This window comes from Acidocella aquatica (assembly GCF_030160635.1).
Lineage (GTDB): Bacteria > Pseudomonadota > Alphaproteobacteria > Acetobacterales > Acetobacteraceae > Acidocella > Acidocella aquatica.
In genome coordinates this window covers 1-55,413 of sequence record NZ_BSOS01000073.1, presented here as the reverse complement: position 1 = coordinate 55,413, position 55,413 = coordinate 1, and the positions used below count along the sequence as shown (strand labels likewise).

Below are 55,413 nucleotides of genomic sequence, written 5' to 3'. Positions count from 1 at the left end.
TTGACGCGCGGGCGCACGCCAACCTTGGGTGATCGGGCTTTAATGCCGGAAATGCCGCATGTTCGTGAACACCATGGCGATACCGGCTGCATCGGCAGCCTCGATCACCTCGGCATCACGGATGGAGCCGCCGGGCTGGATGACGGCCTTGGCACCGGCGGAGATCGCGGCTTCCAGCCCGTCGGCGAAGGGGAAGAAAGCATCGGAGGCGACCACGCAGCCGGTGAAATCCAGCCCCGCCGCCGCGCCGCGCCAGGCGGCGATGCGCGCCGAGTCCACGCGGTTCATCTGCCCGGCGCCGACGCCGATGGTGGCCAGGTTCTTGGCATAAACGATGGCGTTCGATTTCACATGCTTGCAGACGCGGAAGGCGAAGATCAGATCCTCGATCTCGGCCGGGGTGGGCGCGCGTTTGGTGACGATCTTCAGGTCATGCGGCGTGATGCGCCCGGCATCGCGGGTTTGCAGCAGGAAGCCGCCGGCCAGCGATTTGAAGGTGATACCAGCCTCGGAGGGGTCCGGCAGGCCGCCGGTGAGCAGCAGGCGCAGGTTTTTCTTCGCGGCCAGAATGTCGATGGCGCCCTGGGTGGCTTCGGGGGCGATGATGACCTCGGTGAAAATGCTGGAGATTTTGGTGGCGGTGGCTTCGTCCAGCGGGCGGTTGAGGGCGACGATGCCGCCAAAGGCGGAGACCGGGTCGCAGGCGAGCGCCGCATCCCAGGCATCGGCGACGCAGGCGGCGGTGGCGATGCCGCAGGGGTTGGCGTGTTTGACGATCACCACCGTTGGTTCGGCGAATTCGGCGACGCATTCATAGGCGGCGTCGGTATCGTTGAAATTATTGTAGGAGAGTTCCTTGCCCTGCACCTGGGTAGCGGTGGCGACGCCGAAGCGGGCCGGGGCGGCGGTATAGAAGGCGGCGGACTGGTGCGGGTTCTCGCCATAACGAAGGGTTTGTTTGAGCTGCCCGGCGATGGCGAAGGTGGCGGGGTATTCCACCCCGTTCTGCGCCGCGAACCAGGTGGAGATCGCGGCGTCATAAGCAGCGGTGCGGCCGTAGGCGGATGCTGCCAGCGCGCGGCGGGTGGCCAGCCGGGTGCCGCCATGTGTGTTCAGCTCGGCGATGACGGTTGCGAAATGTTCGGGCGCGGTGAGCACGGCGACCGAGGCGTGGTTTTTGGCTGCTGAGCGGATCATCGCCGGACCGCCGATGTCAATGTTCTCGATGCAATCCTCAAACGCCGCGCCGCGCGCCACGGTGGCCTCGAAGGGGTAGAGGTTGACCGCCACGAGGTCGATGGGGGCGATGTTGTGGGCCTCCATCTGGGCCAGATGCTCGGGCAGGTCGCGCCGGCCGAGGATGCCGCCATGGACCTGGGGCACCAGGGTTTTCACCCGGCCGTCGAGGATTTCGGGGAAGCCGGTATGGTCGGAGACCTCGCGCACCGGCACGCCGGCATCGCGCAGGGCCTTGGCCGAGCCGCCGGTGGAGAGAATTTCCACGCCGTGGGCCTCCAGCGCGCGGGCGAATTCCACCAGCCCGGTTTTGTCGGAAACGGAGATGAGGGCGCGGCGGATGCGGACGATGTCAGACATTTAACTTCCTTAGTTGGAGGCGGGAACGGCGGAGAGCGCGTTGGCCGGGGAGCCGTGGATGATTTTTGTGCTGATGAGGACGTAGACCAGGGTGTTGTCCTGGGTGTCCACCATGCGGGTGATGATGAAATGCTTGAACAGGAAGGAGGCGGAGATGGCGCTCATTTCCTCTTTTTGAGGCAAATCGGCGGGGATGCTGACGGGGCCGTGGGCGATGCAGTTCAGCGCGAATTCACTGGGGTCGGTGGCGACACCAATGCCCCCCGCCACGCCGCCGGTCTGCGCGAAGGAGGCATAGCAGGAGACATTGGCGACCTTCGGGTCGTCGAAGCGCTCCACCACCACCTTGTCGTTGGGGCCGAGCAGGCGGAAATTGGTGCTCACGCTGCCGATGGTCTGTTCGGCATGCGCGGCGGTGGCGGCGAGGCACAGCAGCAGGGCGGCGAAGAGGTGTTTCATGGCGGGGCTCCTGATATGAGCGCCTCATACACCAAAAGCGTTTGCGCACAGATGCGCGGCTCGGAAAATTTCTCTGCCGCCCGTGAGCGCGCGGCGGCGCCCATGCGGGCGCGCAAGGCTGGCGAGGCGATGAGCTTTGCCAGCGCGGCGGCCAAAGCGGGGGCATCGCCGGGGGGGAAGAGAATGCCGGTTTGCCCATCCACCACCGCTTCGCGCAGGCCGGGGATGCCGCTGGCGACCAAAGGCCTGCCCGCAGCCATGGCTTCCAGCGCGGATTTGGGCAGGCCCTCGCGGTAGGTGGAGGGCTGGCAGGCGATGTGCGCGCCGCCCAGCAGGGCCGCGATGTCAGATCGCGGGCCGAGCCAGGTGAGGATGCCCTCGTTCGCCCAGGCCTGGAGCTGGGGGGCGGTGAGAGAGTCCGGGTTGCCGGGGTCCGGTGCGCCAACCAGGATGAATTCGGCCTGGCCGCGCAAGAGGCGGGCGGCCTCGCAGAATGTGGCGATGCCCTTGGCGTGGATCATGCGGGCGATGAGGATGACGCGGATGGCCCCGGGCGGCTCTGGGGCGGGGGCGAATTCATCAAGGTTCACCCCGGCGCCGGGGATGAGCACGGCGGCGCCGGGGCGGAGCATGCGCGCGGCGGTGAGCGCCTGGAGGTCGTCCGGGTTCTCGAAGATGACTTTCGCGCCCTTGGGCGAGAGGGTGAGGCGCAGGGCGAGGGTGACGAAGGGGCGGAGGATTTGCGCCAGGGGTTTGGGGGAGGAGAAGACAAAGCCCAGCCCCGTGGGGGCGTTGACGATGGCGCGCACCCCCGCGAGCCTGGCCGCCAGCCCGCCGATGACGATGGGTTTCAGCGCGATGTGATGCACCACATCGGGCTTTAACTGGCGGTAGAGCCGGGCGAGTTGCAGGGCGAGGCGGAGTTCGGCCAAGGGGTTCAACCGGCGGCGGGAGAAATCAACCGGGATGACCTCGATGCCGGCGGCGCGGATGCGCGCGGTGGCCTCGCTTGGGCTGGCCAGCACGATGACCCGCCAGCCCGCCGCCTGCGCCGCCTGCGCGCGGGCCAGAAAATGCGAGGCGAAAAACCAGTCCTCCGTGAGCAGGAAGAGAAGCGTGCGCGCGGCCGCCCGAGGGTTCAAATATCGTTGATCCCGGCGCGCCTGGCCTGCCACGCCCAAGAATCGCGGCACATGTCGTTCACGTCCAGCGCCGCCTGCCAGCCGAACACGCGCGCGGCCATGTCCGGGTTGGCGTAGTAGCTCGCGACATCGCCGGGGCGGCGCGGTGCGATGTTGAGGGGGATTTCGCGGCCCGTGGCGCGCTCGAAGGCACGCACGAGCTCGAGCACCGAAATGCCGGTGCCGGTGCCCAGGTTGACGGTGAGCGAGACATCGTTCGCGCAGATATGCTCAAGCGCCAGGGCGTGGGCGCGGGCGAGGTCAACCACGTGGATGTAGTCGCGCACGCCGGTGCCGTCGGGTGTGTCATAATCATTGCCGAAGACGTTGAGATGCGGGCGCTCGCCGGTGGCCACCTGCGTCACATAGGGCATCAAATTGTTGGGCACGCCGCGCGGGGTTTCGCCGATCATGGCCGAGGGGTGCGCGCCGACGGGGTTGAAGTAGCGCAAATTGGCGGCGGCCTGCAGCTTGCCGGTGCGGGCGAGGTCGCTGATGAGATCTTCCATCACAAGTTTCGTGCGGCCGTAAATGTTTTGCACGCGGGTGGGCGCGTCCTCCGGTATGGGCGAGGAGTCCGGCTGGCCGTAGACCGTGGCGGAGGATGAGAACACGATCCGGCGCACGTTCTGCGCCTGCATCGCCTGCAAAAGCCGGATCGTGCCGATGATGTTCATGTCGTAATACAGCAGCGGGTCGGCCTCGGATTCGCCCACCGCCTTCAGCGCCGCGAAATGGATGACCGCCTCCACCGGATGCGCCGCCAGGGCCGCGCTTACCGCCCCGGTGTCGCGGATGTCAGCCTCGATGACGGGGATGTTCGCCCGCCCGGTCAGGCGCTCCAGCCGGGCGGGGACATCGCGCTCCGAATTGGCGAAATTATCGAGGATGACGACCTCGTGCCCGCGCTCGATGAGCGCCACGGCGGTATGCGAGCCGATGTATCCGGCGCCGCCGGTCAGGAGAACGCGTGTCATCGGCTTAAACCTTCGTAATGGACCATTTTATATGCTGCGGCCCGTCCTGGTGCCCGGCGAGCACCACCTGTTCGGCACGGCGAGGCTCGGCCTGGCCGAAATAGACGCTTTCCTCGACGCTGATCGGCGCGCCCTCCGCCCGCAGCCGGAAGCCAAGCCCGCCCGGCGTGCGCAGCAGCACGGCCTCGTTATCCTGCTGGACCATCGCGGTGACATTGGGGTGCAGGTGGAAGCGGATGGTGAAGGGTTGCGGCTGTTCGGCCTCGATGAGGTCTTCGCCCAGCAGCTCTTCGCCGCTGTCGGCCAGGCCGATGCGGCGGTGGTGGATGGCGCCGAAAAGCTTGGCCCAGCCGTTATGGCTGGCCTCGATCCATTGTCCGCCGGCGATGTCCTGGCGTTCGGCGTGTACCTCGGTGGGTTTGCGGCCGAGGCCCTGTTCGCGCACTTCGGCGGAGGAGACATCGGCGATGCTCAGCGTGGAGTGCGCCGCCGTGCTGCGCAGCGCGGTTCCCCATTCCGCGGCGCTGGCCGGGGCCGCGCCGCAATTGGTGATCAGGCGTTCCTTGCCCCAGGAAAATTCGAACCCCAGCGTGCCGGCATGGGCGAAACGGTCAAACCCGGCGGGGGCGGGCAGCCCGGCGTCCATCAGGAGCAGGGCCTTGGCGGCGCTCATGCGATACAGGCCGCTGGATTTGAGCGGCGCGATGATGCCGCGCGCGCGCCCGGCCTGGGCCAGCACAAGGTCTATCAGGCTTGGCACTTCTTCCTTGCTGCCATTGAACAGCGCCAGCCCGCCATCGCCATGGCGCAGCGCGCGCAGGGCGGCGGCGGCTTTCTCGATCGCGCCCAGCAGTTCCGCCGGGGGCTCGCCGCCGCGCGCCTGCAGCAGCGCGCGAAATTCGGTCAGGTCCTGCAAAGCGGCGAGATGCGCCGCCGGGCTGCGCTCGATATGGCAGCCGTCGGCGAAAAACTGGCCCTCAAGTGCTGGGGTGAGGAACCGGAGCACGCGCGGCAGGTTGCCGACATGTTCGGGCATGGCGACGGCGGCGGCGGCGAGGCCCTTCAGCGCGGTGAGCGCCCGGCCGTCGCGGACTTCGACCGGCAGAATGGCCGAGAGGCTGCGCGCGTCCATCACCAGCCGGCTCATCAGGCGCTGGCGGAAGTCGTCATCGGCGGAGGCCGCGAAAAAATCGTAATGGCCGAGCCAGGCGGCAAGGCGCGCGCCGGTGACATCCGGGGTCAGCCCGATGGGCTCCAGCGCCTCGGTATCCATGAATTCGGAGACCAGGGTGCGCGCGCGGGTGCGCGCGGCATCGGTGCCCAGGGCCCGCAGGTCGCGCAGCCAGGTGAAGCCGTGCAGATGCGCGCGCAGAATGGCGGTGGCGCTGGTGGGCCGGAACACGCCTGGGGGCATGGGCAGCACCGCGCCGCCGAATTCCAGCTCCGCCTTGACCAGCCGCGCGCCGCGGCCGGGCTCGCCGGGCCAGGGGTCGCGCAGGCTCAGGGCCGGGGCGTCGGGCGCGTTGCGGCTGCGCAGGTTTTGCAGGCGCGCCAGGAGGGAGCGCGCGTTGCGGCCGAGTTGCCCAGGCTGATTCATCCGCCGCTGACCGTGAGTTCAGGTAGTTGCCGTGGCCGCGCGGCGCGCAAGGCGCTGATCGCCTGGGCGTAATCCGGCGCGCCGAACACCGCGGTTCCGGCGATCAGGCAATCGGCCCCGGCCTCCAGCACCTTGGGCGCGGTGGCGGGGGTGATGCCGCCGTCGATCTGTAGGATGATGTCGCGGCCGGTATCGTCGATCATCTGGCGCAATGTGGCGATTTTGCTCAGCTGGGAGGCGATGAACGCCTGCCCGCCGAAGCCGGGGTTCACGGTCATCACCATGATGATGTCGATCAGATCCATGACATGGGCAATCGCATCAACCGGGGTGGCCGGGTTGAGCACCACGCCGGCCTTTTTGCCCAGGGAGCGGATGAGTTGCAGCGTGCGGTGCAGATGCGGGCCGGATTCCGGGTGGACGCTGATATTGTCAGCACCCGCCTCGGCGAAGGCGGCGATATAGGGGTCAACCGGGGCGATCATCAGATGCACGTCCATCGGCATGGCGGTGTGTTTGCGCAGGGCTTTGACCACCAGCGGGCCAAAGGTGATGTTGGGCACGAAATGCCCGTCCATGATGTCGAGATGCAGCCAGTCCGCCCCGGCGGCTTCAACGGCTCTGGTTTCCTCGCCCAGACGGGCGAAATCAGCGGCGAGCAGGCTGGGGGCGATGATGAGTCGATTCGGAGTGGTGTTCATGGGGTGGACTTGTACCTAAGCCGGGGCATTCTTAACAAGCACCCACATGCCGCGCGCCATGACGGTATTTTTAATTGACCGCCTGGCGCCTTTCTGGCGGGATGTTTGTAACGCTGTTATAGGCGTGTTGGCGCAGTATGCCGGGGAGATTAAAAAGCATGAACAAAACGGCCGAGCGTTTGTGCGCCTATAGCGGGGTGGTGTTTTCCGCATTGCTCGGCGTGGGGCTGCTGGGTGTCACCACCTTGTGGCAGCCGCCCGCGCCGGGGCTGGGGGCAGGCCAGATCGCGCGGCTTTTTCAGCAGAATACATTGCAGATACGCCTGGGCGTCGCGGTGTTGGCGGCGGGCTCGGCGTTTTACTGGCCTTTTGCCGCCGCGATCACCACGCAGATGCGGCGCATCGAGGGTAAGGCGCATTCGCTGGCCGAAACGCAGATGGCAACGGCGACCGGCACGGTGATAGCTGTTCTGCTCGCATGTTTTCTCTGGTTCGCGGCGGCGTACCGGCCGGGGGTCATGCCGCCGGCCATTGTGCAGAGCCTGAATGATCTGGGCTGGCTTTGTTTCGTCGGGCTGTATCCGCCGGCGGTGCTGCAATGCGTTGTCATTGGCGTATGTATTTTATCGCAGCAGCCGGAGACGATGATTTATCCGCGCTGGCTTGGCTTTGTGAATTTCTGGGCCGCCATTATTTTTCTACCTGGCGCCGCCGTGCCGTTTTTTCAGAGCGGCCCGTTTGCCTGGAATGGGCTGGTGAGCTTCTGGCTGGTCGCGGGCGTTTTTTTCGGCTGGATCATTCTGATGTCATTTGCCACCGCCGCCGCGATTAAGCGTATGAATTTTGAAGGTTGATTGAAAGGCCGGAGGTCATGACATCGTTTTACGACAGGCATGTTTTGCCGCACCTGATCAGATGCGGCTGCGGCTGTGAAATGTTGACGGAGAAACGCGCGGCGTTGATCCCCGGCGCCAGCGGGCGCGTGCTGGAGCTTGGCATCGGCGGCGGGTTGAACCTGAAATTCTACAATCCGGCGCAGGTGAGCGCGGTGACCGGCATCGACCCATCGCCGGAGTTGCGGGCCTATGCGCGCAAGGCGCCAAGGCCCGAGGGGCTGGCGGTGGAGATACTGGATGCGAGCGCTGATGCCATGCCCTTCGCCGATGCGAGTTTTGACACTGTGGTGACGACTTTCACCCTTTGTACGGTGCCTGATGCCCCGCGCGCGCTGGCCGAGGCAAGGCGCGTGCTGCGCCCTGGCGGGCAGTTGCTGTTTTGCGAGCACGGCAGATCCCCCGATGCCGGTGTTGCCCTCTGGCAGCGGCGGGTGGAGCCGCTGTGGAAACGCGTTTTCGGCGGCTGTCATCTGACCCGGCCGGTGGCGGGGAATATCGCGGCGCAGTTCAGCATCGAACGGCTGGAAAGCGGCTACATGCCCAAAACACCGCGCCTGGCCGGCTGGGTGGAGTGGGGCCGCGCGGTGGCGGTGTAGCCGCAACATCTCAGGGGCCGAGAAGCCCTTTCAGCGTTCCTCCCACATTGCCGGGCAGCGCGCCTCCGGCCGCCGCCTTCACCTGCTGGGTCAGTGCCGCGGCACCTGTCTTCGCCGCCTGGCTGGTAACGGCGTTGATGATCTGGCTGGCAATCTGCGCCGGGGTGGCGCCGCCGCTGGCCCGGCCGATATTGGTGAGATGAATCGGGGGCAGCGGCACCGTGACCTTTTTGCCGTGCAATACCGTGGTGGCGATGAGGTTGACCTCGCCCCCGGTGACGTAGAGATCGTTGATGATCTCCTTGCGCGCGGGCGTGCCCCCTTGCGGCGGCGCGGCGGCCACGCGCCCGGCGTAGTTTTTCACATTGTTCTGGATGATGAGCAGATTGCTGCTGGTGCTGACCCCGGTGAGGCTGACGCCGCCGATGACCTCGTAATTCATCTGCGGCTGGGCGATGTTGATGGTCCTGACCACGATCGGCCCGTTGCCGGGCAGGGAGCTGGTATCCAGCTGCACCATGATCGCGCCCACGCCCAGCGCCTGGGGCGAGGTAAACCCCGGGGGGTTGCCGATGCTGAGGCCGGAGATGGTTCCCGCCCCCGAGCCGAGCGAGAGTTTCACGCCGCCGACGGTCACGGAGGTCTGGGTTGCGGCCGAACCATATTTCTCGATGGCGGCTTTAATGAGGGAATCGAGGTTTGAGACCAGATACCACACCGCTCCGGCGATGATTGCGAGCAGAATGATCAGGCCGATGCCAATTTTTTTCCACATTGCCGTGTTTCTCCTGGACCAACGATAACTGGCACACCCCGGAGGAGGGTCTTATTCGCCCCTTCGGGCTGATAGATAGCAAATCTGGTCAAGTTTTGGAATTTTTTTCGGCCTGGTTCTGCCCCTGGCAACCCCGCGGCTTATCCCCCAAGCCGCGCGATGGCGCCGGCCCATAGCGCGCGCGCCACAGTGGCGGCGCAATCCGTGGCGGCCATTGCGGCGGATTGCCCGGCCCAGGCCTGCATCCGTGTGATGTCACCGCCTTTGGCGGCCTTCTCGCGCATCGCCTGCGTCAGCCCGCGCTGCACGGGGTAGGGCGCGGGGGCTGGCGCGCCGGGGGCCGATGCGGCGCGCGCATAGGCATTGGCGAGGCTGCGGCCGGGGCGGCCGGAAAACGCCCTGGTCACGATGGTATCCTCCGGTTTCGCCTGCCCCAGCGCATCGGCCCAGGCGGGCGGGAGTTTCGCTTCGGGGCAGCGCAGAAACCCGGTGCCGATCTGCACGGCGCAAGCGCCCAAAATCAACGCGGCGGCCACGCCGCGCGCGTCGGCGATGCCGCCGGAGGCGATGACCGGGCGCTTCACCGCGTCGCAAACGGCGGGCAGCAGCGAAAACAGGCCAACCATGGCCGATTCCGCCGTTTGCGCATCAAACGCGCCCCGGTGGCCGCCCGCCTCCATGCCCTGCACGACGATGGCATCGGCCCCCGCCGCCTCGGCAAGCAGCGCCTCGGCAACGGTGGTTACGTTGGCAAACCATTTTATCCCAAGCGCCTTCATGCGTTCGACAAATTCAGGCGGATAGAGGCCCATGATCGAGGAAATGACAGCGGGGCGCGCCTCCAGCATCGCCTCGCACTGCGCGGCGAAATCAGGCGGGCGGGTCTCGCCGGCATCGGGCGCCACTTGCGGGCCCCATTGGTTGAGGAAGTCGCGCACCGCGTCTTCGGCGGCGGCATCGCGCGGCGGTGGCGGGCCGGGGATCCAAAGGTTGAGCTGGAAGCCGCCGTTGCTGCCAGCCCGCACCGCGGCGGCCCAGGTTTTAATGGCTTCAGGCTGCATCAGCAGCGCGCCGCAGGCGCCAAGGCCCCCGGCATTGGCGACGGCGATGGACAATGACGCGGGGCAGGCACCCGCCATCGGGGCCAGCAGGACCGGGATGGCGAGGTTGTTCTGTTCACAAAACAGTCTGGCGCGCGCCAGAGGAGCGCCAGGGCCGGTTGCTTCAGGGTTTTGAGTCATGTTTTGGCCCTTTCGACCGGAAAACCGCCCCCGCACGAGCGGGGGATAAATGGGCTGCGTTTTTGCCTAGAGCGTGATTGCCTCACGTCAATCACGCTCTAGCGTATGTTTTACGATCAACTTCATTGGTTTAACGCAACATACCGAGGCCGGGTATCCGCAGGCGTATCCCGATCAACCCCAGCAGCGCCAGCAGCGTGAAGAGCGCGCCCGCGAGGAAGGTTGCCTGTGGGCCGAGCAGCTGCCAAAGCGCGCCGGCCATTACGCTCGCGGCCAGCAGCGCCAGCCCGGAGGCAAGGTTGAACACGCCATAGGCGGTGCCGCGCAGGTCCGGCGCCGCGGTGTCGGCGACCAGAGTGTCAAGCAGGCCCTCGGTGAAACCCAGGTGCAACCCCCATAAAACGATGCCAAGCCCCACGCCGCCGAGGCCGCCCGTGAATGCCAGAACAAGATCCGCCGCGATGAGCATGGCAAAGCCGAAGATCAGCAGGGTGAGGCGGTTGACGCGGTCGGAGAGAATACCCACCGGCAGCGCCGCCAGCGCCGAGACGATGTTCATCACAACCAGCACCAGGGGGATCAGCACCAGGGGCAGGCCCTCGGCCTTCGCCCGCAGGATGAGAAACGCGGTGCTGAACTGCGCCAGGGTGAACACCGTGGCGGCGCTGACCACCAGCCAGTAGTTTTGCTGGAGGCGGGCAAGCTCGGAGGGGTTGAGGGGGAATCTGGGTTTGCGCAATGGGGCCGCGTGCGGCGGTTCGCGCACCACGAACATGATGAGGCCGAAGGAGAGAAACGCCGGGATCACCGCCACCCAGAACACCGCCCGGAAATGGTTGGACATCAGCCACATGAAGAAAATCGCCAGCAACGGCCCGGCGAAGGAGCCTGTCAGGTCAAGCGACTTGCGCAACCCGAATGCCGCGCCGCGGATATGCGCGGGCGCCAGATCGGCCAGGAGCGCATCGCGCGGCGCGCCGCGAATGCCTTTGCCAACGCGGTCAATGAAACGGGCGGCCACCACCCAGCCCAATGACGAGGCAAGGGGAAATAACGGCTTGGTCAGGGCCGCGAGACCATAGCCGGTTGCCACGATCAGCTTGCGCTTGCCCAGCCAGTCAGAGAGCGCGCCGGAGAATATTTTGACGATGGAGGCGGTGGCCTCGGCGATGCCCTCGATGGTGCCAAGCATCTCCATTGAGGCGCCCATGACGGTGACGAGATACACGGGCAGCAGCGCGTGGATCATCTCCGATGAGATGTCCATGAGCAGCGAGACAAAGCCGAGGGCCCAAATGCCGGAGGGAATGGTTTTTTTTGCGGCAGGCTCCTCCATGTGAGGTATTACCCGCCCGCGCCTGAGAACTCCGGCCCCAGCTCTCCCAGCATGCAGGGCGGGGAGCTGCATTCCACGATGTCATCGTCCTGCGTGCTGCTGCTGGTGGCATGGACCAGCCGGGCGATGAAAAACCCATCCAGCCCGCCGTGTTGCGGCCACATGCCCGGATGCGTGCGCACATCACCCTGCGGGGTCACCGCCTCGGGCAGTTCGGGCAGGCTTAAGGGGGCGCGGCGCAGGCCGAGGCGGGCGCAGGCGGCGTCGATTCGCGCCGCACCTTCCTCGGGCTGCAATGAGCATACGGCATAGATGAGCCGCCCGCCGGGGGCGAGCATTTGGGCTGCCGCGTCCAGCAATGCATCCTGCGCCTGGGTGAGGGATTGGATGTCGCGCGGCTTGCGCAGGTGCAACAGGTCCGGGTGGCGGCGGATGGTGCCGGTGGCGCTGCAGGGCGCGTCCAGCAATATGGCCGTGAATTTTTGCGCCGGGCGCCAGGTGGTGGCGTCGGCCAGCACGCAGTCCACGTTGAGGCCGAGGCGTGAGAGGTTGCCCTTGAGCGTGCCCATGCGGGCCTGGTCTCGCTCCACGGCCGTCACCAGCGCGCCGGCTGCGGCCAGTTGCGCGGTTTTGCCGCCGGGGGCTGCGCAGAGGTCAAGCACCCGCTCGCCCGGCTGGGGGGCGAGCAGTTTGGCGGGGAGTGCCGCCGCGGCGTCCTGTATCCATATATCGCCGGTGGAAAAACCGGGCAGCTCGGGCACGCTGGTGCCGGCGGGGAAGCGCACCGAGCCGGTGGGCAGGAGTTCGCCGCCCGCAAGCGTAAAGCCGGGCTTGGCCGAAACATCCAAAGGCGCCTCGGCCGCGTGCGCGGCGGCAATGGCCCGCGCGTTTTTACCCCAGCTGGCCCAGGCCCAGGCGGGGGTGTCGAGGCGGGGCATGTCCAGCCCATCCAGTGCCGCTGGTCCGGCGGCGGCGACCTTGCGCAGCACCGCGTTCACCAGCCCGGCGAAGGGCGCCAGTTTTTTGGCCCGCGCCAGATCAACCGCGGTGCCTACCGCCGCGTGCGCGGGGGCGCCGAGCAGCAGGAAAGCGGCAGCGCCGAGCCAGAGGATATGACGCACCGGCTGCGGCGGCTGGCGGAGCAGAAAGGGTTCCAGCACCGCGTCCAGCGTGCCGGCGTGGCGCAGCACGCAGGCGGCCAGACGGTGGGCGGCGGCGCGGTCGCGCGAGTCCAGCGGGGGCAGGGCATCCAGCGCCGCGTCGAGCGAGGTGTTTTTGGTCAGCACCGCCTGCAAAAGGGCAAAGGCCGATTCTCTGGTGGGATCGTTCATGAAGTTCGTGCCTCCCGATGATGAAGCGCGGCAGCGCGTAGTCTGAATCGGGCGGCTAGGAAAATTCGTGCCTCCCGATGATGAAGCGCGGCAGCGCGTAGTCTGAATCGGGCGGCTAAGGTTGGGTTCATGGTGGAGCTGTGGGGAATCGAACCCCAGACCTCGTCATTGCGAACGACGCGCTCTACCAACTGAGCTACAGCCCCGTGACCATAAATGTGAACCGGGTCCATCCGGGGGCGGCATCGCGCATTCGCGGGCGCAAGTCAACTGCCGTTAACCTTACGACGGCGAATGCCGTTAACATTGCCACGGCGTCTGCGCGCCGTTACTCATGCGCGTATGTAATCACTGGGGACCAAAAATGTTGTTCGCGATCTTCTGGCTAGCCGGCGAGCTGATCCATCTGATGGTTCTGGCCATCATCGCGGCTGCGGTAATGAGTATCCTGCTGTCTTTTGGGGTGGTTAATCACCGCAGCCAATTCGTCAACACGGTTGCCGATTTCCTCGACCGCGTCACCAACCCGGTGCTCAACCCCATCCGGCGCCATATACCGGCTTTCGGTAACGTCGATATTTCCCCGGTGATCGCCATTTTGCTGCTGCAGGCGCTGCAATTCGTGCTCTCGGATATCTACGGCCGTCTGGTCATGGCCGGGCTGGGGTTCTAGGCGGTCGATTCGGAAGGAGTAAGCCGTGCGCCCGATTGTCACCATTGTGAGCGCCGCGCGGCGGCGTGCCTGGCTTACCATCATTGCTTCGGTAATGCTGGCCGGGGCCGGTCTGGCTTATGCCGCGCAGCATCTGCGCATCGACACCGACACCGACAATCTGTTTGCCCGCTCGCTGCCCTGGCGGCAGGCGGATATCCGCGAGAGCCAGAATTTTCCGCAGTTTGACCGGCTGATCGTCGCCGTGGTGCGCGCCGCCACGCCGGAGGAGGCGAAGGAGACCGCCGCCGCGCTGAATGCCGCCCTGGCGGCGGACAAAACGAATTTCAACGACTCCAGCTATCCGGCGGGGGATGATTTCTACAGCCGCGAGGGGTTGTTACTGCTGCCGCCGGACCAATTGGCCAAGCTGCTGACCAGCATCGTCGCGGCACAGCCTTTTCTCGGCCAGCTGGCGGCCGACCCCTCGGCGCGCGGGTTGCTGAACGGGCTGGCGCTGATCGCCCAGGGTGTGCAGGCGGGGGCGAACCTGACCCCCTATGATGGCGCGCTCAAGAGTGTGCAGCGTAATTTGCAGGCGGCGGCCGCGGGGAAGCCGGTGCCGCTCTCGTGGCAGTCGCTCATTGGCGGCAATATCGGCAATGGTGACGGCGAGTTCGTGCTGGCGCATCCGGTGCTGGATCAGGGCACGTTGCAACCGGGTGGGGTGGCCACGGCGGCGCTTATGCGCATCGCCGCGACCCTGCCGGATGTGCGCGCGGGCCGCGCCACCGTGGATTATACCGGGCAAATTCCGCTTTCGGATGAAGAATTCGCCTCGCTGACGCAGGGGCTGCTCACCGGCGGCATCATCAGCGTGTTGCTGATCGCGCTCTGGCTGTTTCTGGCGGTGCGTTCGTGGCGGCTGATCGTGCCGATATTGCTGACACTGGTGCTGGGGCTGGCGCTGACCATCAGCTTCGCGGCGGTTTTCATCGGCGTGCTGAATCTGATCTCGGTGGCGTTCGCGATATTGTTCATCGGCCTGGCGGTGGATTTCGCCATTCAGTTCTGCGTGCGGCTGCGTGATGTGAACCTTGTCTCAAGCGAACTCTCCGATGCGATTCCGCGCACCGCGCGCGAGGCCGGCGGGCAGATCGCGCTTGCCGCCGTGGCTACCTCCTGCGGGTTTTTTGCCTTTGCTCCCACCTCGTTCATCGGGGTCGCGGAGCTGGGCATCATCGCCGGGGCTGGGATGCTGATCGCCCTGCTCTGCACCATCACGTTTTTGCCGGCGCTGCTGCGGGTGTTTTCGCCGCGCACGAACAAGATGCAGCTCGGCCTGCCTTATGGCGAGCAGATGGACGGGTTTTTGCAAAAACGCCGCCGTGGCGTGCTGATGGTGTTCGCGGTGCTGGGGCTGGCGGGGGCCGGGGCTGCCGCGACCATCGGGTTTGATGCCAACCCGCTGAACACCAAGGACCCGAACACCGAGAGCATGCGCACGCTGAGCACGCTGCTCGCCAACCCGGCGACCAACCCGTTCTATGCCGATGCGCTGACGCCCAACCTCGCCGCCGCGCGGGCGCTGGGGGCCAAACTCGCCGCGCTGCCGCAGGTCGCTGGCGTCATTTCGGGCGCAACCTTCGTGCCCGAGGACCAGGACCAGAAACTGGCCATGCTGGCACAGGCGCGCAATATTCTGGCGCCGACGCTGCTGGCCGCCGCCACGCCGCCGGCCACGCCGGTTGGCGCGGCGGACATTCGCGCCGCCTTGGTGAAAACGCAGCAGGCGATTGCGGGTGTGGCGCCGCAACTGCCGAAGGATTCGCCGCTGCTGGCCCTGGCCGCCACGATGGTGAAGCTGGAGGGCTGTAGCGATGCGCAGCTGATGGCGATGAACGCGGCGCTCACGCGCTTTTTGCCGGGGGAACTCGCGCAGCTGACTGCCAGCCTGAACGCGGCGCCGATTACGGTTCAGAGCCTGCCGAAATCGGTGGCGGCCGATTGGTTTCTGCCCAACGGGCAGGTGCGGGTTGAGGCGCTGCCCGATGGTGCGGCGCAAACGACCGCCGGGCTGCGGCAGTTTACCAAGGCCGTGCTGGCGATCGCGCCCGATGCCGGTGGCCCGGCGATTTCAACCATCGCCACCGCGCAGACGATCCTGAATTCGTTCCGCGAGGCGGCATTGCTGGCCTTCCTCGCCATCATGGTCATATTGCTGCTGGTGTTCCGTAATCTTCGCGGCCCGCTGCTGGTGCTGGCGACGCTGGGGATGTCCATTCTGCTGACGGCGCTGTTTGCCAAGATTATCGGCCTGTCGATCAACTATGCCAACATCATCGCGCTGCCGCTGCTGCTTGGCGTCGGCGTGTCGTTCAATGTGTATTTCGTGATGAATTTCCGCATGGGCATGCGCAAATTCCTCTCCTCGGCGACGGCCCATGCCGTGTTGTTCTCTGCCCTGACGACCGGGACCGCCTTTGGCACATTGGCCGCCTCGCATGACCGCGGCACGGCGAGCATGGGGGTTTTACTGCTCATCAGCCTGTTGGCGGTGTTGATCGCGACTTCGTTTTTTCTGCCGGCGCTGCTGTATACTGTGGTAAATGCCCTGGAAAATGCTCGAAAAAAGAAGTCTTAGCCTCTCAGGCCACCGCACCAGCATTGCGCTGGAGCCAGAATTCTGGGCGGCGCTGACGGCGCTTGCGGCGGGGGAAAACCTGACACTGGCGGCATTGGTGACGCGCATTGACGCGGCGCGCACGCCCGAGCGGCCGCTGGCCTCGGCGCTGCGGGTGTATGCGTTGCTGCGGGGAACGCTCTAACCCCGCAGCACCCCGCCGGTTTTTTTGCCGACCTCGGCGACGATTTTCGCTGAAATCGCGTCCAGCTCGGCCTCGGAGAAACTCTTCTCCACCGGCTGGATGGTCACCGCGATAGCCAGCGAGACCTGGCCCTCCGGCACGCCCTTGCCCTGGTAGCGGTCAAACAGCGCCACATGGGTGATGAGGTTGCGCTCAGCCCCCTTGGCGGCGCGCAGCAGCGTCTCGGCCGGGGTTTCGGTGCTGACCAAAAAGGCGAAGTCGCGGCGGATGGGTTGGAAGGCGGGCAGCACCGGGGCGGCTTTTTTGCGGCGCTTGGGCTCGGCGATGGCGTCGAGGAAAATCTCGAACGCGATTGCGCCCAGTGGCAGGTCGAGCCTGGCGCATAAGGCCGGGTGCAGCGTGCCGAAGGCGGCGAGGATGGTTTTAGGCCCCTGGCGCAGCGTGCCGCACTGGCCGGGGTGGTAGAAGCTGGCGCCGCCGGGGGTGGTGGTCACCCCCTCCATCGGCACGCCGAGCGCGCTCAGCACCGCGATGGCGTCGGCCTTGGCGTCCAGCGCATCGAATTTGCGCGCGGGCGCGAGGGCGGAGAGCGGGGTCTCGCCCACGCGCAGGCCGGCGGCCACCAGCGCCTGGGAGGTGTCGGCGGCATAGGCCGGGCCGATCTCGAACAGGCCGAGGTCGCCAAAGCCGCGCGCCACGTTGCGTGCGGCGGCCAGGGAGAGGGTGGCGAGCGCGGTCGGGCGCATCTGGTCGAGGTCGGCGGCGATGGGGTTGGCGAGGCGCAGGCTCTCGGGCGCGCCGCCGAACAGCGCGGCGGTCTCATGGTCGAGGAAGCTGAAGGTCACTGCCTCCAGCAGGCCGCGCGATGCCAGCACGCGGCGCGCCAAAGCGGTGCGGGCCTGTTTTGGGGTATAGATCGGCGCCTGGATGAGCCCTTCAACCGGCAGCGAGACCGGGGTGATGGCGTCCATGCCCTTCAGGCGCAGCACTTCCTCGATGAGATCCACCTCCGGCTCGATCTCGGCGGCGCCGATGGCGGCCTGCGCCGCGCCGGGGACATCCGCCTGGTCTAGCGCGGGGGGCTGCGCCACATCGTTGCGCCAGCTTGGCACGGCGAGGGTGACGCTCGCCGCATCGCGCGCGCGCACGCCAAAGCCGAGGCGTTCCAGCGAGGCGACGGCTTCATCGGGGCCGATGTCCGAGCCGCCGAAGCTGCTGATGCGCTCGAAGCGCAGTTTTGCCGTGCGCGACCAGTCCGGCCGGGCGCCGCCTTCGGAAATTTCACTGGCCTCGCCGCCGCAGAGTTCGATTATCATGGCGGTCGCGGCGTCCAGCGCCTGGGGCAGAAGCTGAGAGTCGATCCCGCGCTCAAAGCGCTGCCGCGCGTCGGAGAAGATGCCGGTGCGCTGGCCGGTTTGGGCGATTTTCACGCGGTCAAACAAGGCGCATTCGATGAACACGCTGGTGGTGGCCTCATCGCAGCCGGTGGCCTCGCCGCCGACGATGCCCGCCAGCGATTGCACGCCCGCCGCATCGGCGATGATGCAATCCTCCGCACCGGCCTTCACCTCCTTGCCGTGCAGGCCGGTGAAGCTTTCGCCATTGCCGCGGCGCAGCTCCAGGAAGCCGCCCGCGACCTTATCAGCGTCAAACACATGCAGCGGGCGGCCGAGGTCGTGCGTGAAGAAATTGGTGATGTCGGCCAGCGTGTTGATCGGGCGCAGGCCGACCGATTCCAGGCGCTGCTTCAACCAGTCAGGGCTTTCGCCGTTTTTCACATGGCGCACGGTGCGGCCCAGCACCCAGGGGCAGGCCTCGGGGAAGGCGTTGCGCCACACAACGGCGCTGGCGCCGGACCCGGCGATGGGCGCGGGCGCAAAGGGCTTGAGCACGCCAAGCCCGGCGGCGGCGAGGTCGCGCGCCACGCCGCGCACGCTCAGCGCGTCGCCACGGTTGGGGGTGACGGCGATTTCGATCACCGGCTCATCCAGCCCGGCCCATTTAGCGTAGCCGGCGCCGACCGGCGCATCGGCCGGCAGCTCGATGATGCCTTCGCCGTCGCCCTCCAGCCCCAGCTCGCTGAAGCTGGTGAGCATGCCTTCAGATTTTACCCCGCGGATTTCACCGATTTTCAGCGTGATGCCCGAGCCAGGCACGAAAGCGCCCGGCGGGGCGAACACCACGCGCAGCCCGGTGCGCGCGTTCGGCGCGCCACAGACCACGGAGCGCTCCACGCCATCGCCCACATCCACGCGGCAGGCGCGCAGGCGGTCGGCGTTGGGGTGGGGCAGGGCCTCAATCACCTGCGCGATGACGAAAGGCGCCAGCGTGGCGGCGCGGTTTTCAACACCCTCCACCTCCAGGCCGATGGCCGAGAGGGTGGTGAGGATGTCCTCCAGCGCGGCGTCGGTTTCGAGCCAGGTCTTCAACCATGACAGCGTGAATTTCATGGCTCAGATTCCTTCATGCAGCATGGCGGGGCTCAGCGCGGCAAAACCGTAATGGCGCAGCCAGCGCACATCGCTTTCATAGAACAGGCGCAGATCGGCGATGCCGTGTTTGAGCATGGTCAGTCGCTCAATGCCGACACCGAAGGCGAAGCCCTGAAATTCACGAGGGTCGATGCCGCAATTGGCCAGCACGTTGGGGTGGACCATGCCTGAGCCGCCGATCTCCAGCCAGTCGGTGCCGCCGCCGATCTCGCCGGTTTTGCGGTTCCAGCCGATGTCCACCTCCATGGAAGGCTCGGTGAAGGGGAAATAGCTGGCGCGCAGGCGCACCGGCAGGGAGGGGATATCAAAAAAGGCGCGCAGGAAGTCGATCAGGCAGCCTTTCAGGTGGCCAAGCGTGATGCCGCGCCCGATGACCAGACCCTCGGTCTGGTGGAACATCGGCGAATGGGTGGCGTCATGATCGGCGCGGAAGGTGCGGCCGGGCACGATGATGCGAATCGGTTGTGCGTCAGCCTGGGTGGAATGGCTCTTCGCCCAATCGAGCATGGTGCGAATTTGCACGGGGGAGGTATGCGTGCGCAGCACCTCGCCGCCTTGCAGGTAGAACGTATCCATCATCGCGCGGGCGGGGTGGTGGGCGGCGATGTTGAGCGCGCTGAAATTATTCCAGTCGTTTTCGATGTCCGGGCCATCCTTGATGGCAAAACCCATGGCGCTGAAGATCGCGGCGATCTCCTCGGTGGTGCGGCTGATCGGGTGAATGGCGCCGGTGAGTTCCGGGCGGACTGGGGCCGTTACGTCAATACGTTCCGCCGCGAGGCGAGCCTCCAGCGCCGCTGCGTCCAGCACCGCGCGGCGTGCCGCCAGCGCCTGGGTGAGCGCGGTTTTTACAATGTTCAGCTCTGCGCCTCGGGCTTTGCGGGCCTCGGGGTCCATCGCGCCGAGCGCTTTCAGCGCGGCGGTGAGGGTGCCGCTCTTGCCGAGGAGTGCGACGCGCAACTCCTCCAGGGCATCGCTGTCAGCCACGGCGATGCGTGATTCAGCCTGGGTCTGTAATAAGCTAAGGTCGTTTTCCGGCATTTGGTCCACCTGATCCATCCGGCCGCAGGGCAGACATTTTTGCCGCCCAAAAGTCAAGCGCCGGAGCGCGCTGGCGCCCGCTTGGTGTCACAAATTCTCCACATGGCTAAAATAAACTATCTCTACCTGTGTAATCGGGCCACAGGCGCACAAAATGCATAACTATAGTGCTTGACCCTTCACCGCATGGCAGAGTATGGCCCCTTGGGATGCGTAATCATAGGGATTCCGCAACCAAGTATTTTTAGCTCACTAATCACGGACAGGGATCGGTTTTTTAATATGAAATTCAAAGCATTGGGCGCTTTCGCCGGCCTTGCCCTGCTGGCAGCCTGCTCTTCCAACCCCACCGCCTCCAACACCGGCACTGGCGCTGGCATGGCCTCCACGGGCGCCGTTCCGGGCAGCGAACAGGACCTGGTCGCCAACGTTGGTGACCGCGTGTTCTACGCGTTCGACAAGTCGAACCTGAGCAGCGATTCCGACGCCACACTGGGCCGCCAGGCCGCTTGGCTCGCCAAGTACCCGAGCGTCAACGTTCTGGTCGCCGGTAACGCCGACGAGCGCGGCACCGAGACCTACAACTTGGCGCTGGCTCAGCGCCGCGCGAACACCGCGCGTGACTACCTGGTTGCCCAGGGCGTTGCCGCTTCGCGCCTGACCACGATTTCCTATGGCAAGGATTGCCCGGTTGCCGCTGGCAATGACGAAGCTTCCTACCAGCAGAACCGTAACGCCATCACGTCGGTTCAGGGTTTCAACCCGCAGAACTGCAAGTAATTTTAGGTTCCTCCCAACTCCGGTTGGGGCGGTCTGAAAATTAGCATCCGGCGGTGTCTCTTTGTTGAGGCGCCGCCGGTTTTGTTTTTGGGCGGTTTTGTTTTTTGAGGCGGTAGGGCTATATCGGACCAGATAAACGCCACAGTTCAGGATTATCCGCGGATATGCGCCAAAATCTCCTCGCCCTCGCTGTATTTGCTTCCATGTTGCCGATCGGCGCCGCGCAGGGCCAGCCGCTGGTGCAAAGCCAGGAAGGCATTGCCCTGGAAAACCAGATTTTGCAGCTTCAGAGCCAGGTGCAGCAGCTCCAATCGGGCGGCGGCGGCAATGGCGGTTCTGCTCTGGGCAACTCCTCCGCCCCGGTGCCGCCACCGGCTTCCGGCACCGGCGCGCCAGGCGGTGGAATTGTCGCCAGCCTGCTTAACCAGGTGAATGACCTGCAAACACAGGTGCAGCAGCTCAGCGGCAGGGTGGATACGCTGCAAAATCAGGTCGATACGCAGCATGCCGCGACCGAGAAAGAAATTGGCGACCTGAAGTTCCAGATGACCAACGGCGCCACCCCGGGTGCCACCCCGGGCACCCCGCAGGCCGCGCCAGGGCCGCAGACCAGCGCCCCCCCTGCGCCAGCCGCCCCGGCGCCACTACCACCGGCATCAGCGGTTTCCGGCTCGCCCGCGACTATGCTGCATGACGGCCTGGCCGCCTACGCCAGGCATGATTATGCAACGGCCGAGGCCGCGGCGAATGCCATTCTCTCGACCGCGAAGGGCAGCCCGCAGGCCTACCGGGCGCAATATCTGCTGGGGCAGTCCTTGTCCGCCGAGGGCAAGCCGCAGGCCGCCGCCATCGCCTATGATGATGCCTATAACCTCAACCGCACCGGGACATGGGCGCCGCAGTCACTATTCGGGCTTGCCAGTTCACTGGCGGATATCAAGCAGAACGAAGCCGCCTGCGACACGCTCTCCTCGCTCAACAGCCAGTTCCCGACACCGCCGGCGGGCATGAAGGATAAGATCGACGCGTTGAGCCACCGGGCGCATTGCTCGTAACAGCGGCGAACCTCGCCAGCACCGCGCTGGCGCAAAATTTTGCCGCCGCGATGGCCCGGCTGGGTCCGTTTGGCGCGGCGCCGCGTTTGGCCGCCGCGGTATCGGGCGGGGCGGATAGTACCGCGCTGGTGTTGCTGGCCTGCGATTGGGCGGCGCAAAACCGGGGAAGCATCCTGGCGCTGATTGTTGATCATGGCCTGCGCCCAGAGTCAGCCGCCGAGTCGGCGCTTACCGCCAGCCGGTTGGCGGCGCGGGGGATTGCAAGTAAAATCATTGTGTTGTCTGGAATTTCTGGCCCTGGAGTTCAGGAAAAAGCCCGTGACGCGCGGTATGCGGCGCTGGCTGGCGCCGCGCAGGCGGAGGGGCGGTTGCACCTGCTGCTGGGGCACCATGCAGCCGACCAGGCGGAAACCGTGGCCATGCGCGCGCGGCGCGGCCCGGGTGGGGCGGAGGGCATCGCCGCCTGGGCGGCGCGCGACAATGTTTTGCTCCTGCGCCCGTTGCTGAATGTATCCCCCGCCGCGTTGCGCGCCTACCTCATGGCGCGGGGCATGGAATGGATCGAAGACCCCTCCAACCGCAATCCTAAGTTTGAGCGTGTGCGTATCCGGCTGGAGGGGGCTGGCGTTCAACCCGCCAATGCCGGCGCCCGGCAGGAGCGCGAGCAGGAGGCCGCGCGGTTTCTCGCCCGCCATGCTGCGCTCCGGCCCGAGGGGTTCGCGCTATTGGATGCGCCCGGCGCCCCGCTGGCGGCGCTGGCGGCGCTGCTGCGCGTGGTCGGCGGCAATGTTTATCCGCCCGGCCAACAGGCCACCGCCGCCCTGGCCGCGAAGCTGCGCCCGGCAACATTGGGCGGGGTGCGTATTCTGGCGGCCGGAAGGCTTGGCCCCGGCTGGCTGCTGGCCCGCGAACCCGCCTGTGTGGCGCCGCCGGTTGCGGCGCGGCGCGGCGCGATATGGGACCGGCGGTTTACCCTGGAGGCCACGCCCCCGCCGGGGCAGAGTTTGGGCGCGCTGGGGGATGACTCTAAAAATTATAAAAATTACAATGCCTTGCCGTCAATTGTTGTGCGCACGATGCCGGCCTTGCGGGCGGTTGACGGCACGCTCAGCTTCCCCGCGCCGGTTTTGTTTACCCCGCCTGGGCCTGCCGCGCCGCATCCGTTCTTCAGCGCCGGGCAATAAATTTGTGCAATGCTACAAAATCGGTGCAGAATACCCATCTGAGATGGCGCTCTACCGCCGTGGCGGAGCGGCGTTGGCTTTTTAATAAGAGAATTGGATAAGGCTAGATGAACAATCTTGGTCGAAATATAGCGCTCTGGGTGGTCGTCGCTCTGTTTCTGGTCGTACTTTTTAACGTATTTCAGCCGTCCAGCACGTCGAGCAACCCGGTGAGCCAGCTCGCCTATTCCAGCTTCCTGGATCAGGTGAACAACAGCCAGGTGCAGGATGTTACCATCGCGGGGCATGATATCACCGGCACGACCAAGGATGGCAAGGCGTTTGAGACTTACGCGCCGGCCGACCCCTCGCTGCTCGACAAGCTGATCGCCGCCAATGTGCATGTGGACGCCAAGCCTGAAGGCGACACCATGAACCCGATTCTCAAGGTGCTGATCTCCTGGGCGCCGATGCTGCTGCTGATCGGGGTGTGGATCTTCTTCATGCGCCAGATGCAGTCCGGCGGGGGCCGCGCGATGGGCTTTGGAAAGTCGCGCGCCCGGTTGCTGACCGAGAAGCAGGGGCGGGTGACCTTTGAGGACGTGGCCGGGATTGATGAGGCGAAGAGCGAGTTGCAGGAAATTGTGGAGTTTCTGCGTGACCCGCAGAAATTTCAGCGGCTTGGGGGCAAAATCCCCAAGGGGTGCCTGCTTGTCGGCCCGCCGGGTACGGGCAAGACCTTGCTGGCGCGCGCTATCGCGGGTGAGGCCAATGTGCCGTTTTTCACCATCTCCGGGTCTGATTTCGTGGAGATGTTCGTGGGTGTGGGCGCCTCGCGGGTGCGTGACATGTTCGAGCAGGGCAAAAAGAACGCGCCGTGCATCATCTTCATTGACGAAATCGACGCTGTCGGCCGCCATCGTGGCGCGGGGCTTGGCGGCGGCAATGATGAGCGCGAGCAGACGCTGAACCAGATGCTGGTCGAGATGGACGGGTTTGAGTCCAACGAGGGTGTCATCCTTATCGCCGCCACCAACCGGCCGGACGTGTTGGACCCGGCACTGCTGCGCCCCGGCCGGTTTGACCGGCAGGTCGTGGTGCCCAACCCGGATGTGCTGGGCCGCGAGAAAATTCTCAAGGTGCATATGCGCAAGGTGCCTCTGGCCTCCGATGTGGACCCGAAGACGATTGCGCGCGGCACGCCCGGCTTCTCGGGCGCCGATCTCGCCAATCTGGTGAACGAGGCCGCTCTGCTGGCCGCGCGGATCGGCAAGCGGGTGGTTGCCATGGCGGAATTCGAGCACGCCAAAGACAAGGTGATGATGGGCGCGGAACGGCGTTCGCTCGTGATGTCCGACGATGAGAAGCGCATGACCGCCTATCATGAAGGCGGCCATGCGATTTGCTCGATCACCCTGCCGGAGTGCGACCCGGTGCATAAGGCCACCATCATTCCGCGTGGCCGCGCGCTTGGCATGGTGATGTCGCTGCCCGAAGGGGATCGCTACTCCACCAGCAAACTGAAACTGTTGCAGCAGCTCATCATGGCCATGGGCGGGCGCGCCGCCGAGGAGCTGGTGTTTGGGCCGGACAAGGTCTCCAACGGCGCCTCCGGCGACATTAAAATGGCGACGGACATGACCCGGCGGATGGTCACCGAATGGGGCATGTCCGAGAAGCTGGGCATGATCTCATACGGCGATAACGGGCAGGAGGTGTTTCTCGGCCACTCCGTGACGCAGAACAAGAACGTCTCGGAAGCCACCGCCCGCGAGATCGACACCGAGATCAAGGCGATCATCGACCATGCCTATGCCGAGGCGCGGCGTATTCTTACCGAGCGCCGGGCGGATCTGGAGTCGCTGGCGCAAGGGCTGCTGGAATACGAGACGCTTTCGGGCGACGAGATCGAGGCGGTGATCCGTGGTGAGAAAATTGTGCGCAAGGTGGTGGACGAGCCGATGCCCGACCAGCGCCGCTCCTCCGTGCCCACCGCGGCGCCGCCGCGGCCGGATGTGCCGGGGATACTCCCGGCGGCGGGCTGAAGTTTAACGCGGCACGGGTGGAAACGCCCGTGCCGTTGCCGCTTTTGCCGGACGGCGCGGGCTTGTTTATCCGCAAGCCCTTGTTTATCCGCAACGCATGGCAAAACATTATTTTACAGTTACCTGGGACCAGTTGCACCGCGACGCGAAGGCACTGGCATGGCGGTTGCACTCACTCGGGCCATGGAAGGGCATTGTCGCGATTACACGCGGCGGGCTGATCCCGGCGGCGATTATCGCGCGCGAGCTGGAATGCCGGTTGATCGAGACGGTCTCGGTTGTCACCTATGACGAGGAAAACCCCGGTGAGCCGGTGGTGACCAAGCCGCCCGCCGCCGCCGGAGACGGGGAAGGGTGGCTGATTGTGGATGATCTGGTGGATTCCGGCACAACGGCCAAACTGGTGCGCGGGCTGCTGCCCAAGGCGCATCTGGCCACGGTTTATGCCAAGGAGGCCGGCAAGCCGATGGCCGATACCTTCATCACCGAGGTCAGCCAGGATACATGGATACTCTTTCCGTGGGACACCGAGCCGCAGTTCGTCGCGCCCCTGGCGCGCCGGCCTGTATGACGCCCCTGGCGCGCCGGCCTGCATGACGGCTCTGGCGCGCAAGTCCTCCTAGCCTTGGGGGCAAAACTCCGGTAAGAGCAGCGCACACGCCATGGGGCGTGTTCGTGCGTGGGGCATTGGGCCCCGCTCATGTTGTTGAGACTAGCGGCAGAACGGGGTTTTAGGGAACCAACCGGATGATCCGCGCCGCCGCCGGTTTATTGCCCGCGGCGTTTCCGGCCACATGGTCCGTGGCTGTGATGCGTGTTTGCACCCTTCACAGCCAGACCCATGCCGCCCGAGGCGCCGCTTAACCACCGGTAGACCGCGCACTCATTCGGCGTTTCCTCCCCCCGGCTTGCCGTGTTTGTGGAGTTGTTGAAAATGTTTGATCGTTATTTCCGTAAAGAGATGGAATGGGGCGGCAAGACGCTGATCCTCGAGACCGGCAAGGTCGCGCGCCAGGCCGACGGCGCCGTGGTTGCCTCCTATGGTGACACTGTGGTGCTGGCCACCGTCGTTGGCGCGAAATCCCCCAAGCCGGGCCTGGATTTCTTCCCGCTGACCGTGAATTATCAGGAAAAATTCTTCGCCGCCGGGCGCATTCCGGGCGGTTTCTTCAAGCGTGAAGGCCGGCCGACCGAGAAGGAGACACTGGTTTCCCGCTTGATTGACCGTCCGATCCGCCCGCTGTTCCCGCAGGGTTACAAGAACGAAGTGCAGGTCATCGTGACCGTGCTGAGCCATGACCTTGAGAACGACCCGGACATTCTGGCGCTGGTGGCTGCTTCCGCCGCGCTGACCATCTCGGGCATTCCCTTCTTCGGCCCGGTCGGCGCCGCGCGTGTTGGCCTCATCAATGGCGAATATGTGCTCAACCCCACCACCTCCGAGAAGGAAGAGAGCAAGCTTGACCTGGTTCTGGCCGGTACGGTTGAGGGTGTGTTGATGGTGGAATCGGAAGCCTCCGAGCTTTCCGAGGACGTGATGCTTGGCGCTGTCACCTTCGGCCATGCCGCGTTCCAGCCGGTGATCCAGGCGATCATCGAACTGGCCGAGCATTCCGCGAAAGACCCGTGGCCGCTGCCGGAAGTCTCTGAGGAGACCAAGACCCTGGCCGCGCGCGTTGATGCGCTGGCCCGCCAGCCGCTGCGCGATGCCTATACCGAAACCGTGAAGCAGGTTCGCCAGGAAAAAATTTCCGCCGCCAAAAAAGCCGCCGCCGTGCTGCTGACCGAGGAAGGCCTGGATGCCGACAAGGCGAAGGGGCTGTTCAAGGAGCTGGAAGCCGACATCGTGCGCAACAACATCCTGGACACCGGCCTGCGCATCGATGGCCGCGACACCAAGACCGTGCGCCCGATTCTGGCGGAAGTGGGCGTGCTGCCGCGCACCCATGGCTCGGCGCTGTTCACCCGTGGCGAGACCCAGGCGCTGGTGGTGGCGACACTCGGCACCGCGCAGGATGAGCAGTTGATCGACGCCGTGGAAGGCGAGTTCAAAGAGCATTTCATGCTGCACTACAACTTCCCTCCGTACTCGGTTGGCGAGACCGGGCGCATGGGCTCGCCCGGCCGCCGCGAAATCGGCCATGGCAAGCTGGCCTGGCGCGCGGTGCATCCGCTGCTGCCGACCAAGGAGGCCTTCCCCTACACGTTGCGCATCGTCTCCGAGATCACCGAATCCAACGGCTCCTCCTCGATGGCAACCGTCTGCGGCACCTCGCTGGCGCTGATGGATGCCGGCGTGCCGCTGACGCGCCCGGTTGCGGGCATCGCCATGGGCCTGATCAAGGAAGATCGCGCGTTTGCCGTGTTGTCCGACATTCTGGGCGATGAGGATCACCTCGGCGACATGGACTTCAAGGTGGCCGGAACCGAAGCGGGTGTGACCTCGCTGCAGATGGACATCAAGATCACCTCCATCACGCCCGAGATCATGAAAATCGCGCTGGAGCAGGCCAAGGGCGGGCGTCTGCACATCCTGGGCGAAATGGCCAAGGCACTGACCTCTGGCCGCGAGGGCGTTTCCTCCAACGCGCCGAAGATCGTGACGATCCAGGTGCCCAAGGACAAGATCCGCGACATCATCGGCACCGGCGGCAAGGTGATCCGCGAGATCGTCGAGCAGACCGGCGCGAAAATCGACATCGACGATAGCGGCGCGGTTAAAGTCTCCGCTGCCGACGATACCAAAATCCAGGCGGCGATCGACAAGATCCGCGGCATCATCGCCGAACCGGAAATTGGCGTGATCTACAATGGCAAGGTTGTGAAGACCGCCGATTTCGGCGCCTTCGTGAACTTCCTCGGCGCGAAAGATGGCCTCGTGCACATCTCCGAACTGGCCGCGACCCGCGTTGCGAAAACCAACGACGTGGTCAAGCAGGGCGATAGCGTTAAAGTCAAAGTCATCGGTTTTGATGACCGCGGCAAGGTCAAGCTGTCGATGAAGCAGGTTGATCAGGCGACCGGGGAAGACATCTCCAAGCGCGAGACCGTTTCCGAGTAAAGCTTTTCGGTAAACTCTGAACATTGAAACGGCGCCCTTCACGGGGCGCCGTTTTTTATGCGGGCAGCGCGGTGGCGTGGGGCAGGTGGTATGGTATTATTGCAGAAATTTATTACGCTTGATCAGATCATAGGCCCCCCACCCGCCTCACCCCAGCAGTGCTGGCACCAGCACGGCAGCACCCTCCAGCCGCCCGGCGCGTAGATCATCCAGCGCCTGATTGGCCTGACGCAGCGGGTAGATGGTGGTTTGCGTGACGATGCCGATTTCCGGCGCCAGGCGCAGAAAATCGATGCCGTCCTGGCGGGTGAGGTTGGCCACCGAGAGCAGTTGCCGCTCCTCCCAGAGCAGCCGGTAGGGGAAGCTGGGGATGTCGCTCATGTGGATGCCCGCGCACACCACGCGCCCGCCCTTGCGCACGGCCTGCAGCGCCAGCGGCACAAGCTCGCCGGCGGGGGCGAAAATGATCGCGGCATCCAGTGGTTCGGGCGGTGCTTCATCCGAGCCGCCCACCCAGGCGGCGCCCAGGCGTTTGGCAAAGGCTTGCGCCTTGGTGTCGCCCGGCTTGGTGAAGGCGAACACCGCGCGCCCCTGCCAGCGGGCGGCCTGGGCGAGGATATGCGCGGCGGCGCCAAAGCCATACAGGCCGAGGGTTTTGCTCTTGCCGGCGATAACCAGCGCGCGCCAGCCGATCAGCCCGGCGCAGAGCAGCGGCGCCAGCGAGGCGTCGCTGCCCGCCTCGCCCAGGGGAAAGGCGTAATGCGCGTCGGCGATGCAGGCGGTGGCGTAGCCGCCGTCACGCGTGTAGCCGGTGAACAGCGGGTCGTCACACAGGTTCTCGTGCCCGCTGGTGCAATAGGGGCACACGCCGCACGTATGCCCGAGCCAGGGTATGCCAACGCGCTCGCCCAGGCGCAGACCTTCCACGCCTTCGCCCAGCACATCGATCCGCCCGACGATCTCATGCCCCGGGATGACGGGGCGTTTTGGATGCGCCAACTCGCCGTCGACCACATGCAGATCGGTGCAGCACACGCCGCAGGCGCCGATTTTCACCCTTATCTCGCCATAACCGGGCTGGCGGTCGGGCAGGTTTGTCCATTCAAGCGCCGCGCCGGGTTGCCGCAGGAGCATGGCATGCATGGTGGTTGTCTACCTTTGCAGAATATATTGCCCGGGCGCCGGTTCCAGGCATTTGTATCCGGCCTTGGCGTTGCCCATGGGGGGCGGCGCCACCGCGGGGGAGGAACGCGTGTCCAGCCAGGCCGCCCAGGCGGGCCACCAGGAGCCTTCGGTGAGGGGCGCAATCTGGAGCCAGTCATCGGGCGCGTGGTATTTACTTTCCGGCAGGTGGCGCAGGCTGCGGTAATGGCGGCGCGGGTGGCCCGGCTCGCTGATGATGCCGGCATTGTGCCCGCCGGAGGTGAGCACGAATGTGATATCCCCCGGATTGAGCAGATGCAGTTTATGGATCGAGCGCCACGGCGCAATGTGGTCGGTCTCGGTGCCGACAACAAAGAACGGCACCGAAATATCATGCATGGAGACGGGCTTGCTCCCGACCGGGAAGCGGCCCTCCGCCAGATTATTGTTCTGGAATAAATGCCAGAGATATTCTGAATGCATCCGGTACGGCATGCGGGTGGCATCGAGATTCCACGACATCATATCGGTGGTGTGTTCTTCCTCGCCCAGGTAATATCGCCGCACGAGGCGCGACCAGATCAGATCGTTGGAGCGCAGCATCTGAAATGCCCCGGCCATCTGTGAGGAGTCCAGATAGCCTTGTTGCCACATCAGGTCATCAAGAAACGCCAGTTGCGCCTCGCTGATGAAAAGCTGCAACTCCCCGGCCTCGGTAAAATCGGTTTGTGCTGCGAGCAGCGAGAGGCTGGCCAGCCGCTCGTCACCGTCGCGGGCCATGGCGGCGGCGGCGATGGTGAGCAGGGTGCCGCCCAGGCAATAGCCGGTACCATGGATTTTCGCCGCGCCGCTGATCGCCTGCACGGCATCCAGCGCGGCCTTGATCCCTTTGGTCAGGTAGTCTTCAAGGCGGAGTTCGCGCTGCGCGGCGGTGGGGTTCAGCCAGGAAATGCAGAACACAGTATAGCCCTGGTCAACCAGGTAGCGGATCATCGAATTGCCTGGCGAAAGATCAAGAATGTAATATTTCATGATCCAGGCGGGAACAATGAGGATCGGCTCGGGCCGTACGGTTTTCGTGCGTGGCGTGTACTGGATGAGTTCGATCAGCTCGTTGCGCAGCACCACCTGACCGGGCGTGATGGCGAGATCGCGTCCCGGCTGCATGGGCAATGGCGGCGGGCTCCGGCGGGCCGCCACTGCCATGTCTTCGAGAAAATTCTTAAACCCCTGCTGCAGGTTTTTACCGCCCGCCGCCCTTGTCGCGTCGATCACCTCTGGATTCAGGAACGGAATGTTCGAGGGGGCGAACATATCCAGCACCTGCCGGGTCATGAAGCTGATGATACGCTCATGGCTGCGCGTGACGCCGCTGACCCCGGTTGTCGCCAGCTTCCACCAGCGTTCGTTAAGTAAAAACCCCTGTTCGATGAAGGAAAACGGGAAATGATTCCAGCCGGGATTATCAAACCGGTGGTCATCTGGCGCCGGCATTGCCGCAGGGGGCGCGCCGAGGAGCGATTGCCCGAGCGCCACGGCATCGCGCAGCGCCTGATGGGCCAGCGCCGCCCGGCGGCCGGGTTGGTCAACCATATGGGCGGCCCAGTCCATCACCGCGCCGGTCAGCGCCGAGGGGGAGAGCCCCCCCGTCAGCTTCGCTTCCGCCGCATGCAGATTACGGTCAAACAGACGCATTTCCGCCAGATCGACCGGGGCAGGGGCCTCGTTCTTTAAATCTTCAGGCATTTGCCATCTCCAGAATTTTTCCCCAATTCTCCCCCAGGTGCTGGAGCCTGCGGTTAAGGGGCCGGGTGCTAATGATGCCAGTGTCCGCGGTAGTAGAACGTGAAGGACGGATAGAGATAGCCATAGGTGGGATAATACGCATATGGCGGCGGATAGGGGTAATAGCCGGGCGCCGGTACCATATAGCCGCTCTCGGAGGGTAGATCAGGCACCTTGTTCCCCTTGGCGGCCATGCATTGCAGATACGTCACGTCATATTGCCGTTGCAGCCCATAGGCCGAGGCCTGGGCGTTGCTGGCCCCTGAAGCGCTGCCCACCAGCAGGCCGGTGCCAGCGCCGATGGCGGCGCCAGCACCCGCATTGCCGGAGACGGAGCCAAGCGCGGCGCCAGCCACCGCGCCGATGGCGGTGCCGACGACGGCGCTGCCCACGGCGGCCTGATTGGCGGCCTGGGTGGGAGAGGCATAGCCCACGCTCTGCGCCGCGGCATCGCGGCAAGTGGCATCATCGGTCTGAAATGTTGAATAACTAACCCCTTCGCCAGGCAGCACCACAACACTTGGGCCGGTGGGCGGCGCCACGACGCATCCGCCAAGCCCGGCTAATAATAACACGCCAGCCGCGGATCTGATTACTTGCAAGTTTTTCATAATCCATATCTCCTGCATGGAAGTTTCCAGGACAAAGACCCCCGCCAGCCATACGCCGCAGTTTTTAGGGCAATGCCGGGGGCGCTGTCTTTGATTTCCATCAAGGAGACGCACGATTGATCAGGATCAAGGAGAATTGCCGGACAATGGCATAGCAAGGCAGTGCGCGGCTGGTTCCGCCTGTTACGAACGGCAGCGGATTTGTCATGGGGTCATCATGGGGTCGGTTGCATTGCGGGGAAAGGTGATCGCGGTTCGCGGCGTTGTCGTGGATGTCAGTTTTGCTGACGGCATTTTACCGGAAATTAACGCTGCCCTGGTGGTGGAATGGGACCGGCCCGAGCCGCTGGTTCTGGAAGTGCATGCGTATGCCGATGCCACCACCGTGCGGACGATTGCCTTGCAGACCACCGCGGGCCTGGCGCGCAACACCGCTGTCCGCGCCACTGGCGCGCCGGTCAGCGTGCCGGTGGGCGAGGCGGTTTTGGGGCGGCTGCTTGATGTCACCGGCAATGTGGGCGACCGTGGCCCGGCGCTGCCCGCGGATACACCCCGGCGCCCCATCCATAACCCGCCCCCCGCGCTGGGCGAGGTGGTCGCCACCAATGTGATGTTCGAGACGGGGATCAAGGTGATCGACCTGCTCGCCCCCATGGCCCAGGGCGGCAAGGCGGCGATGTTTGGCGGCGCGGGGGTCGGCAAGACCGTGCTGGTGATGGAGCTGATCCACGCCATGGTGGAGAAATACCAGGGGATTTCAGTGTTCGCGGGCGTTGGGGAGCGCTCGCGCGAGGGGCATGAGCTGCTCGATGACATGCGTCATTCCGGCGTGCTGGCGCGCACGGTTCTGGTTTATGGCCAGATGAACGAGCCGCCTGGCGCGCGCTGGCGCGTGCCGCTCACCGCGCTCACCATCGCCGAGCATTTCCGTGACAACAAGCACCAGAACGTGCTGCTGCTGATGGATAATGTGTTCCGCTTCGTGCAGGCGGGGGCGGAGGTCTCCAGCCTGCTTGGGCGGTTGCCCTCGCGCGTTGGCTACCAGCCCACTTTGGCGAGCGAGGTCGCCTCGCTGGAGGAGCGTATCGCCTCCGTCGCCGGGGCGGCGGTTACCTCCATCCAGGCCGTGTATGTTCCGGCGGATGATTTCACCGACCCGGCGGTGACGGCGATTTCCAGCCATATGGACAGCATCGTCATGCTCTCGCGCCAATTGGCGGCAGAGGCGTTCTACCCGGCGGTGGACCCGTTGGCATCCTCCTCGATATTGCTCGACCCCCTGGTGGTCGGCGAGGCGCATTACCGCGTGGCGGAGCGCGTGCGCGAGGCGCTGGCGCGGTTCAAGGACCTGCAGGACATCATCGCTCTGCTGGGCATGGAGGAATTGGGCGCGGCGGATCGCCTGATCGTGAAACGCGCGCGGCGCCTGCAACGCTTTTTGAGTCAGCCCTTCAGCGTGACCGAGGCTTTCACCGGCATGCCGGGCCGTTCGGTCAGTTGTGCCGACACCGTCGCCGGGTGCGCGGCAATTCTGGACGGCGAGGCGGATGATTGGGCGGAGGGCTCGCTCTACATGGTGGGCACGCTGGAGGAGGCGCGGGCGAAGGAAGCCGCCGCGCTGAAACCCGCATGAGGCTGCAAATCATCACCCCGCTGAGCGTTGCCGTTGACGTGCCGGACATTCGCGCCCTGCGCGCCGAGGATGCGAGCGGGCATTTCGGCATACTCCCCGGCCACGCGGAATTTCTCTCCAGCCTTGTCATCTCCGTGGTGGGCTGGACCGGCGGGGAGGGCACCGCCCATTACTGCGCGGTGCGCGGCGGCATGATTTCGGTCACCGGCGGGCAGGAGATCACCATCACCACGCGCGAGGCGGTGCCGGGCGATGACCTGGCCACCCTGGAAGCCGATGTGCTGGCCCGCTTCCACGCCGCGCTGGAGGTGGAGAAAACCGAGCGGGTGGCGAGCACCCGGTTGCAGCTGAACGCCATCAGGATGATCATGCGGCATCTGCGGCCGGATACGCGCGGCGTGGGAGAATTTTCATGAGCGAGCCGGAGGAGAGAGACCCGCTGGTGAAGGGCGTGCGTCTGCGCGGCGAGCGTCACAAACGCTGGCTGCGCGAGGGCGAGGCCTCCACCGCGCGCCGCCTGGCGCAAATCGGCGTGCTCGGCTGGATCATCGTGGTGCCGATGCTGATAGGCGTGTTCATCGGCCATTGGCTGGACCACAGATTCAACACCGGTATTTTCTGGACCGCGCCGCTGCTGTTCCTGGGGTTGGGGCTGGGCTGCTGGTCGGGGTGGAAATGGATGCAGGGCGCATGAGTGCGGCGCTTTATCTGGCCGCCGGTTTTTGTGCCGGGCTGGGGTATTTTTATGCCGTATGGCGCAGCGCGCTTCTGTTTGCGCAGGGCGGCGCGGTGGCCGCCGCCGGGCTCACGCTGGCGCGGCTCGCCCTGTTGGGCGGGCTGCTGGCGCTGGCCAGCCGGCACGGGGCGCTGGCGCTGCTGCTCACGGCGCTCGGGGTTCTGGCCGCCCGCCCGCTGGTGCTGCGCCGCTACCGGGTGGCGGCATGATCTCGCCGCTCAGCAATCCGCCGCTGTTTCATCTCGGCCCGCTGCCGGTTACGCAACCGGTTGTGGCCACCTGGGGCATCATGCTGCTGCTGGCGGGCGGCAGCGCGGTGCTAACCCGCCGGCTCCGGCTCACCCCCGGCCGCACGCAGGCGGCGCTGGAGCTGATTGTATCTACCGTGGACAGCCAGATACGCGACACCATGCGCGCGGAGCCGGGGCCTTACCGCGCCTTCATCGGCACGCTGTTCGTGTTCATTTTCGCCGCCAACTGGTCTTCGCTGCTGCCCGGCGTGGAGCCGCCCACCGCGCATCTGGAGACCGACGCGGCGCTGGCGCTGCTGGTGTTTATCGCGGTCATCTGGTTTGGCGTGCGCGCCGGGGGCGTGCGCGGGTATCTGGCCAGTTTCGCCTTCCCCAACCCCATCATGATCCCGCTTAATTTTATCGAGACCCTGACGCGCACTTTCTCGCTGCTGGTGCGCCTGTTCGGCAATGTCATGAGCGGGGTGTTCGTCATCGGCATCGTGCTCTCGCTCGCCGGGCTGCTGATCCCGATTCCCCTGATGGCGCTCGACCTGCTGACCGGCGCCGTGCAGGCCTATATTTTTGCCGTGCTGGCGATGGTGTTCATCGCCGGGGCGGTTGCCGAGGCCAAACCCGAAACCCCCAGCACAAAGGCTCCCCCATGAACTGGTTGGCGTTTGCTAGCATTATTTCCGCGGCGCTCGCGGTCTCCTTTGGCGCCATCGGCCCGGCGCTGGGCGAGGGCAGGGCGGTGGCCGCCGCGATGGATGCCATCGCCCGCCAGCCCGAGGCGGCGAACACCATCTCGCGCACGCTGTTCGTCGGTCTCGCGATGATCGAGACCATGGCGATCTACTGCCTGGTCATCGCACTGCTGCTGCTGTTCGCGAACCCGCTGCTGAAATGACGCCATGAGCATCGACTGGGCGACGCTGGGCCTGCAGGCCCTCAACGTCCTGATCCTCGTCTGGCTGCTGGCGCGCTTTTTTTGGCGCCCCGTGGCGGGCATGATCGAGCAGCGCCGCGCCGCCGCGCAGGCCCTGCTGGCGGATGCCGGCGCCAAAAACGAGGCGGCGAAGGCGGCTTTGGCGGAAATCACCCAGACGCGCGCGGGGTTTGCCCAGGAGCGGGAGGCGCTTCTTGCGCAGGCACAGGCGCAGGCCGCCGCCGCCCGCGCCGCCTTGCTGGCCGAGGCGGCGCAAGAGGCCGAGGCGCTGCGGCGGGAAGCCCGCGCGGCCATGCAAACCGAGCAGGCCGCCGCCGCCCAGGCATGGCGCGAGCGCGCCAGCCGCCTGGCGGTGGATATTGCCGCCCGCCTCGCCGCCCGGCTGCAGGGCGAGGCGGTGCAGGCGGCGTTTCTGGAGTATCTGCTTCATGAGATACAGGCATTGCCGCCGGCCGCCCGCCAGGTGGCGGCGCTGGAGGTTGCCAGCGCCACGGAAATTTCCGCCGCCGCGCAGTCCGAAATCACCGCGCGCATCAGCGCCGCTTTAGGCGCCGCGCCGCGCATCACCTTCAAAACCGAACCCGCGCTGATCGCCGGGCTGGAGCTGCGCGGCCCGCATCTGCGTATCAGTAACAGCTGGCGCGCCGATCTTGACCGCATTGAACAAGACCTCACGCATGACGGATAAATCTCCCCCCCTCCCGGACGCCTGGCTCGCCGAGGCGGATGCGAAGCTGGGCGCCGCGCAACTCGGCGCGCGGGCTGACCAGATTGGCCGTGTCGAAGAGGTGGGCGATGGCATTGCCCTCATCTCCGGCCTGCCCGATGTCCGGCTGGATGAGCTGCTGCAGTTCGAATCCGGCCCGTTCGGCTTTGCCCAGGTGCTGGAGCGCACGCGCATCGGCTGCGTGCTGTTCGACGATGCCGATACCATCCAGGCTGGGGAGGCCGTGCGCGGCACCGGCGATGTGGTGCGGGTGCCCGTTGGCCCGCACCTGCTGGGCCGCGTGGTGGACCCGCTAGGCCGCCCGCTGGACGGCAAAGGCCCGATCAAGGCTGAGCATCTCATGCCCATCGAGCGCCCGGCCCCTGCGATCATCGACCGCGAATTGGTCACCCAGCCGGTGCAGACCGGGCTTTTGGTGGTGGACACGCTGTTTGCCCTGGGGCGGGGCCAGCGCGAGCTGATCATCGGCGACCGCGCCAGCGGCAAATCCGCCATCGCGATCGACACCATCATCAGCCAGCGCGACAGCGACATGATCTGCATCTACATCGCGGTCGGCCAGAAGACCTCCGCGGTGCGCCGCGCGATCGACGCCATTCACAGCCGGGGCGCGCCCGAGCGCAGCATCGTCGTGGTCGCGGGGGCGGCCAGCGCGCCGGGGCTGCAATGGGTCGCGCCCTTCGCCGGGGTCACCATGGGGGAGTATTTCCGCGACCGGGGCCAGCATGTGCTCGTGGTGATTGACGATCTCTCCAAGCACGCCGCCAGCCACCGCGAAATCGCGCTGCTCACCCGCCAGTCGCCGGGGCGCGAGGCCTATCCGGGCGATGTGTTCCATGTCCATGCCCGCTTGCTGGAGCGCGCGGCGAAGCTGAGCGCGCAGATGGGTGGCGGCTCGCTCACGGCGCTGCCCATCGCCGAGACGGATGCGGGCAATCTCTCCGCCTATATCCCGACCAATCTGATCTCCATCACCGACGGCCAGATCGTGCTGAGCAGCAAATTGTTCCATGAAGGCCACAAGCCCGCGGTCGATGCGGCCACCAGCGTCAGCCGCGTCGGCGGCAAGACCCAGGCGCCCGCCCTGCGCGAGACGGCGGAGACGCTGCGGCTGGATTACGCGCAGTTCCTGGAGCTGGAGATGTTCTCGCGCTTCGGCGGCGTGCCGGAAGCGCGGGTGCGCGGCCAATTGACGCGCGGCGCGCGTATTCGCGCCATTTTGCGTCAACCGCAACACGCGCCGCTGCGTCTGGCCGAGGAGGTGGCGCTTGTGGCGGCCGTGCAGTCTGGCCTGCTCGATGCGCTGGAACTGCCCGCGATCGAGGATTTTCGCTCCGGGCTGCGCGCCATGCTGGACCGCGAGGCGCCGCAGGAGGTGCGGAGCCTCCAGCAGGAGGGTGTGCTGAAAAGTGATGGCAAAGCCATATTGCTCACGGCCCTGAAGGCTTACGCTCAGGGTTTCGCGAGGAAGGCATGACCGGGCGTCTGGCGGATATCAACGCGCGGATCGAGGGCATAAGCCAGCTCGGCACGGTGATGAACGCGATGCGCGGCATCGCCGGGGCGCGGGCGCAACAGGCGCGCGGCCAGCTTGCCGCCGTGGAGCGCTATGCTGCGGGCATCACCGGGGCCATCGGGCAGGCGCTCAGCTTCATGCCGGCCCGCACGGAGAATGGCCATGGCCCGCCCCGCCCGGCGCTGGTGATCTTCTGCGCCGAGCAGGGGTTTGCCGGGGCCTTCAGCGAGCATGTGCTGGCCGCCGCCGGAGCCGCGCTGCACACCGCCGGCCTTTTCCTCATCGGCACGCGCGGTCTCGCGGCGGCGCGCGAGCGTGGAGTCACCCCCGGCTGGAGCAGCCCGCTACCCGCCCATTCCGCCGGTATTCCCCGCCTCGCTGATGAAATCGCGCAGGCGCTCTATCAGCAAATCGCCGCCGCCGGGTTTAGCCGGGTCGATGTCTTGTTCAGCCGCTTTCAGCCCCGTCAGGGGATCACGGTTGAACGCCAGCGGCTGCTGCCGATTGATCTCGCGGCGATTCCCCGCGCGCGAAGCGGCGGCCTGCCCGTGCTCAACCTGCCCCCCGAAGAGCTTTTGCGCGGGTTGATGGCTGATTATCTCCACGCCCAGCTTTGCAGCGCCGGGCTGCATGGCTTCGCGGCGGAGAATCAGGCGCGTATGGAGGCCATGGCCGCGGCGCACCAGCAGGTTGAACGCCAGCTTGAGAGCCTGCGGTCAACCCAGCGCGTGGTCCGCCAGGAGGAGATCACCGCGGAAATCATTGAGCTTTCAGCGGGTGAAATCGCGAGCCGGGCGATTATATAGGGACGCAATGCATGCGCAGGCGGACCGATTGATATGTATCATGGCGGTTCTGGCCGCGATGTGCTTCGCGGAATGCCGGATCAAATATTTAAGCAAGGAGGATTTATGACCGCCGGGCTGGCGCCGTCACAATTGCTGCCGTGGACGAACGAGGTTTTCCTCGGCCGCGTCATCGCCGGACATGTGGTGCACGGTGCGCGCGTTTGCCCTGTGGATGAGCGCATTTTGCTGGAAACGCCGTTTTTCTCGCTGCGCCGTTTTAGCTTCGAGCGTTGGACCGCCGCGCCGAAATTGCTTGTGGTGGTGCCGCTCTCCGGTATCCGCGCGTTGGTGCTCTACGATATGTTGAGCGGCCTGCTGCCTGAGTTCGATCTGCATGCGCTGTTCTGGGCGGACCCGGTGAACATCCCGGCGGTGGAAGGCCCGTTCGGGCTGGATGACAACATTGCCGCCGTGCTGGCCGCGCTGCGCTGCCTGGGGCCGGGCACGCATGTGGCGGGGCTTTGCCAATCCGCCCTTCCGGCGCTGGCCGCCACCGCGCTGCTGGCGGCTGAAGAGGGTGGCTTGCATCCCGCCTCCCTGATGCTGCTTGGCGGCAAGATCGACACGCGGATCAGCCCCGCGCGCGTGGATATATTGATGCGCCGCTATTCGCGGGAGGAGTTCATGCGCCAGGTCATCGCCCTCGTGCCCGCGTTCCAGCCTGGCCATGGCCGGATGGTCTATCCGGCGCATTTGCAGGAGATGATGATGCTCGCCTATGTCGGCCGGCATATGCTGAACGGTGGCGAAATATTCCGAAAAATGCTGCATGATGACGGTGGCGATTTGGAGGAGCACCCGTTCGTGCGCCTGTTGCTCTCCGCGGTGGATATCCCGGGTGAGTTTTTTCTTGATACCCAGGCCGTGGTGTTTCAGGAAAATGCGTTGGCGGAAGGCCGGTTGACATGGCGGGGGAGAGCCGTGGAACCCGTGGCGATTACCCGCACCGCTCTGCTGACCATCGAGGCGGCGGAGGACGATATCGCCGGAAGTGGCCAGACCCGCGCCGCGCACGGGCTGTGCCGCGCTCTGCCGGAGGCGCTTCACGCGCATCATGTGCAGGAGGGCATCGGCCATTTCGGCCTGTTTCATGGCGCGGTGTGGCGCGGCGCCATATTGCCGCGCCTCTGCGCCTTCACGGCAGATCATCCGGGCGGGTAAGCCTCTCCCAGTCATCGCCGGTTTTGGCGTAGGAATGTTTCACCGCCGCCCAGGCGATCCTGAACGCGGCTTCCTCCTGGCGCGGGCCGCCCGCATGCGCGGCATAGGCGTGGTTGAACGCGGCCCGGAAAATATCCTGCGCGTGCTGGGGCAGGTGCTGGCGGATGGCCGGTGGAAGGTCGCTGTTGCTGGTATAGGGCATGGGCGTGGCATCCGCCTTTGATTGAAATCAATGTATAATCTTATCGTCAGTGTAACACTGCGCCATGTAAAGAGTTTGTGTTAGGCTTTTAACGAGGCCTGTCCGCCGCCGGATTTTTCCGGCGCGGGCCGGCTATATGGAGGGGATGATCATGTCCGAAAAATCTGCTGCCCCGGCCTTAATGACCGCGGCTGAAATCATGACCGGCAAGGTGATCAGCGTGCACCCGTCCGATGCTGTGTCCGTGATCGCGCGGCATCTTGCCACGCACGGCATCAGCGCCGCCCCGGTGGTGGACGCGCAAGGGAAGCTGGTGGGCATGGTGAGCGAGGGTGACATCATGCGTCCGTTCGGCGCCAAGAATCAGATGCGCCGGGCCTGGTGGCTGGAAATGCTGGCGGAAGGCGAGGATCTGGCGCCGGATTTTCTCGAATACATCAAACAGGACAACCGCAAGGCCGCGGATTTAATGTCGCGGGAGGTGGTTAGCGTGCCGGAGACGGCATCACTGGGTGAAATTGCCGATATTCTGGCTGAGCACCATATCAAGCGGGTGCCGGTGGTGAAGGATGGCCGTGTCGTTGGGATCGTCAGCCGCGCGGATATCGTGCGCGCGCTGGCGCATTTGCCACGGGCCGGCCGGGCTTGAGCAACCAAGAAAGGATCAGGAAAATGCCTCACTATTTGCGGATTTTGATTGTCGTTGCCGATGGCGAGCACGCCCGCTTCATCCGCACGAAGGAGGATAACGCGCTTTATACCGAAGTCGCCCTGAATTCGAGCGAGGCGCATAAACGCTCGTCCGATCTCGGCTCGGACCAGCCCGGCGCTTCATTCCATTCGGGCTCCTCCGCGCATCACGGCATCGCGCCGGAACATGACCTGCACGATCTGGCGAAAGAGAAATTCGCGCGGCATGTCGCGCATCAGATCAACGGCGCGGCGAAGGCGGAGACGTTCGATGAGCTGGTCATCGCCGCGCCCGCGCATACGCTGCAGGCAATCCGCGCGGCGCTTGATTCCGCGGCGTCCGGCCGGATCATCGGGACGCTGGCGAAGGATCTGGTGAAAACCCCGGATCATGAGCTGTTGCCGCACCTCACGGAATGGGTGCGCCCGGTGGATCGCAGCGGGCATTGATCAAACAAAGGGGCTGAACGCGGATTCCTGGGAATCCCGCGTTCAGCCCCTTTTCCATGCGCGACGCTTTGTTTAGGGCGTGCCGCTGTTGCTGCCGCCCGAGATTGTGGGCTTGGTGATGGTGATCTTCGGCGCCGGGCCTGATGTGCTCTTGCGGTTGCCGGTCACCCCAGGCGTCATGGTAGAGTTACCGGCGCCATTGGTCATGGAGGCGCCAGGCGATTGCTGCCGTGGCGTGCCGTTGGCGTTGATGCCGTTCACCACATTGATGTTAGGACCGTACATCGCGTGGGAATCCGAATTGAGTCCCGAATTCACATTTGAACCGGTTTGCGCCAGGGCGGCGCCGGAAAATGCCAGACTAAGCGCTGTGCCGAGTAACCAACGAGACATCGAACCACCCCTTATAAAATCAGTTGCCGGTTATTGTTACTAAACACGTTTTCCAGAACCGGCCTTGATCGGCATCAATTCCGAAAACCCCTGGACTCTATAAGGAGATCGCGCGCACCGGATCAAGAGCCGCCCGCTTGCGGAAAAATCGGTGCTAGGCCACGCCCAGGTCAAGCAGCCGGGCCAGCTTGCCGCGTTGCTTCATCAGGTCAGCCAGGGTGTAGCCGTCCAGCACGGTCATAAAGGCATACAGCGCCTTGTTCAGCGCGCCGGTCAGGCCGCAGGCGGGGGCGATGAGGCAGGAGCCGCAATCCACCAGTTGCAGGTCTTCCTCCATGCTGCGCACCACGGCGCCAATGTTGATTTCTTCGCAGGCCTGGGCCAGGCGCACGCCGCCGAGGCGCCCGCGCACGCTGCTCACATATCCGGCCCGGCCCAGGTTATGCACCACCTTCATCAGATGGTTCTGCGAAATGTCATAGGCCCGGGCGATCTCGGAGACGGAACATACACGTTCCTCATGGGTGCCCAGATAGAGCAAAACCCGCAGGGAATAATCAGTGTACCGGGTCAGGTGCATGCCGGGCCAGCATACGCCCATATGCTTGACGGGCTCAAGCGGCCATGCAAATACCGGCACGTCTAATACATGTATTTTTTATACATATATTAGGCCGCAACCCTTAAAGCCGGTTCGCATCAGCGCCCGGGGAGTTAAATCATGAGCAAGCCTTTGTCGGCCGAGACCATCGCCATCGTCAAATCCACCGCGCCTGCGCTGCAGCAGCATGGTGTTGCAATTACCACGCGGATGTATGAGCGCCTATTCGTCGACCCCGCCATCAAGGGCCTGTTCGACCAGGCGGCGCAGGTCTCGGGCGAGCAGCCCAAGCGGCTGGCGGGGGCGATCATCGCGTTTGCGAAAAATGTGGATAATCTCGGTGCGCTCACCTCGGCGGTGGAGCGTATGGCCACCCGCCATGTTGAGACCTCGATAAAGCCGGAACACTACCCGGCGGTTGCCAACGCCTTGCTGCCGGCAATCAAGGATGTGCTGGGCGATGCGGTTGATGAGCGTGTGCTCGGCGCCTGGGGTGAGGCCTATTGGTTCCTCGCGGATGTGCTGATCAACCGTGAGGCCCAGCTTTACGCCGCCGAACTGCCGGACCTCGAAACCATCTGAGCCGCTTCTCCGCTGGCGGTCTCGCGCATGGAGTCCGCCAGCTCGTCCGGCGCCGCGTAGTTTTGCAGCCGGGGAATATCATGCAGCCATACCCGCGTGCCGCTGGTCTCCACCCCTACCGTGCGCAGCACTGCAAACGCACGGGAGAGATTTTCCTGCCGGCAGCCCAGCCGCCCGGCCAGCAAGCCTTTTTCAAAAGGCAGGCGGAACTCAGCGCTGTGCGCCAGAGGGTCCGTCACCTGCGCCAGCAAGTAGCAGCCCAGCCGTTGCGCCGCGGAGCGCAGCTTCAAATCCCGCACCTGGCGCACCATGGCGCGGCAATCCAGCGCCTGATTTTGTAGCATGCTCAAGGCCAAAGCCGGTTCGCGCGCCAGCAGGCCGCGCAACGCCGCGGCATCCAGCCGCAACAATTGCACCGCCGTCAGCGCCTGCGCGGTCATCAGATAAGGCAATTGCGTCAGCACCGCCGCCAGCACGAAATGCCCTGGCGGGCTGAGGATATCCACCACCGCCGCCGCGCCATCCGGGGCGGTGCCGCTCAGCGTTATCTGGCCCGCCAGCAGAATATGCAGATATTCAGGCAGCGCGCCCTGGCGGCAAAGTTCCGCGCCCGCCGCCACCTCGCTTACCTCCGCCATGGCGGCCAGTTGTTTCAGCAGCTCCGCGCCCAGGGCGGCGAACATCGGCACCGTACGCAGCATCTCGGGCAGGGGCTGGTTCCGCATCTGTTTGATCTAGATCAAAGCCGGGCTGAATGGATACATATATTAAAAATACACCTTTTAGGGGGCCAAGGCTAGCGCACCCTGCGGAAGGCTCTTTTTCGTCCGTATTTCACGAGGAAATTTTCATGTTTTGTTTTCAATGCGAGCAGACCACGCGCGGGCCGGCCGGTGCCGGTTGCGCCACGGATAAGGGTGTATGCGGCAAGGACGAGGCAACCGCCGATCTGCAGGATGTGTTGATCCACCAGCTCAAGGGCATCGGCCAATATGTGTCGCGCCTGCGCAAGCTGGGCGTTGCCGATCAAGCGGCTGACAGCTTCATCCTCTACGGCCTGTTCACCACGCTCACCAACGTCAATTTCAACCGCGCCCGTTTTGTTGAGATGATCGCCGAGGCCGCCCGCCTGCGCGACCGTCTGCGCACCGCCTATGAGGCCGCCGCAAAGGCCGCCGGCCAGCAGCCCGAAACCCTCACCGGCGCCGCCGCTTTTGTTCCGGCCGATAACATCACCGGCCTGCTCGCCCAGGCCAATGCCGCCAGCGTCATCACCGGGCGCGATGTCGTGGGCGAGGATGTGATCGGCCTGCGCGCGCTGCTGCTCTATGGCCTGAAAGGTGTGGCCGCCTACGCGCATCACGCCGAGGTTCTGGGTGAATCGCGCGACGAAATCGCCATCGGCATCGCCCATGCGCTGGATGTTCTGGCCTCCGACCCGACCGATCTCGGGGAGATGCTGGAAGAGGCGCTCGCCCTCGGCCGTTTGAACTTCAAGGTCATGGAAACGCTGGACGCCGCCAATACCGGCAGCTTTGGCACCCCATCGCCGCATGCCGTGCGCACCACCCCGGTTGAGGGCAAGGCGATTTTGATCTCGGGGCATGATTTCCGTGACCTGCATGAATTGCTCGAAGCCACTAAGGGCACCGGCATCAATGTTTATACTCATGGCGAGATGCTGCCCGCCCACGGCTACCCCAAGCTGCGCGAATACCCGCATCTGGCCGGCAATTACGGTGGCGCCTGGCAGAACCAGCAGATCGAATTCGCATCCTTCCCCGGCCCGATCGTGATGACCTCGAACTGCCTGATTGAGCCGCAGCCGCTCTACCGCAACCGCATCTTCACCTCCGGCCCGGTGGGCTGGCCCGGCATCCGCCACATCGCCAACGGCGACTACAGCGCCGCCATCCAGGCCGCCAAGGCGCTGCCCGGTTTCACCAAAACGGTTGAAGGCCCCACTCTGACCGTCGGCTTCGGCCGCGAGGCGGTGCTGGGCGCGGCGGGCGAGGTGATAGAGGCGGTGAAATCCGGCGCGATCCGGCATTTCTTCCTCATCGGCGGCTGTGACGGCGCGGCGCCGGGCCGCAACTACTTCACCGAGTTCGCCGAACAGGCGCCAAGCGATACCATGATCCTGACCCTGGGCTGCGGCAAATACCGCTTCAACAGCCATGATTTTGGCTCCATCGGCGGCCTGCCGCGCCTGCTCGACATCGGCCAGTGCAACGACAGCTACTCAGCCCTGGTTATCGCCACGGCCCTGGCCGGCGCGTTCAATTGCGGGGTGAACGAGCTGCCGCTCTCGCTCGTCGTCTCCTGGTTCGAGCAGAAGGCCGCCGCCGTGTTCCTCACGCTGCTGGCCCTGGGCGTACGCAACGTAAGGCTCGGGCCAACGCTCCCGGCCTTCCTCACGCCCGCCATTCTGGACATTCTCGTCAACCAGTTCGGCGTGTTGCCCATCACCACCGCCGAGGCTGACATTCAGGCCGCACTCGCCCCGCGCATCGCCGCGGAGTAACGCCTGATTGCGGGCGCCGGGATGGTTCTCCCCAGTCCATCCCGGCGCCCTTTTGTCCTCAACTCAAGGATTTCCAAATGTCTGAGATCACGCTGATCACGCGCGACGGCGCGAAGCTCAACCTTGCCGCATCCGCCACCGAAACAGTGCTGGAAGCCGCCGAGGCAGCCGGGCTGTTTCTCCCCGCCATGTGCCATGAGGGCAGTTGCGGCCTGTGTTCGGCGCAGGTCACGCAAGGTGATTACACATTGCGCGGCGGCCCGCGCGCGGCGGCGGCCGATGGCGCCATCCCGCTCTGCCTGTGCATGCCGCAATCGGCGCTGACCATTGAGCTGCCATATCCGCAATCAGGCATCAGCCAGCACAGCGTCCCCACCCGCACGGCGGTCATCGCCGCCATCATCCGCGCCGGCAGCGGCGCCGTCACTCTCACGCTCAGCTTGCAGCCAGACCCTGAATTCGGCACGGCGGCGGACTTCACCCCCGGTCAGTACATGGAAGTCACCATCCCCGGCACGGAGATCAAGCGCGCCTATTCGCTCGCCAACCTGCCCAACTGGGACGGCACGCTGGAATTTCTCATCCGTCTGCAACCGGGCGGCGCGTTCTCTTCCTGGCTCGCGCATACCGCCAAACCGGGTGACATCCTTAGCCTGCGCGGCCCGGCCGGCCGCTTTGTGCTGGACGAGACCAGCCCCCGCCCGCGTATCCTGGTTGGCGGCGGCTGCGGCTTTGCGCCGCTGCTCTCCATGCTGCGCCATCTGGCCGATTTTGGGGACACGCAGCCCACGCATCTCATCTTCGGCGCCAATACCGAGGCCGAGCTTGGCGTCGCTGCCCCGCTGGAGGCGCTGGCCGCGCAATTGCCGAACCTCACCATCTGCTGCGCCGTCTGGCATCCGCAGGCAGGCTGGAATGGCTTCACCGGCACCGCGGCCGATGCGCTGGCGCAATATCTGGACGGCGCCAGCGTGCAGCCGGATATCTACCTCTGCGGCCCGCCACGGCTGATGGAGGCGGTTACCCGCGTCGCGAACGATCGCGGGATTCCGCCCGCGCGGATCTATTCCGAGCAGGTGCAGGCACGCTGACTGATTGTTAGAGTGCGATCGTTTGAGGTTCGCTCAACCGAGCGATCAGGCTATAGAGCAATATGTGTTTAGATTGACGCAGCGCGTTCAAGATAAATGCATGAAATTGCTCGCTCAAACATAAGCCTACAGTCCGCGTGCAATCAGTTCACGCATAATCTCCGAGGTGCCGCCATAAATGCGCTGCACCCGCGCGTCAGCGAACAGGCGGCAGATCTCATACTCGCGCATGAAGCCGTAGCCGCCGAAAAACTGGAGGCACTGGTCCACCACGCGGCCCTGCATTTCACTGGCCCAGAGTTTGGCGATGGAGGCGGCCTCGCTTGTTAAACCTCCCTTGACATGCTCGCCCAGGCATTGGTCGAGAAACGCCCAGCCGACGGAAATATCGGCCTTGATATCGGCCAGCTTGAACCGGGTGTTCTGCTGCTGGCCGACCGGCTTGCCGAAGGCCGAGCGCTCTTTCACATAGGCGCAGGTAATATCGAAGGCTTTCTGCGCCGAGGCGATTGATTGATACGCGATGGTTAACCGCTCCTGCGGCAACTCGCTCATCAAAATCCCCATGGCTCCCCCCTCGGCGCCAATGCGGTTGCCCACCGGCACGCGCACCTCGTCGAAAAACAATTCTGATGTGTCCGCCGAGAGATGACCGAGTTTGTGCAGATTGCGGCCACGGCGGAAGCCGGGGCGGTCGGCTTCCACCACGATCAGCGTCATGCCGCGCGAGCCGGCATCGACGGCGGTGCGCGTCACCACGATGACGGCGTCGCAATGCTGGCCGTTGGAGATGAAAGTCTTCTGCCCGGAGATGACATATTCATCCCCCTCGCGCACCGCGCGGGTGCGAATGCCCTGCAGATCGCTGCCGGTGCCGGGCTCTGTCATCGCAATGGCGAAAACTTTTTTGCCAGAGACCATCCCCGGCAGCCAGCGCTGTTTTTGCTCCTCGCTTGCCACGCTCAGGATATACCCGGAGCAAACATCGCTATGCACCGAGAAATCAGCGCCCGGCCCGGTGAACCCGGCGTAGAACAACTCCTCGACCACAATGGCATTGAACCGGAAATCACCGCCCACGCCGCCGTATTCTTCGGGAATTTGCGGGCAGAGCAGCCCTGCTTCGCCGCCTTTGTCCCAAAAGCTGCGGTCGACGATCCCGGCCTCTTCCCAACGGGCGAAATGCGGCGCCACATGCGTGGCGGCAAACCGGCGGACCGTTTCGCGGAACTGCTCGTGCTCCTCATTGTAGACGGGGCGATGCTTCAGCAAGATGAAACTCCTAAAATGCTATAAATCCCGCGCTCAGGCGGGAATTTTCTCCGCATGGGCAAGCAGGCAGAATGGCCCGCCCAGATATGCGGGGAACCCGGCCTCACTCACCAGGCCATAATCGGCGAGGCGCTGGCCATCGGCGCCAAGCCCGGGCAACAGCCGCGCGGCGGCGGCGGCAACATCGGCCAGAACTTCACGCACAATCCGCTTTGCGGAGGTTTCAGGCGCGCTGGAATGCCAGTAGCCCGCGCCGGTGAAGGCCGCGTCCGGGGCGGGGGCGGCAATGCCCTCGATCCTGAAGCCTGCCGCCGCCAGCGCCGCGCCCACATCCGCCGCCCGGCCCTGCCAGAGCGCAGGCAGTTCGCGCAGCGCGCAGGTTACGGCTGCCGGCAGGTCTCCGGCCTTCACCTTGCGCTCATATTCCGTTTTGGCGATGAACATGGTGCGGATCATGTCGCGCGCTTCCGGGCGCTGGATCAGCCCGGCGAAGATTGTCATCTCGGTGCGGATCGCCGTCTCGATATCCTGCGCGAAGCCCTGCTCCAGACACTGCAAAATCGCCAGCGGCGCCGGATAATGCCCCAGCGTTTCCGCCAGAACGGTCTTGCGCGCGGCGGCGATCAATCCGTTCATCTGGCCAGCATCGCGCGGCCGCCACGCGGCATCATCCCAAGGCTGGCGCGCGGCTTGGGATGAGAGAATCCAGCGTTCCGCCGCCGCAATCTCCTCGCCCGGCGCCACCAGCTCGCTGGCCAATCCGGCATCCAGCGCGTCCTGGCCCCAAAGCCTGCCGCCCGCCAGCAGAATCGGCAAAGTTTTCTCGAGCCCCACCACACGCGGCATGCGCTGCGTGCCGCCAGCCCCCGGCAGCAGGCCAACCAGGGATTCGGGCAGGCCCATCGCCACTTTCGGCGAATTCACCAGCACGCGATAATGTGTGCCGAGCGCCAGCTCGCAGCCGCCGCCCAGCGCCAGCCCCGCAATGGCGGTGGCCACCGGCTTGCCGCAGGCCTCCAGCGCGCGCACCGCGGCGCTGAGCTGGAAAAAATGGTCAAACGCGCGTTTGAGACGTTCCGCCTCTGGTGCGGCCATGATCATGTCATAGGCCTGCCCGAGTTCGATCAGATCCGCTCCGGCGCAGAAAGCATTGGTCTTGCCCGAGCGCACCACCACACCGCGCGCATCGCTGCGCGCCACCCAGGCGGCAAAATCCCCCAGATCCTTGATGGCGGCATTGGAGAACACGTTCATCGAACGGTCCGGCATATCAAAGATCAGATGGACAATGCCCTGCGGCGTTCTCTCGACGCGAAATTGCGTCAATCCCAGATTCGGCTGCATTTCTTAAACTCCTCCGTTACCAGGACGCTAACAAGGCAACGGATTTGGAGAACAGGTCTAAAGTGTGGCTCCATGCCTATATCCAGCTCCGCAGCGCGGCGCGTGCCGCGTCGAACTCCATCACCAGCCGGTCGATATAATCGGCGGCCGGCTCCACATGCCGCACCGCGCCGATGCCCTGGCCCGCGCTCCAGATATCGCGCCACGCCTTTGCGTTGGACCCGCCGCCGGCGATGCTGATTTTTGCCCCCTCGGGGCGGCTGAGTGCCGCCGGGTCCAGCCCGTTGGCCACAATCGAGGGCCGCAGGAAGGTGGCGTTAACCCCGGTGAAGCAGTTGGTTACCATCACATCGCGCGAGTCGGAGCGCTGGACCATCTCCTTGAAGCCTGGCGCCGTATTCGCCTCCAGGCTGGCCAGAAACGGCGAACCGATATAGGCGAAATCAGCGCCCATGGCCAAAGCGCCGAGAATGCTCTGCCCGGTGGCGATGCAGCCGGAGAGCGCCAGCGGCCCCTGCCACCATGCGCGCAATTCCTGCACCAGCGCGAACGGCGACATGTTGCCGGTATGCCCGCCAGCCCCCGCGCACACCGCGATCAATCCATCCACCCCGGCCTCGGCGCATTTCTCCGCGTGGCGGTTGCTGATGATATCATTGAAGATCAGCCCGCCATAGGCATGCACGGCGGAGACGATCTCCTGCGGCGCCGCGAGGCTGACAATCGCCAATTTCACTTTATGGGCCAGCAGGATTTCCAAATCCGCCTCCAGCCGCGGGTTGGAGGCATGCGCGACCAGGTTAAGCGAATAAGGTGCCGCCGGGCGTTCGGGGGTGGCCGCATCATGCGCCGCCAGCGCCTCCTCGATCTCGCACAGCATTTCATCCAGCGCGGTGGTCGAGCGCGCGTTCAGCGCCGGGATCGAGCCGATCACCCCGCTGGTGCATTGCGCGATCACCAGGGCAGGGGAGGTGGCGATGAACATTGGCCCGCCGATGAGCGGCAGGCGCAGGTTTGCCTTCAGGGCCGGGGCGATGCTGGTGTTGCCGATCATTACACGGGGTCCCAGGTGAACACGTCGCCGGAGCGTTGCAGCGGATAAAAATCGTTCTCGAACATCGGGAACACGCGCGCGGCGATGCTCTCGGGCGTCCAGCCTTCGGCGGTATGCGCGGTGCGGATGGGGCGCGGCTGCGAGAACAGATAAATCTCGTTGTTGCGCACGCCGAAAATCTGCCCGTTCACTTGTGCGCCCGCATCGCTGCCGAGCGCCACCACAAACGGGGCGATCTTCTCGGGGACCAGCTTCTTCAGCCCCTCCACGCGCTTCTGCTGCTCGGGTGTTTCGTTGGGGATGGAGCTGACCATCCGTGTCCATGCAAACGGCGCCACCGCGTTGGAGCGCACGTTGAAACGCTGCATGTCCAGCGCGATGGATTTTGAAAGCCCGATGATGCCCATCTTGGCGGCGGCATAATTCGCCTGGCCAAAATTGCCGACCAGGCCGGAGGTCGAGGTCATGTGAATATACGCGCCCGATGCCTGCTCCTTGAAAAACGGCGCGGCGGCCCGGCTCACGTTGAAACAGCCTTTCAGATGCACCGCGATCACCGCGTCGAACTCTTCCTCGCTCATTTTGTGGAACAGCACATCGCGCAGATTGCCCGCGTTGTTCACCACCACGTCGATCCGCCCGAACGTATCAATGGCCGCCTGCACCATCGCCTGCCCGCCGGCCCAGTCTGCCACGCTGTCGCCATTGGCAACCGCCCGCCCACCGGCGGCGATAATCTCGTTCACCACCTCCTGCGCCGGCGAGACGCTGCCGGCATCCTTCCCGGTCAGCGACACGCCGAGGTCATTCACCACCACGGCGGCTCCCGCCTTGGCGAATTCCAGCGCAATGCCACGGCCCACGCCGCGGCCGCCACCAGTTATAAGTGCAACTTTTCCGTTCATCATGCTCATCGGTAACGTCCTGAATTTAAGGAGATTATTAAATCGGCGGGTGCATCTGTACGTTTTTGTACAGCGGAAAATCCTTGCCGACGCCGTATTCGATAATGCCGTAGCCGATTTCATCGCCGTCGCGCACCTCGATCACATGGTCGGAAAGTGTACGCGCCAACCTGCGGGTTTGCGGATCGCGCAAATCCCAACGCTCATGCTCGGAATGGAATTTGCCCTTGTCATCACCCTGGAACCAGCCGTTCAACCCGCCATACAACCCGCCCTTCAGGTAGTAGCGCCCCGGCAGCGTGCGAATTTGAATCTTCCGTGATGAACCATCGGCGAAATGCAACTCAAATTCCGCGCTCTCCACTGTCTGCCCGCGCGGATCATCGGCGAAGTTGAAGTCATATTTTACATCTTCCAGCAATGATCCCGGCCTGGCCCGCTCGCCCACGGCGAAAACCTCTTCGCCGGAGAGGTAAATCTTCTCACCTGGCGCGCGTTCCTTGAAGAACACATGCAAGCCCCGCGTGGGGAACTGCACCGTCACCCAGGAGTACAGAAACGGTGGATAGAATGTCACCGGCGGATGGCTCTCATCGGTGCGCATTTCCGCGCGGATCCCCCAGCTATGGTCGCGCTGCCCCAACCAGGTCTCGGCCCCCATGTCATAGGTCTTCTCACCGATCTTCAGCCACCCGGTGTAGCGGCCCAACTGCTCGGCGCGCGCCATGTGTTCGGTCACGCGGCCCTGGCGGCGGCGGTAGTGCTGTTCTTCCTCATGCGGGTTCATCGTGGCGATGAATTCCATATCGAAGCTGACCGGCGAGTCATTCTCCGCCAGCGTCAGCCGGTGCCGCCGCAACCCCTCGATCACCTCGATTTTCAGCGGCCCGATCGTGGTCTCCAGCGGATTCGGACGCGCACGGCGTGAGACACGAAAATTGTACTGAATCCCATCAACTTCCGCGCCCGCGAACGCATCCATCACGTTGCGGTTGGGGTGGTAGCCAAGGCCGATGTCAAACACCACGTTGCCGGCGGGGACGGCATGGCCGGTGTACCACAGCCGCTCCATCCACGCGGGATCACTGGTGCCCACATGGTCGAACGTCGTGGGCGTCTGGTGGCCTAAAAGATCATCCTGTGGTGTCAGCATTTCACGCCTCCTGTTCCTTGCCGAGAGAAATTTCCGCGAACATCGGTTTCGCGCTGGTTTTCAGCTCGTGTTTCAATTGCTGGTGAATATATGTCTCCACCGCGGCATCGCCCGCCGGGTACTCATGCGCCGTCAGCCAGCCGATCAACGCGCTGACCGCCGCATCCCCCGCATCGCGCAATGCCTCCAGCTCTCGTGCATCATGCGGCAGCACCTCCGGCAGCTTTACACGCGGCGCTTCGGCAGGAAGTTCCGCCGTTGCCGCCGCCAATTCCTGCAATCGCGCAATCTGCTCGAGCAAAAACACAGGTGACCACGAGGCGCGCAACTGCAGACTTTTCAACATATATATCACGCCATAGGCCTGGCCGCGCACAAACTCGCCTTCCAGATTCGGCAGAATCTCCCGCCGCAGCGTCTCCACCATGCCCTCGATCAAACGGTCCAGTGAATTGTTCATGCGTTTGCCTCCAGCGCTTTCTCAATCTGCCGTAACACCGGGGCAATCTGCGTGCCCATCGCGGGCATCCGCATGTCGTAAAACCCCTTGCGTTCAAACGCATAAACCCCGGCCATATGCGTCGCGGCCAGCTTCACCAGATTGAAAATCTCATAAAACCGCATGGAGACTTCGCTCACCGCAAATCCTGCCTTCGCTTCATAGCGCGCATAGAATTCATCGCGCGCGATCAGCTTGCCCATCAGCTTCGTGCCGCCCCGGTATTGCGGCAGGCAGAACCACGCCAGATCCTCATGCGGATCGCCCAGATGCACCAGCTCCCAATCCAGAATCGCCGTGATCTTGCCATCAACTTCGAGAAAATTTCCCAGCCGGTAATCACCATGGATAATGCTCACGCGCGGTGCCACCGGCTGGTGCGCGCGCAGCCAGCGCAGCGCGAAATCAAACATCGGGTAGGCTTTCAGCGCCCAGCGATGATAATTGCGTTCCCACTCTTCAATCTGCAGCAGCGCCGCGTTTTGCACGCTCACATTCGCCGCCAGTTCCGCCAGCCCTGAGCGTTGCCAGTCGATATTATGCAGCGCGCCCAGCGCATCGGTGAACTGCTGCCCAAGCGACTGGCGGAATGCATCGCTCATCTCGCTCCCCGGCCCCCAGGGGATCGGCGCCTCGCCGCGCACCAGTTCGGAGATAAAAAACGGCGCGCCAAGAATCTCGGCATCATCAGACCAAAAATACGCGCGCGGCGCTGGCACATCATGCCCCTCCAGCGCCTTCAGCGACAGATACTGCGGCGCCGCGCTATAGGGTGCGAACAACCCGAGTGCGGGCCCAAGCCGCAGGATCAGCCCCGTTGCTCCTGCGATGCCGGGTGCGGGAATCGAGAACCCGTAGGTGATCCAGGAGAACCCCACGGCAAAACGCTTCAGGCCGCCAATCTCGACCGGCCGCCCCAGCGCCGCGGCAAGATACGCATTCAGCCGCCGCACCAGCCCAGGCTCGTCGTATAGATCAATCGGCTCAACCGAGCGCCCGGCAATGCTCATCAAGTTTATTTCCCCCAGCCACGTTAAGCCTCGTCCATATCGGCCGACAATAAGTCGCGCGGACCGAACTTTTGTGTGGGTCGGCCGGCCGCTCCCGCCGATAACAAGAGGGCAATCGGAGGTCCCCTCGGGGCCTCTTCATCTTATGGAGGAGAGTTTCGATGATTGAGCGTACCTTATTCCGCGAAGAGCACAACATATTCCGCGAATCGGTCCGCCGCTTCATCGAACGCGAAATCGTGCCCTTCCACGCGCAATGGGAGGAGGATGGCATCGTCCCGCGCGAACTCTGGCTGAAGGCCGGCGCCGAGGGCCTGCTGTGCTGCACAGTGCCGGAGGAATACGGCGGGCTCGGCCTGGATTATCTCTTCGACGTCGTGGTGTTCGAGGAACTCTGGCGCGTGGGCGCATCAGGCCCCGGTTTCCTGATTCATACAGACCTTGTGGCCACCTACATCCTCTCCTTCGGCACGGATGAACAAAAGCGCAAGTGGCTGCCCAAAATGGTCAGCGGCGAGGCCATCGGCTCGCTGGGTATGACCGAACCGCACGCCGGGTCTGACCTGAAGGCCATCCGCACCAAGGCCACCCGCGACGGCGATGATTTCATCATCAACGGCCAGAAAGTCTTCATCTCCAATGGCCAGATGTGCGACATCCTGGTGCTCGCCACCAAGACCGACAGCGCCGCCGGGGCACACGGCGTCACCCTCTTCCTGGTCGAGGGCGACCGCGAAGGCTTCCACCGTGGCCGCAACCTCAACAAGCTGGGCATGAAGGCACAGGACACCTCGGAGCTGTTCTTCGACAACGTCCGCATCCCCGCCACCAACATGCTGGGCCAGGAGGGCAAGGGCTTTCAGCAGATGATGACCAAACTCGCGCAGGAGCGTCTGGCCCAGGCCATCCGCTCCGCCACGGTGACTGAAACGGTGATCCAGTGGACGGTTGACTACACCTCGGAGCGCAAGGCATTCGGCCAGACCATCGCTGATTTCCAGAACACCCAGTTCGTGCTGGCGGATTTGCAGACCAAGGCCACCGTTGCCCGCGTCTATACCGACAAATGTATCGAGCTGTTCATGCAGGGCAAGCTGGACTCGGTCGACGCCGCCATGGCAAAAATGTTCGTCTGTGAATTACATTGCGAAGCCGTGGATAAATGCCTGCAACTTTTCGGCGGCTGGGGCTATATGTGGGAATACCCGATCACCCGTGCCTATGCCGACGCGCGCATTGTCAAAATCGCCGGTGGCTCAATCGAGATCATGAAGACAATCATCGCCAGACAAATGTTCGCGGGCAAGCTCACCAAACCCGCCAAAGCCAAAGAATAAAGGAAAGACAAACATGGTTTCACCGTTTCGCAGCGATGTCCTTTCGGCCAAGCGCATCCTCGTCTCCGGCGGCGGCACCGGCCTCGGCCGCGAGATCACCCGCGGCTTCGCCCAGCACGGCGCCACCGTCTACATTTGCGGCCGGCGCGAAGGCATTCTCGCTGAAACCGCGGCCGAGATCAGCGCCGAGACCGGCGGCAAGGTCATCGGCATCGGCTGCAACCTGCGTGAGCCGGACTCCATCGCCGCCATGGCCGAGCGCATCTGGCAGGATGGCGCGCTGACCGGCCTGGTCAACAACGCCGCCGCCAACTTCATCTCCCCGACCAAAGACCTCACCCCGCGCGGCTACGAGGCCATCCGCTCCACGGTCATGGACGGCAATTTCTACGCCACGCTGGAGGTCGGCAAACGCTGGATCGCGGCGGGCCAGCGCGGCTCCATCGTCAGCAACCTCGTCACCTGGGTATGGACCGGCTCGGCCTACGTCGTGCCCTCCGCCATGGCCAAAACCGCTTTGCATGCCATGACCATGTCGCTCGCCGTGGAATGGGGCCCCTACGGCATCCGCCTCAACGCGGTCGCCCCTGGCCCGTTCCCGACCGAGGGCGCGTGGGAAAAACTCAGCCCCATCCCCGAAGCCTCAATCGGCGCCAGCTCGGCGGAGGAAGTGCCGATGCGCCGTTTTGGTGAGATGCCCGAGCTGCAAAACCTCATGATCTTTCTGCAGGCCGACGGCTGCGACTACATCACCGGCCAGACCATAGGCATCGACGGCGGCCACCATCTCGCCGCCCCCAGCACCTTCGCCGGCCTCTCCAAGCTGACCGACGAACAATGGGGCCGCGCCCGCGAAGCGATCAAAGCCTCCGCCGCGAAGGAAAAATCCCAGCGCACGGTATAATTTTTTGGCTTCCACACTTTCGATAGGGTTGCGGTTTGGAATTTTAAACCAAACCGTAACTGTACGAGTTTATAGCTGTTCTCACTCGTAGATACGTTTCCTCCCTAAACTTGGCGGTGCTTGCGAGCACCGCTTTTTTTTGTCTTTTAGGCACAAGACAGAAGCTGAGGTCAGCGTTCGGCTTTGTAGGTTCCGGTAATCCCCCCGTTTTTAACGGGGCTTAATGGTAGAATTCACGCGGCGAGTTTCAGTTTCTGGGC

At 64.6% G+C, this 55,413-nt stretch carries 54 protein-coding genes and 1 tRNA gene; 28 read left to right on the top strand and 27 right to left on the bottom strand.

The window, feature by feature from the left end:
- Positions 1-39: 39 nt before the first annotated feature.
- Genes purH through rpe form a run of 6 tightly spaced genes read right to left on the bottom strand, consistent with a single transcriptional unit; the run spans position 40 to position 6,511 of the window.
- Positions 40-1,596 carry a bifunctional phosphoribosylaminoimidazolecarboxamide formyltransferase/IMP cyclohydrolase gene (gene purH / locus QQJ84_RS13140; RefSeq protein WP_284258715.1) on the bottom strand — a complete coding sequence of 519 codons (1,557 nt, stop codon included), beginning with the start codon at positions 1,594-1,596 and terminating at the stop codon, positions 40-42.
- A gap of 9 nt (positions 1,597-1,605) precedes the next feature.
- The gene (locus tag QQJ84_RS13135; protein ID WP_284258714.1) at positions 1,606-2,055 is read right to left on the bottom strand and encodes a CreA family protein; all 450 of its coding nucleotides are present in this window, start codon (positions 2,053-2,055) and stop codon (positions 1,606-1,608) included.
- Positions 2,052-3,197: a glycosyltransferase family 4 protein gene (locus QQJ84_RS13130; protein ID WP_284258713.1), complete on the bottom strand. Its 1,146-nt coding sequence runs from the start codon at positions 3,195-3,197 to the stop codon at positions 2,052-2,054. Before QQJ84_RS13130 ends, QQJ84_RS13135 begins: the two co-directional genes overlap by 4 nt.
- Positions 3,194-4,213 (bottom strand): UDP-glucose 4-epimerase GalE, encoded by a 1,020-nt coding sequence (gene galE, locus QQJ84_RS13125; RefSeq protein WP_284258712.1) that lies wholly within the window; start codon positions 4,211-4,213, stop codon positions 3,194-3,196. The genes QQJ84_RS13130 and galE overlap by 4 nt, the downstream gene beginning before the upstream one ends.
- A gap of 4 nt (positions 4,214-4,217) precedes the next feature.
- Positions 4,218-5,810, bottom strand: coding sequence for a heparinase II/III family protein (locus tag QQJ84_RS13120; protein WP_284258711.1), 1,593 nt, complete (start codon positions 5,808-5,810; stop codon positions 4,218-4,220).
- Complete coding sequence (gene rpe / locus QQJ84_RS13115; RefSeq protein ID WP_284258710.1) at positions 5,807-6,511, bottom strand: ribulose-phosphate 3-epimerase; 705 nt, start codon at positions 6,509-6,511, stop codon at positions 5,807-5,809. Before rpe ends, QQJ84_RS13120 begins: the two co-directional genes overlap by 4 nt.
- Positions 6,512-6,669: 158 nt before the next feature.
- Between rpe and QQJ84_RS13110 the strand changes: the two genes are divergently transcribed.
- Positions 6,670-7,365, top strand: a complete 696-nt coding sequence (locus tag QQJ84_RS13110; protein ID WP_284258708.1) for a hypothetical protein — start codon at positions 6,670-6,672, stop codon at positions 7,363-7,365.
- An 80-nt stretch (positions 7,366-7,445) separates the two neighbouring features.
- Positions 7,446-8,003, top strand: coding sequence for a class I SAM-dependent methyltransferase (locus QQJ84_RS13105; RefSeq protein ID WP_284258707.1), 558 nt, complete (start codon positions 7,446-7,448; stop codon positions 8,001-8,003).
- Between the two features lie 10 nt (positions 8,004-8,013).
- On the opposite strand, the gene QQJ84_RS13100 is transcribed toward QQJ84_RS13105, so the two are convergent.
- The 5 genes from QQJ84_RS13100 to QQJ84_RS13080 form a co-directional block, all read right to left on the bottom strand.
- A complete protein-coding gene (locus QQJ84_RS13100) occupies positions 8,014-8,778 on the bottom strand; it encodes an AsmA family protein (protein WP_284258706.1) in 765 nt (254 codons plus the stop codon).
- A 140-nt stretch (positions 8,779-8,918) separates the two neighbouring features.
- On the bottom strand, positions 8,919-10,019 hold the full coding sequence (locus tag QQJ84_RS13095; RefSeq protein ID WP_284258704.1) for an NAD(P)H-dependent flavin oxidoreductase: 1,101 nt from the start codon (positions 10,017-10,019) through the stop codon (positions 8,919-8,921).
- 130 nt (positions 10,020-10,149) lie between these two features.
- Positions 10,150-11,355 carry an MFS transporter gene (locus tag QQJ84_RS13090; protein ID WP_284258703.1) on the bottom strand — a complete coding sequence of 402 codons (1,206 nt, stop codon included), beginning with the start codon at positions 11,353-11,355 and terminating at the stop codon, positions 10,150-10,152.
- Between the two features lie 8 nt (positions 11,356-11,363).
- The gene (locus tag QQJ84_RS13085) at positions 11,364-12,686 is read right to left on the bottom strand and encodes an RsmB/NOP family class I SAM-dependent RNA methyltransferase (RefSeq protein ID WP_284258702.1); all 1,323 of its coding nucleotides are present in this window, start codon (positions 12,684-12,686) and stop codon (positions 11,364-11,366) included.
- A 130-nt stretch (positions 12,687-12,816) separates the two neighbouring features.
- Positions 12,817-12,892: transfer RNA gene (locus QQJ84_RS13080), tRNA-Ala, on the bottom strand.
- A 158-nt stretch (positions 12,893-13,050) separates the two neighbouring features.
- Here QQJ84_RS13080 and QQJ84_RS13075 point away from each other — a divergent pair.
- Genes QQJ84_RS13075 through QQJ84_RS13065 form a run of 3 tightly spaced genes read left to right on the top strand, consistent with a single transcriptional unit; the run spans position 13,051 to position 16,166 of the window.
- Positions 13,051-13,359, top strand: a complete 309-nt coding sequence (locus tag QQJ84_RS13075) for a YggT family protein (RefSeq protein WP_284258701.1) — start codon at positions 13,051-13,053, stop codon at positions 13,357-13,359.
- 25 nt (positions 13,360-13,384) lie between these two features.
- Entirely contained in the window at positions 13,385-15,982 is a 2,598-nt protein-coding gene (locus QQJ84_RS13070; protein WP_284258700.1) for an MMPL family transporter, read from the top strand.
- A complete protein-coding gene (locus tag QQJ84_RS13065) occupies positions 15,960-16,166 on the top strand; it encodes a ribbon-helix-helix domain-containing protein (protein ID WP_284258699.1) in 207 nt (68 codons plus the stop codon). Before QQJ84_RS13070 ends, QQJ84_RS13065 begins: the two co-directional genes overlap by 23 nt.
- Here QQJ84_RS13065 and pheT read toward each other — a convergent pair.
- Entirely contained in the window at positions 16,163-18,616 is a 2,454-nt protein-coding gene (gene pheT / locus QQJ84_RS13060; protein ID WP_284258697.1) for a phenylalanine--tRNA ligase subunit beta, read from the bottom strand. The genes QQJ84_RS13065 and pheT overlap by 4 nt on opposite strands.
- A gap of 3 nt (positions 18,617-18,619) precedes the next feature.
- Entirely contained in the window at positions 18,620-19,699 is a 1,080-nt protein-coding gene (gene pheS, locus QQJ84_RS13055; protein ID WP_284258696.1) for a phenylalanine--tRNA ligase subunit alpha, read from the bottom strand.
- Between the two features lie 282 nt (positions 19,700-19,981).
- On the opposite strand from pheS, the gene QQJ84_RS13050 reads away from it, so the two are divergent.
- The 6 genes from QQJ84_RS13050 to pnp all read left to right on the top strand — a co-directional run bounded on the left by QQJ84_RS13050 (position 19,982) and on the right by pnp (position 27,803).
- Positions 19,982-20,479, top strand: a complete 498-nt coding sequence (locus QQJ84_RS13050) for an OmpA family protein (RefSeq protein ID WP_284258695.1) — start codon at positions 19,982-19,984, stop codon at positions 20,477-20,479.
- 164 nt (positions 20,480-20,643) lie between these two features.
- Positions 20,644-21,534 carry a tetratricopeptide repeat protein gene (locus tag QQJ84_RS13045; RefSeq protein WP_284258694.1) on the top strand — a complete coding sequence of 297 codons (891 nt, stop codon included), beginning with the start codon at positions 20,644-20,646 and terminating at the stop codon, positions 21,532-21,534.
- Entirely contained in the window at positions 21,525-22,718 is a 1,194-nt protein-coding gene (gene tilS, locus QQJ84_RS13040) for a tRNA lysidine(34) synthetase TilS (protein ID WP_284258692.1), read from the top strand. Before QQJ84_RS13045 ends, tilS begins: the two co-directional genes overlap by 10 nt.
- A 107-nt stretch (positions 22,719-22,825) precedes the next feature.
- On the top strand, positions 22,826-24,742 hold the full coding sequence (gene ftsH / locus QQJ84_RS13035) for an ATP-dependent zinc metalloprotease FtsH (protein ID WP_284258689.1): 1,917 nt from the start codon (positions 22,826-22,828) through the stop codon (positions 24,740-24,742).
- Between the two features lie 97 nt (positions 24,743-24,839).
- On the top strand, positions 24,840-25,313 hold the full coding sequence (gene gpt / locus QQJ84_RS13030) for a xanthine phosphoribosyltransferase (RefSeq protein ID WP_284258688.1): 474 nt from the start codon (positions 24,840-24,842) through the stop codon (positions 25,311-25,313).
- A gap of 363 nt (positions 25,314-25,676) precedes the next feature.
- On the top strand, positions 25,677-27,803 hold the full coding sequence (gene pnp, locus QQJ84_RS13025) for a polyribonucleotide nucleotidyltransferase (protein WP_284258687.1): 2,127 nt from the start codon (positions 25,677-25,679) through the stop codon (positions 27,801-27,803).
- Between the two features lie 147 nt (positions 27,804-27,950).
- Here the strand turns inward: pnp and QQJ84_RS13020 are convergent, their stop codons facing one another.
- The 3 genes from QQJ84_RS13020 to QQJ84_RS13010 form a co-directional block, all read right to left on the bottom strand.
- Positions 27,951-28,946, bottom strand: coding sequence for a zinc-dependent alcohol dehydrogenase family protein (locus tag QQJ84_RS13020; protein WP_284258686.1), 996 nt, complete (start codon positions 28,944-28,946; stop codon positions 27,951-27,953).
- Between the two features lie 9 nt (positions 28,947-28,955).
- On the bottom strand, positions 28,956-30,692 hold the full coding sequence (locus QQJ84_RS13015) for a PHA/PHB synthase family protein (RefSeq protein ID WP_284258685.1): 1,737 nt from the start codon (positions 30,690-30,692) through the stop codon (positions 28,956-28,958).
- A 68-nt stretch (positions 30,693-30,760) separates the two neighbouring features.
- Complete coding sequence (locus QQJ84_RS13010) at positions 30,761-31,342, bottom strand: glycine zipper family protein (RefSeq protein WP_284258684.1); 582 nt, start codon at positions 31,340-31,342, stop codon at positions 30,761-30,763.
- A gap of 217 nt (positions 31,343-31,559) precedes the next feature.
- Here QQJ84_RS13010 and atpD point away from each other — a divergent pair, with 217 nt between their 5' ends.
- The 10 genes from atpD (at position 31,560) to QQJ84_RS12960 (ending at position 39,142) form a co-directional block, all read left to right on the top strand.
- Entirely contained in the window at positions 31,560-32,975 is a 1,416-nt protein-coding gene (gene atpD, locus QQJ84_RS13005; RefSeq protein ID WP_284258682.1) for a F0F1 ATP synthase subunit beta, read from the top strand.
- A complete protein-coding gene (locus tag QQJ84_RS13000) occupies positions 32,972-33,391 on the top strand; it encodes a F0F1 ATP synthase subunit epsilon (RefSeq protein WP_284258680.1) in 420 nt (139 codons plus the stop codon). The genes atpD and QQJ84_RS13000 overlap by 4 nt, the downstream gene beginning before the upstream one ends.
- Positions 33,388-33,669: an AtpZ/AtpI family protein gene (locus QQJ84_RS12995; RefSeq protein WP_284258679.1), complete on the top strand. Its 282-nt coding sequence runs from the start codon at positions 33,388-33,390 to the stop codon at positions 33,667-33,669. Before QQJ84_RS13000 ends, QQJ84_RS12995 begins: the two co-directional genes overlap by 4 nt.
- The gene (locus tag QQJ84_RS12990; RefSeq protein WP_284258677.1) at positions 33,666-33,920 is read left to right on the top strand and encodes an N-ATPase subunit AtpR; all 255 of its coding nucleotides are present in this window, start codon (positions 33,666-33,668) and stop codon (positions 33,918-33,920) included. The genes QQJ84_RS12995 and QQJ84_RS12990 overlap by 4 nt, the downstream gene beginning before the upstream one ends.
- Positions 33,917-34,609: a F0F1 ATP synthase subunit A gene (locus QQJ84_RS12985; RefSeq protein WP_284258676.1), complete on the top strand. Its 693-nt coding sequence runs from the start codon at positions 33,917-33,919 to the stop codon at positions 34,607-34,609. Before QQJ84_RS12990 ends, QQJ84_RS12985 begins: the two co-directional genes overlap by 4 nt.
- Entirely contained in the window at positions 34,606-34,851 is a 246-nt protein-coding gene (locus tag QQJ84_RS12980) for a F0F1 ATP synthase subunit C (RefSeq protein ID WP_284258675.1), read from the top strand. Before QQJ84_RS12985 ends, QQJ84_RS12980 begins: the two co-directional genes overlap by 4 nt.
- A 4-nt stretch (positions 34,852-34,855) precedes the next feature.
- Positions 34,856-35,578, top strand: coding sequence for a F0F1 ATP synthase subunit delta (locus QQJ84_RS12975; RefSeq protein ID WP_284258673.1), 723 nt, complete (start codon positions 34,856-34,858; stop codon positions 35,576-35,578).
- On the top strand, positions 35,568-37,094 hold the full coding sequence (locus QQJ84_RS12970; protein WP_284258671.1) for a F0F1 ATP synthase subunit alpha: 1,527 nt from the start codon (positions 35,568-35,570) through the stop codon (positions 37,092-37,094). The genes QQJ84_RS12975 and QQJ84_RS12970 overlap by 11 nt, the downstream gene beginning before the upstream one ends.
- A complete protein-coding gene (locus QQJ84_RS12965; RefSeq protein WP_284258669.1) occupies positions 37,091-37,939 on the top strand; it encodes a F0F1 ATP synthase subunit gamma in 849 nt (282 codons plus the stop codon). Before QQJ84_RS12970 ends, QQJ84_RS12965 begins: the two co-directional genes overlap by 4 nt.
- Before the next feature lie 105 nt (positions 37,940-38,044).
- Entirely contained in the window at positions 38,045-39,142 is a 1,098-nt protein-coding gene (locus tag QQJ84_RS12960; RefSeq protein WP_284258667.1) for a polyhydroxyalkanoate depolymerase, read from the top strand.
- On the opposite strand, the gene QQJ84_RS12955 is transcribed toward QQJ84_RS12960, so the two are convergent.
- Entirely contained in the window at positions 39,117-39,344 is a 228-nt protein-coding gene (locus QQJ84_RS12955; RefSeq protein WP_284258666.1) for a ChaB family protein, read from the bottom strand. The genes QQJ84_RS12960 and QQJ84_RS12955 overlap by 26 nt on opposite strands.
- Before the next feature lie 151 nt (positions 39,345-39,495).
- Between QQJ84_RS12955 and QQJ84_RS12950 the strand changes: the two genes are divergently transcribed.
- Together QQJ84_RS12950 and QQJ84_RS12945 are read left to right on the top strand one after the other, a co-directional pair.
- Positions 39,496-39,993: a CBS domain-containing protein gene (locus QQJ84_RS12950; RefSeq protein WP_284258664.1), complete on the top strand. Its 498-nt coding sequence runs from the start codon at positions 39,496-39,498 to the stop codon at positions 39,991-39,993.
- A 23-nt stretch (positions 39,994-40,016) separates the two neighbouring features.
- Positions 40,017-40,484 carry a host attachment protein gene (locus QQJ84_RS12945; protein WP_284258663.1) on the top strand — a complete coding sequence of 156 codons (468 nt, stop codon included), beginning with the start codon at positions 40,017-40,019 and terminating at the stop codon, positions 40,482-40,484.
- A 72-nt stretch (positions 40,485-40,556) separates the two neighbouring features.
- Here QQJ84_RS12945 and QQJ84_RS12940 read toward each other — a convergent pair whose 3' ends face one another.
- Positions 40,557-40,877 carry a hypothetical protein gene (locus QQJ84_RS12940; RefSeq protein WP_284258662.1) on the bottom strand — a complete coding sequence of 107 codons (321 nt, stop codon included), beginning with the start codon at positions 40,875-40,877 and terminating at the stop codon, positions 40,557-40,559.
- Positions 40,878-41,031: 154 nt separating this feature from the next.
- A complete protein-coding gene (locus QQJ84_RS12935) occupies positions 41,032-41,457 on the bottom strand; it encodes an Rrf2 family transcriptional regulator (RefSeq protein ID WP_284258659.1) in 426 nt (141 codons plus the stop codon).
- 141 nt (positions 41,458-41,598) lie between these two features.
- On the opposite strand from QQJ84_RS12935, the gene QQJ84_RS12930 reads away from it, so the two are divergent.
- Entirely contained in the window at positions 41,599-42,060 is a 462-nt protein-coding gene (locus tag QQJ84_RS12930; protein ID WP_284258658.1) for a globin domain-containing protein, read from the top strand.
- On the opposite strand, the gene QQJ84_RS12925 is transcribed toward QQJ84_RS12930, so the two are convergent.
- Positions 42,024-42,785 (bottom strand): cyclic nucleotide-binding domain-containing protein, encoded by a 762-nt coding sequence (locus QQJ84_RS12925; RefSeq protein WP_284258657.1) that lies wholly within the window; start codon positions 42,783-42,785, stop codon positions 42,024-42,026. The two genes, QQJ84_RS12930 and QQJ84_RS12925, sit on opposite strands and share 37 nt — an antisense overlap.
- A gap of 125 nt (positions 42,786-42,910) precedes the next feature.
- On the opposite strand from QQJ84_RS12925, the gene hcp reads away from it, so the two are divergent.
- Both hcp and QQJ84_RS12915 read left to right on the top strand, forming a co-directional pair.
- Positions 42,911-44,584: a hydroxylamine reductase gene (gene hcp, locus QQJ84_RS12920; protein WP_284258655.1), complete on the top strand. Its 1,674-nt coding sequence runs from the start codon at positions 42,911-42,913 to the stop codon at positions 44,582-44,584.
- 77 nt (positions 44,585-44,661) lie between these two features.
- Positions 44,662-45,675 (top strand): 2Fe-2S iron-sulfur cluster binding domain-containing protein, encoded by a 1,014-nt coding sequence (locus QQJ84_RS12915; RefSeq protein ID WP_284258653.1) that lies wholly within the window; start codon positions 44,662-44,664, stop codon positions 45,673-45,675.
- A 126-nt stretch (positions 45,676-45,801) separates the two neighbouring features.
- Here QQJ84_RS12915 and QQJ84_RS12910 read toward each other — a convergent pair whose 3' ends face one another.
- From QQJ84_RS12910 to QQJ84_RS12880, 7 genes are all read right to left on the bottom strand, one after another.
- A complete protein-coding gene (locus QQJ84_RS12910; RefSeq protein WP_284258650.1) occupies positions 45,802-46,947 on the bottom strand; it encodes an acyl-CoA dehydrogenase family protein in 1,146 nt (381 codons plus the stop codon).
- Between the two features lie 33 nt (positions 46,948-46,980).
- Entirely contained in the window at positions 46,981-48,291 is a 1,311-nt protein-coding gene (locus tag QQJ84_RS12905) for an enoyl-CoA hydratase-related protein (RefSeq protein WP_284258649.1), read from the bottom strand.
- 76 nt (positions 48,292-48,367) lie between these two features.
- Positions 48,368-49,345 carry an NAD(P)H-dependent flavin oxidoreductase gene (locus QQJ84_RS12900; RefSeq protein WP_284258648.1) on the bottom strand — a complete coding sequence of 326 codons (978 nt, stop codon included), beginning with the start codon at positions 49,343-49,345 and terminating at the stop codon, positions 48,368-48,370.
- Complete coding sequence (locus QQJ84_RS12895; protein ID WP_284258647.1) at positions 49,345-50,259, bottom strand: SDR family NAD(P)-dependent oxidoreductase; 915 nt, start codon at positions 50,257-50,259, stop codon at positions 49,345-49,347. Before QQJ84_RS12895 ends, QQJ84_RS12900 begins: the two co-directional genes overlap by 1 nt.
- A gap of 28 nt (positions 50,260-50,287) precedes the next feature.
- Positions 50,288-51,403: a hypothetical protein gene (locus tag QQJ84_RS12890; RefSeq protein ID WP_284258646.1), complete on the bottom strand. Its 1,116-nt coding sequence runs from the start codon at positions 51,401-51,403 to the stop codon at positions 50,288-50,290.
- A gap of 1 nt (position 51,404) precedes the next feature.
- Entirely contained in the window at positions 51,405-51,863 is a 459-nt protein-coding gene (locus QQJ84_RS12885) for a hypothetical protein (RefSeq protein WP_284258644.1), read from the bottom strand.
- Positions 51,860-52,912: a phosphotransferase family protein gene (locus QQJ84_RS12880; RefSeq protein ID WP_284258643.1), complete on the bottom strand. Its 1,053-nt coding sequence runs from the start codon at positions 52,910-52,912 to the stop codon at positions 51,860-51,862. The genes QQJ84_RS12885 and QQJ84_RS12880 overlap by 4 nt, the downstream gene beginning before the upstream one ends.
- 161 nt (positions 52,913-53,073) lie before the next feature.
- Between QQJ84_RS12880 and QQJ84_RS12875 the strand changes: the two genes are divergently transcribed.
- Together QQJ84_RS12875 and QQJ84_RS12870 are read left to right on the top strand one after the other, a co-directional pair.
- The gene (locus QQJ84_RS12875) at positions 53,074-54,249 is read left to right on the top strand and encodes an acyl-CoA dehydrogenase family protein (RefSeq protein ID WP_284258642.1); all 1,176 of its coding nucleotides are present in this window, start codon (positions 53,074-53,076) and stop codon (positions 54,247-54,249) included.
- A 13-nt stretch (positions 54,250-54,262) separates the two neighbouring features.
- Positions 54,263-55,153 carry an SDR family oxidoreductase gene (locus QQJ84_RS12870; protein WP_284258641.1) on the top strand — a complete coding sequence of 297 codons (891 nt, stop codon included), beginning with the start codon at positions 54,263-54,265 and terminating at the stop codon, positions 55,151-55,153.
- The last annotated feature ends 260 nt before the right edge of the window (positions 55,154-55,413 follow it).

Coding starts and splice junctions, on each gene's coding strand:
- purH (WP_284258715.1), bottom strand. CDS start 1,596: ATGTCTGACATCGTCCGCATCCGCCGCGCCCTCATCTCCGTTTCCGAC.
- QQJ84_RS13135 (WP_284258714.1), bottom strand. CDS start 2,055: ATGAAACACCTCTTCGCCGCCCTGCTGCTGTGCCTCGCCGCCACCGCC.
- galE (WP_284258712.1), bottom strand. CDS start 4,213: ATGACACGCGTTCTCCTGACCGGCGGCGCCGGATACATCGGCTCGCAT.
- QQJ84_RS13120 (WP_284258711.1), bottom strand. CDS start 5,810: ATGAATCAGCCTGGGCAACTCGGCCGCAACGCGCGCTCCCTCCTGGCG.
- rpe (WP_284258710.1), bottom strand. CDS start 6,511: ATGAACACCACTCCGAATCGACTCATCATCGCCCCCAGCCTGCTCGCC.
- QQJ84_RS13110 (WP_284258708.1), top strand. CDS start 6,670: ATGAACAAAACGGCCGAGCGTTTGTGCGCCTATAGCGGGGTGGTGTTT.
- QQJ84_RS13105 (WP_284258707.1), top strand. CDS start 7,446: ATGTTGACGGAGAAACGCGCGGCGTTGATCCCCGGCGCCAGCGGGCGC.
- QQJ84_RS13100 (WP_284258706.1), bottom strand. CDS start 8,778: ATGTGGAAAAAAATTGGCATCGGCCTGATCATTCTGCTCGCAATCATC.
- QQJ84_RS13095 (WP_284258704.1), bottom strand. CDS start 10,019: ATGACTCAAAACCCTGAAGCAACCGGCCCTGGCGCTCCTCTGGCGCGC.
- QQJ84_RS13090 (WP_284258703.1), bottom strand. CDS start 11,355: ATGGAGGAGCCTGCCGCAAAAAAAACCATTCCCTCCGGCATTTGGGCC.
- QQJ84_RS13085 (WP_284258702.1), bottom strand. CDS start 12,686: ATGAACGATCCCACCAGAGAATCGGCCTTTGCCCTTTTGCAGGCGGTG.
- QQJ84_RS13075 (WP_284258701.1), top strand. CDS start 13,051: ATGTTGTTCGCGATCTTCTGGCTAGCCGGCGAGCTGATCCATCTGATG.
- QQJ84_RS13065 (WP_284258699.1), top strand. CDS start 15,960: ATGCTCGAAAAAAGAAGTCTTAGCCTCTCAGGCCACCGCACCAGCATT.
- pheT (WP_284258697.1), bottom strand. CDS start 18,616: ATGAAATTCACGCTGTCATGGTTGAAGACCTGGCTCGAAACCGACGCC.
- pheS (WP_284258696.1), bottom strand. CDS start 19,699: ATGCCGGAAAACGACCTTAGCTTATTACAGACCCAGGCTGAATCACGC.
- QQJ84_RS13050 (WP_284258695.1), top strand. CDS start 19,982: ATGAAATTCAAAGCATTGGGCGCTTTCGCCGGCCTTGCCCTGCTGGCA.
- QQJ84_RS13045 (WP_284258694.1), top strand. CDS start 20,644: ATGCGCCAAAATCTCCTCGCCCTCGCTGTATTTGCTTCCATGTTGCCG.
- ftsH (WP_284258689.1), top strand. CDS start 22,826: ATGAACAATCTTGGTCGAAATATAGCGCTCTGGGTGGTCGTCGCTCTG.
- gpt (WP_284258688.1), top strand. CDS start 24,840: ATGGCAAAACATTATTTTACAGTTACCTGGGACCAGTTGCACCGCGAC.
- pnp (WP_284258687.1), top strand. CDS start 25,677: ATGTTTGATCGTTATTTCCGTAAAGAGATGGAATGGGGCGGCAAGACG.
- QQJ84_RS13020 (WP_284258686.1), bottom strand. CDS start 28,946: ATGCATGCCATGCTCCTGCGGCAACCCGGCGCGGCGCTTGAATGGACA.
- QQJ84_RS13015 (WP_284258685.1), bottom strand. CDS start 30,692: ATGCCTGAAGATTTAAAGAACGAGGCCCCTGCCCCGGTCGATCTGGCG.
- QQJ84_RS13010 (WP_284258684.1), bottom strand. CDS start 31,342: ATGAAAAACTTGCAAGTAATCAGATCCGCGGCTGGCGTGTTATTATTA.
- atpD (WP_284258682.1), top strand. CDS start 31,560: ATGGGGTCGGTTGCATTGCGGGGAAAGGTGATCGCGGTTCGCGGCGTT.
- QQJ84_RS13000 (WP_284258680.1), top strand. CDS start 32,972: ATGAGGCTGCAAATCATCACCCCGCTGAGCGTTGCCGTTGACGTGCCG.
- QQJ84_RS12995 (WP_284258679.1), top strand. CDS start 33,388: ATGAGCGAGCCGGAGGAGAGAGACCCGCTGGTGAAGGGCGTGCGTCTG.
- QQJ84_RS12990 (WP_284258677.1), top strand. CDS start 33,666: ATGAGTGCGGCGCTTTATCTGGCCGCCGGTTTTTGTGCCGGGCTGGGG.
- QQJ84_RS12985 (WP_284258676.1), top strand. CDS start 33,917: ATGATCTCGCCGCTCAGCAATCCGCCGCTGTTTCATCTCGGCCCGCTG.
- QQJ84_RS12980 (WP_284258675.1), top strand. CDS start 34,606: ATGAACTGGTTGGCGTTTGCTAGCATTATTTCCGCGGCGCTCGCGGTC.
- QQJ84_RS12975 (WP_284258673.1), top strand. CDS start 34,856: ATGAGCATCGACTGGGCGACGCTGGGCCTGCAGGCCCTCAACGTCCTG.
- QQJ84_RS12970 (WP_284258671.1), top strand. CDS start 35,568: ATGACGGATAAATCTCCCCCCCTCCCGGACGCCTGGCTCGCCGAGGCG.
- QQJ84_RS12965 (WP_284258669.1), top strand. CDS start 37,091: ATGACCGGGCGTCTGGCGGATATCAACGCGCGGATCGAGGGCATAAGC.
- QQJ84_RS12960 (WP_284258667.1), top strand. CDS start 38,045: ATGACCGCCGGGCTGGCGCCGTCACAATTGCTGCCGTGGACGAACGAG.
- QQJ84_RS12955 (WP_284258666.1), bottom strand. CDS start 39,344: ATGCCCTATACCAGCAACAGCGACCTTCCACCGGCCATCCGCCAGCAC.
- QQJ84_RS12950 (WP_284258664.1), top strand. CDS start 39,496: ATGTCCGAAAAATCTGCTGCCCCGGCCTTAATGACCGCGGCTGAAATC.
- QQJ84_RS12945 (WP_284258663.1), top strand. CDS start 40,017: ATGCCTCACTATTTGCGGATTTTGATTGTCGTTGCCGATGGCGAGCAC.
- QQJ84_RS12940 (WP_284258662.1), bottom strand. CDS start 40,877: ATGTCTCGTTGGTTACTCGGCACAGCGCTTAGTCTGGCATTTTCCGGC.
- QQJ84_RS12935 (WP_284258659.1), bottom strand. CDS start 41,457: ATGCACCTGACCCGGTACACTGATTATTCCCTGCGGGTTTTGCTCTAT.
- QQJ84_RS12930 (WP_284258658.1), top strand. CDS start 41,599: ATGAGCAAGCCTTTGTCGGCCGAGACCATCGCCATCGTCAAATCCACC.
- QQJ84_RS12925 (WP_284258657.1), bottom strand. CDS start 42,785: ATGCGGAACCAGCCCCTGCCCGAGATGCTGCGTACGGTGCCGATGTTC.
- hcp (WP_284258655.1), top strand. CDS start 42,911: ATGTTTTGTTTTCAATGCGAGCAGACCACGCGCGGGCCGGCCGGTGCC.
- QQJ84_RS12915 (WP_284258653.1), top strand. CDS start 44,662: ATGTCTGAGATCACGCTGATCACGCGCGACGGCGCGAAGCTCAACCTT.
- QQJ84_RS12905 (WP_284258649.1), bottom strand. CDS start 48,291: ATGCAGCCGAATCTGGGATTGACGCAATTTCGCGTCGAGAGAACGCCG.
- QQJ84_RS12900 (WP_284258648.1), bottom strand. CDS start 49,345: ATGATCGGCAACACCAGCATCGCCCCGGCCCTGAAGGCAAACCTGCGC.
- QQJ84_RS12895 (WP_284258647.1), bottom strand. CDS start 50,259: ATGAGCATGATGAACGGAAAAGTTGCACTTATAACTGGTGGCGGCCGC.
- QQJ84_RS12890 (WP_284258646.1), bottom strand. CDS start 51,403: ATGCTGACACCACAGGATGATCTTTTAGGCCACCAGACGCCCACGACG.
- QQJ84_RS12885 (WP_284258644.1), bottom strand. CDS start 51,863: ATGAACAATTCACTGGACCGTTTGATCGAGGGCATGGTGGAGACGCTG.
- QQJ84_RS12880 (WP_284258643.1), bottom strand. CDS start 52,912: ATGAGCATTGCCGGGCGCTCGGTTGAGCCGATTGATCTATACGACGAG.
- QQJ84_RS12875 (WP_284258642.1), top strand. CDS start 53,074: ATGATTGAGCGTACCTTATTCCGCGAAGAGCACAACATATTCCGCGAA.
- QQJ84_RS12870 (WP_284258641.1), top strand. CDS start 54,263: ATGGTTTCACCGTTTCGCAGCGATGTCCTTTCGGCCAAGCGCATCCTC.